General features: G+C 68.0%; 61 protein-coding genes, 2 tRNA genes and 1 pseudogene (1 of these 64 running past the window's edge). 34 read left to right on the plus strand and 30 right to left on the minus strand.

Going from position 1 to position 53954, the window contains the following annotated elements; translation table 11 throughout:
• Together GM656_RS19290 and GM656_RS00010 are read right to left on the minus strand one after the other, a co-directional pair.
• Positions 1-153 (minus strand): annotated as a pseudogene (locus GM656_RS19290) (NAD(P)/FAD-dependent oxidoreductase); the annotation flags it as partial.
• Between the two features lie 145 nt (positions 154-298).
• Positions 299-832 (minus strand): Rrf2 family transcriptional regulator, encoded by a 534-nt coding sequence (locus GM656_RS00010; RefSeq protein WP_162411598.1) that lies wholly within the window; start codon positions 830-832, stop codon positions 299-301.
• Between the two features lie 122 nt (positions 833-954).
• On the opposite strand from GM656_RS00010, the gene GM656_RS00015 reads away from it, so the two are divergent.
• Together GM656_RS00015 and rocF are read left to right on the plus strand one after the other, a co-directional pair.
• Complete coding sequence (locus GM656_RS00015; RefSeq protein WP_162411599.1) at positions 955-1878, plus strand: NAD-dependent epimerase/dehydratase family protein; 924 nt, start codon at positions 955-957, stop codon at positions 1876-1878.
• A gap of 60 nt (positions 1879-1938) precedes the next feature.
• A complete protein-coding gene (gene rocF / locus GM656_RS00020; protein ID WP_162411600.1) occupies positions 1939-2853 on the plus strand; it encodes an arginase in 915 nt (304 codons plus the stop codon).
• Here the strand turns inward: rocF and GM656_RS00025 are convergent, their stop codons facing one another.
• The 6 genes from GM656_RS00025 to GM656_RS18935 form a co-directional block, all read right to left on the minus strand.
• Positions 2854-3900 carry an FAD-binding oxidoreductase gene (locus GM656_RS00025; RefSeq protein ID WP_162411601.1) on the minus strand — a complete coding sequence of 349 codons (1047 nt, stop codon included), beginning with the start codon at positions 3898-3900 and terminating at the stop codon, positions 2854-2856.
• Positions 3901-4001: 101 nt separating this feature from the next.
• Positions 4002-4826 (minus strand): nucleoside phosphorylase, encoded by an 825-nt coding sequence (locus GM656_RS00030; RefSeq protein ID WP_162411602.1) that lies wholly within the window; start codon positions 4824-4826, stop codon positions 4002-4004.
• Positions 4823-5209, minus strand: a complete 387-nt coding sequence (gene cdd, locus GM656_RS00035) for a cytidine deaminase (protein ID WP_162411603.1) — start codon at positions 5207-5209, stop codon at positions 4823-4825. Before cdd ends, GM656_RS00030 begins: the two co-directional genes overlap by 4 nt.
• A 94-nt stretch (positions 5210-5303) precedes the next feature.
• Positions 5304-6671: a phosphopentomutase/phosphoglucosamine mutase gene (locus GM656_RS00040; RefSeq protein WP_162411604.1), complete on the minus strand. Its 1368-nt coding sequence runs from the start codon at positions 6669-6671 to the stop codon at positions 5304-5306.
• A gap of 107 nt (positions 6672-6778) precedes the next feature.
• Positions 6779-7501: an archaeal proteasome endopeptidase complex subunit beta gene (gene psmB, locus GM656_RS00045; RefSeq protein ID WP_162411605.1), complete on the minus strand. Its 723-nt coding sequence runs from the start codon at positions 7499-7501 to the stop codon at positions 6779-6781.
• Between the two features lie 121 nt (positions 7502-7622).
• Entirely contained in the window at positions 7623-7793 is a 171-nt protein-coding gene (locus GM656_RS18935) for a hypothetical protein (RefSeq protein ID WP_174242904.1), read from the minus strand.
• A 274-nt stretch (positions 7794-8067) separates the two neighbouring features.
• Between GM656_RS18935 and GM656_RS00050 the strand changes: the two genes are divergently transcribed.
• The 3 genes from GM656_RS00050 (at position 8068) to GM656_RS18940 (ending at position 9321) form a co-directional block, all read left to right on the plus strand.
• On the plus strand, positions 8068-8436 hold the full coding sequence (locus tag GM656_RS00050) for a DUF555 domain-containing protein (RefSeq protein ID WP_162411606.1): 369 nt from the start codon (positions 8068-8070) through the stop codon (positions 8434-8436).
• A 78-nt stretch (positions 8437-8514) separates the two neighbouring features.
• A complete protein-coding gene (locus tag GM656_RS00055) occupies positions 8515-9057 on the plus strand; it encodes a CBS domain-containing protein (RefSeq protein ID WP_162411607.1) in 543 nt (180 codons plus the stop codon).
• 117 nt (positions 9058-9174) lie between these two features.
• A complete protein-coding gene (locus tag GM656_RS18940; protein WP_174242905.1) occupies positions 9175-9321 on the plus strand; it encodes a hypothetical protein in 147 nt (48 codons plus the stop codon).
• Between the two features lie 33 nt (positions 9322-9354).
• On the opposite strand, the gene purM is transcribed toward GM656_RS18940, so the two are convergent.
• The 3 genes from purM to GM656_RS00070 are packed head-to-tail and all read right to left on the minus strand — an operon-like array spanning position 9355 to position 12635.
• Entirely contained in the window at positions 9355-10365 is a 1011-nt protein-coding gene (purM, locus tag GM656_RS00060; RefSeq protein WP_162411608.1) for a phosphoribosylformylglycinamidine cyclo-ligase, read from the minus strand.
• A gap of 60 nt (positions 10366-10425) precedes the next feature.
• Entirely contained in the window at positions 10426-11103 is a 678-nt protein-coding gene (locus tag GM656_RS00065; protein WP_241692679.1) for a zinc metalloprotease, read from the minus strand.
• On the minus strand, positions 11103-12635 hold the full coding sequence (locus GM656_RS00070) for a TraB/GumN family protein (protein WP_162411609.1): 1533 nt from the start codon (positions 12633-12635) through the stop codon (positions 11103-11105). The genes GM656_RS00065 and GM656_RS00070 overlap by 1 nt, the downstream gene beginning before the upstream one ends.
• Positions 12636-12895: 260 nt before the next feature.
• On the opposite strand from GM656_RS00070, the gene GM656_RS00075 reads away from it, so the two are divergent.
• The 3 genes from GM656_RS00075 to GM656_RS00085 are packed head-to-tail and all read left to right on the plus strand — an operon-like array spanning position 12896 to position 14151.
• Positions 12896-13171: a PadR family transcriptional regulator gene (locus tag GM656_RS00075; RefSeq protein WP_162411610.1), complete on the plus strand. Its 276-nt coding sequence runs from the start codon at positions 12896-12898 to the stop codon at positions 13169-13171.
• A gap of 49 nt (positions 13172-13220) precedes the next feature.
• Positions 13221-13664 carry an acyl-CoA thioesterase gene (locus GM656_RS00080; protein ID WP_162411611.1) on the plus strand — a complete coding sequence of 148 codons (444 nt, stop codon included), beginning with the start codon at positions 13221-13223 and terminating at the stop codon, positions 13662-13664.
• A gap of 31 nt (positions 13665-13695) precedes the next feature.
• Positions 13696-14151 (plus strand): hypothetical protein, encoded by a 456-nt coding sequence (locus tag GM656_RS00085; RefSeq protein WP_162411612.1) that lies wholly within the window; start codon positions 13696-13698, stop codon positions 14149-14151.
• Between the two features lie 9 nt (positions 14152-14160).
• Here the strand turns inward: GM656_RS00085 and GM656_RS00090 are convergent, their stop codons facing one another.
• The gene (locus GM656_RS00090; RefSeq protein WP_162411613.1) at positions 14161-14718 is read right to left on the minus strand and encodes a class I SAM-dependent methyltransferase; all 558 of its coding nucleotides are present in this window, start codon (positions 14716-14718) and stop codon (positions 14161-14163) included.
• A gap of 77 nt (positions 14719-14795) precedes the next feature.
• On the opposite strand from GM656_RS00090, the gene GM656_RS00095 reads away from it, so the two are divergent.
• Positions 14796-14975 (plus strand): HEWD family protein, encoded by a 180-nt coding sequence (locus tag GM656_RS00095; RefSeq protein WP_162411614.1) that lies wholly within the window; start codon positions 14796-14798, stop codon positions 14973-14975.
• A 90-nt stretch (positions 14976-15065) separates the two neighbouring features.
• On the opposite strand, the gene GM656_RS00100 is transcribed toward GM656_RS00095, so the two are convergent.
• Positions 15066-17885 (minus strand): oligosaccharyl transferase, archaeosortase A system-associated, encoded by a 2820-nt coding sequence (locus tag GM656_RS00100; RefSeq protein ID WP_162411615.1) that lies wholly within the window; start codon positions 17883-17885, stop codon positions 15066-15068.
• Between the two features lie 95 nt (positions 17886-17980).
• Between GM656_RS00100 and aglG the strand changes: the two genes are divergently transcribed.
• The 3 genes from aglG (at position 17981) to GM656_RS00115 (ending at position 21619) form a co-directional block, all read left to right on the plus strand.
• Positions 17981-18916, plus strand: coding sequence for a glucosyl-dolichyl phosphate glucuronosyltransferase (gene aglG / locus GM656_RS00105; protein ID WP_162411616.1), 936 nt, complete (start codon positions 17981-17983; stop codon positions 18914-18916).
• A gap of 3 nt (positions 18917-18919) precedes the next feature.
• Positions 18920-20098, plus strand: coding sequence for a glycosyltransferase family 4 protein (locus GM656_RS00110; RefSeq protein ID WP_162411617.1), 1179 nt, complete (start codon positions 18920-18922; stop codon positions 20096-20098).
• An 84-nt stretch (positions 20099-20182) separates the two neighbouring features.
• A complete protein-coding gene (locus GM656_RS00115) occupies positions 20183-21619 on the plus strand; it encodes an oligosaccharide flippase family protein (protein ID WP_162411618.1) in 1437 nt (478 codons plus the stop codon).
• An 18-nt stretch (positions 21620-21637) separates the two neighbouring features.
• Here GM656_RS00115 and GM656_RS00120 read toward each other — a convergent pair whose 3' ends face one another.
• Positions 21638-23065 (minus strand): sulfatase-like hydrolase/transferase, encoded by a 1428-nt coding sequence (locus tag GM656_RS00120; protein WP_162411619.1) that lies wholly within the window; start codon positions 23063-23065, stop codon positions 21638-21640.
• A gap of 118 nt (positions 23066-23183) precedes the next feature.
• Here GM656_RS00120 and GM656_RS00125 point away from each other — a divergent pair, with 118 nt between their 5' ends.
• The 3 genes from GM656_RS00125 to GM656_RS00135 all read left to right on the plus strand — a co-directional run bounded on the left by GM656_RS00125 (position 23184) and on the right by GM656_RS00135 (position 26874).
• Positions 23184-24365, plus strand: a complete 1182-nt coding sequence (locus tag GM656_RS00125; protein WP_162411620.1) for a glycosyltransferase family 4 protein — start codon at positions 23184-23186, stop codon at positions 24363-24365.
• 71 nt (positions 24366-24436) lie between these two features.
• Positions 24437-25417: an alkaline phosphatase family protein gene (locus GM656_RS00130; protein WP_162411621.1), complete on the plus strand. Its 981-nt coding sequence runs from the start codon at positions 24437-24439 to the stop codon at positions 25415-25417.
• A gap of 2 nt (positions 25418-25419) precedes the next feature.
• Positions 25420-26874 carry a sulfatase gene (locus GM656_RS00135; RefSeq protein WP_162411622.1) on the plus strand — a complete coding sequence of 485 codons (1455 nt, stop codon included), beginning with the start codon at positions 25420-25422 and terminating at the stop codon, positions 26872-26874.
• Here GM656_RS00135 and GM656_RS00140 read toward each other — a convergent pair.
• A complete protein-coding gene (locus GM656_RS00140) occupies positions 26865-27713 on the minus strand; it encodes a TrmB family transcriptional regulator (protein ID WP_162411623.1) in 849 nt (282 codons plus the stop codon). The two genes, GM656_RS00135 and GM656_RS00140, sit on opposite strands and share 10 nt — an antisense overlap.
• Positions 27714-27804: 91 nt before the next feature.
• Here GM656_RS00140 and aroC point away from each other — a divergent pair, with 91 nt between their 5' ends.
• Complete coding sequence (aroC, locus tag GM656_RS00145; protein WP_162411624.1) at positions 27805-29004, plus strand: chorismate synthase; 1200 nt, start codon at positions 27805-27807, stop codon at positions 29002-29004.
• A 7-nt stretch (positions 29005-29011) separates the two neighbouring features.
• Entirely contained in the window at positions 29012-29638 is a 627-nt protein-coding gene (locus tag GM656_RS00150; protein ID WP_162411625.1) for a uracil-DNA glycosylase, read from the plus strand.
• Here GM656_RS00150 and GM656_RS00155 read toward each other — a convergent pair whose 3' ends face one another.
• Both GM656_RS00155 and GM656_RS00160 read right to left on the minus strand, forming a co-directional pair.
• Positions 29639-30175 carry a hypothetical protein gene (locus GM656_RS00155; RefSeq protein ID WP_162411626.1) on the minus strand — a complete coding sequence of 179 codons (537 nt, stop codon included), beginning with the start codon at positions 30173-30175 and terminating at the stop codon, positions 29639-29641. It lies immediately after the preceding gene.
• 62 nt (positions 30176-30237) lie between these two features.
• Positions 30238-30666 (minus strand): CBS domain-containing protein, encoded by a 429-nt coding sequence (locus tag GM656_RS00160; protein ID WP_162411627.1) that lies wholly within the window; start codon positions 30664-30666, stop codon positions 30238-30240.
• Positions 30667-30751: 85 nt separating this feature from the next.
• Between GM656_RS00160 and GM656_RS00165 the strand changes: the two genes are divergently transcribed.
• From GM656_RS00165 to GM656_RS00220, 12 genes are all read left to right on the plus strand, one after another.
• Positions 30752-31504, plus strand: coding sequence for a glycosyltransferase family protein (locus GM656_RS00165; protein WP_162411628.1), 753 nt, complete (start codon positions 30752-30754; stop codon positions 31502-31504).
• A 26-nt stretch (positions 31505-31530) separates the two neighbouring features.
• Positions 31531-31614 (plus strand) — tRNA-Ser (locus GM656_RS00170).
• Positions 31615-31878: 264 nt separating this feature from the next.
• Positions 31879-33270: a PGF-pre-PGF domain-containing protein gene (locus tag GM656_RS00175; protein ID WP_162411629.1), complete on the plus strand. Its 1392-nt coding sequence runs from the start codon at positions 31879-31881 to the stop codon at positions 33268-33270.
• A 49-nt stretch (positions 33271-33319) separates the two neighbouring features.
• Complete coding sequence (locus GM656_RS00180) at positions 33320-33619, plus strand: DUF5785 family protein (RefSeq protein ID WP_162411630.1); 300 nt, start codon at positions 33320-33322, stop codon at positions 33617-33619.
• Between the two features lie 55 nt (positions 33620-33674).
• A complete protein-coding gene (locus tag GM656_RS00185; RefSeq protein ID WP_162411631.1) occupies positions 33675-34004 on the plus strand; it encodes a DUF7344 domain-containing protein in 330 nt (109 codons plus the stop codon).
• 49 nt (positions 34005-34053) lie between these two features.
• Positions 34054-34812 (plus strand): GTP cyclohydrolase III, encoded by a 759-nt coding sequence (locus GM656_RS00190; protein ID WP_162411632.1) that lies wholly within the window; start codon positions 34054-34056, stop codon positions 34810-34812.
• An 82-nt stretch (positions 34813-34894) separates the two neighbouring features.
• On the plus strand, positions 34895-35470 hold the full coding sequence (locus GM656_RS00195) for a CBS domain-containing protein (RefSeq protein ID WP_162411633.1): 576 nt from the start codon (positions 34895-34897) through the stop codon (positions 35468-35470).
• A 107-nt stretch (positions 35471-35577) separates the two neighbouring features.
• Positions 35578-36045 (plus strand): GNAT family N-acetyltransferase, encoded by a 468-nt coding sequence (locus GM656_RS00200; RefSeq protein ID WP_241692680.1) that lies wholly within the window; start codon positions 35578-35580, stop codon positions 36043-36045.
• Between the two features lie 32 nt (positions 36046-36077).
• A tRNA-Thr gene (locus GM656_RS00205) sits at positions 36078-36151 on the plus strand.
• A gap of 56 nt (positions 36152-36207) precedes the next feature.
• Positions 36208-37431: a DUF6498-containing protein gene (locus GM656_RS00210; protein WP_162411634.1), complete on the plus strand. Its 1224-nt coding sequence runs from the start codon at positions 36208-36210 to the stop codon at positions 37429-37431.
• A 42-nt stretch (positions 37432-37473) separates the two neighbouring features.
• Positions 37474-37878, plus strand: coding sequence for a peptide-methionine (R)-S-oxide reductase MsrB (gene msrB / locus GM656_RS00215; RefSeq protein ID WP_162411635.1), 405 nt, complete (start codon positions 37474-37476; stop codon positions 37876-37878).
• Between the two features lie 61 nt (positions 37879-37939).
• Positions 37940-38668 carry a hypothetical protein gene (locus GM656_RS00220; protein WP_162411636.1) on the plus strand — a complete coding sequence of 243 codons (729 nt, stop codon included), beginning with the start codon at positions 37940-37942 and terminating at the stop codon, positions 38666-38668.
• Here GM656_RS00220 and GM656_RS00225 read toward each other — a convergent pair.
• The 6 genes from GM656_RS00225 to GM656_RS00250 all read right to left on the minus strand — a co-directional run bounded on the left by GM656_RS00225 (position 38659) and on the right by GM656_RS00250 (position 41611).
• Positions 38659-38898, minus strand: coding sequence for a glutaredoxin family protein (locus tag GM656_RS00225; protein WP_162411637.1), 240 nt, complete (start codon positions 38896-38898; stop codon positions 38659-38661). The two genes, GM656_RS00220 and GM656_RS00225, sit on opposite strands and share 10 nt — an antisense overlap.
• Positions 38899-38970: 72 nt before the next feature.
• Positions 38971-39435 carry a nucleoside-diphosphate kinase gene (ndk, locus tag GM656_RS00230; protein WP_162411638.1) on the minus strand — a complete coding sequence of 155 codons (465 nt, stop codon included), beginning with the start codon at positions 39433-39435 and terminating at the stop codon, positions 38971-38973.
• A complete protein-coding gene (locus GM656_RS00235; protein WP_162411639.1) occupies positions 39435-39785 on the minus strand; it encodes a 50S ribosomal protein L24e in 351 nt (116 codons plus the stop codon). Before GM656_RS00235 ends, ndk begins: the two co-directional genes overlap by 1 nt.
• Positions 39786-39787: 2 nt before the next feature.
• A complete protein-coding gene (locus GM656_RS00240; protein ID WP_162411640.1) occupies positions 39788-40015 on the minus strand; it encodes a 30S ribosomal protein S28e in 228 nt (75 codons plus the stop codon).
• A gap of 11 nt (positions 40016-40026) precedes the next feature.
• Entirely contained in the window at positions 40027-40389 is a 363-nt protein-coding gene (gene rpl7ae, locus GM656_RS00245) for a 50S ribosomal protein L7Ae (protein ID WP_162411641.1), read from the minus strand.
• Between the two features lie 211 nt (positions 40390-40600).
• On the minus strand, positions 40601-41611 hold the full coding sequence (locus tag GM656_RS00250; protein ID WP_162411642.1) for an NAD(P)H-dependent flavin oxidoreductase: 1011 nt from the start codon (positions 41609-41611) through the stop codon (positions 40601-40603).
• Between the two features lie 100 nt (positions 41612-41711).
• On the opposite strand from GM656_RS00250, the gene tmcA reads away from it, so the two are divergent.
• The 5 genes from tmcA (at position 41712) to GM656_RS00270 (ending at position 47385) form a co-directional block, all read left to right on the plus strand.
• On the plus strand, positions 41712-43949 hold the full coding sequence (gene tmcA / locus GM656_RS00255) for a tRNA(Met) cytidine acetyltransferase TmcA (protein WP_162411643.1): 2238 nt from the start codon (positions 41712-41714) through the stop codon (positions 43947-43949).
• Entirely contained in the window at positions 43946-44443 is a 498-nt protein-coding gene (locus GM656_RS00260; protein ID WP_162411644.1) for a DUF456 domain-containing protein, read from the plus strand. Before tmcA ends, GM656_RS00260 begins: the two co-directional genes overlap by 4 nt.
• The gene (locus GM656_RS18945; RefSeq protein ID WP_174242906.1) at positions 44440-44604 is read left to right on the plus strand and encodes a hypothetical protein; all 165 of its coding nucleotides are present in this window, start codon (positions 44440-44442) and stop codon (positions 44602-44604) included. Before GM656_RS00260 ends, GM656_RS18945 begins: the two co-directional genes overlap by 4 nt.
• A 125-nt stretch (positions 44605-44729) precedes the next feature.
• Positions 44730-46331: a class I adenylate-forming enzyme family protein gene (locus GM656_RS00265; protein ID WP_162411645.1), complete on the plus strand. Its 1602-nt coding sequence runs from the start codon at positions 44730-44732 to the stop codon at positions 46329-46331.
• A gap of 79 nt (positions 46332-46410) precedes the next feature.
• Positions 46411-47385, plus strand: coding sequence for an LLM class flavin-dependent oxidoreductase (locus GM656_RS00270; protein WP_162411646.1), 975 nt, complete (start codon positions 46411-46413; stop codon positions 47383-47385).
• Here the strand turns inward: GM656_RS00270 and GM656_RS00275 are convergent.
• The 7 genes from GM656_RS00275 to GM656_RS00305 all read right to left on the minus strand — a co-directional run.
• Entirely contained in the window at positions 47382-48113 is a 732-nt protein-coding gene (locus GM656_RS00275; RefSeq protein WP_162411647.1) for a GNAT family N-acetyltransferase, read from the minus strand. The two genes, GM656_RS00270 and GM656_RS00275, sit on opposite strands and share 4 nt — an antisense overlap.
• A gap of 67 nt (positions 48114-48180) precedes the next feature.
• Positions 48181-48540: a hypothetical protein gene (locus GM656_RS00280; RefSeq protein WP_162411648.1), complete on the minus strand. Its 360-nt coding sequence runs from the start codon at positions 48538-48540 to the stop codon at positions 48181-48183.
• 5 nt (positions 48541-48545) lie between these two features.
• Entirely contained in the window at positions 48546-50207 is a 1662-nt protein-coding gene (locus tag GM656_RS00285; RefSeq protein WP_162411649.1) for an FAD-dependent monooxygenase, read from the minus strand.
• Positions 50200-51855 (minus strand): electron transfer flavoprotein subunit alpha/FixB family protein, encoded by a 1656-nt coding sequence (locus GM656_RS00290; RefSeq protein ID WP_162411650.1) that lies wholly within the window; start codon positions 51853-51855, stop codon positions 50200-50202. Before GM656_RS00290 ends, GM656_RS00285 begins: the two co-directional genes overlap by 8 nt.
• A gap of 2 nt (positions 51856-51857) precedes the next feature.
• Positions 51858-52712: an electron transfer flavoprotein subunit beta/FixA family protein gene (locus tag GM656_RS00295; RefSeq protein ID WP_162411651.1), complete on the minus strand. Its 855-nt coding sequence runs from the start codon at positions 52710-52712 to the stop codon at positions 51858-51860.
• Between the two features lie 128 nt (positions 52713-52840).
• Complete coding sequence (locus tag GM656_RS00300) at positions 52841-53170, minus strand: 4Fe-4S dicluster domain-containing protein (RefSeq protein ID WP_162411652.1); 330 nt, start codon at positions 53168-53170, stop codon at positions 52841-52843.
• A gap of 49 nt (positions 53171-53219) precedes the next feature.
• Positions 53220-53954, minus strand: partial view of an alpha/beta hydrolase gene (locus GM656_RS00305; protein WP_174242907.1) — the 3' portion only. The gene runs 228 nt beyond the window's last position; only the last 735 of its 963 coding nucleotides appear in the window; the start codon falls outside the window, past its right edge — the gene reads right to left on this strand; its stop codon occupies positions 53220-53222.

The raw sequence follows: 53954 nt of genomic DNA on the forward strand, positions 1-53954 counted from the left end.
ACGAATGCAGCGGTGGGACTCGTGTAACACCAGGTGATAGTCCGTGTCCGAAATCCACGTCACGTCAGCCTCGCCGTTCAGTTCCTCCTCGAGACTTTTGATCGTTCCGGCACCGGCGTACCCTGCTCCGAGTACCACTACGTTCTCTGTCATACCGACGACTCCGCAACCGACCGATACAAACCCTTTGAAATCGGTCCCGTTCCGGGGAAAATTATGCCGATAAAATCGTGATGAATGCGAGGGAGCGACAATCACCGCGAGTGAAAGAGATAGCGAGAGGGAAAACCGACTGGAGTTAGTGTTCGGGCTCGCCGGCCGGGGCTCGCATATCGTCGATAGCGAGGATGAGCTTGTTGTTCGTGTCGTCTTTGCCCTCGAGTGTCCCGATGATCTGGAGTTTCGAGAGGGGCGTCGGACCGACTGTCACCGAATCGCCCTCGTGGAACTCGGAGAGAGAGCCCTGGAGTTGGATCTCTGCGCGGCACTTTTCGGGGTGGTGGACGCTGGTCAGGTCGATCTCCTCGACGTTCGAGTGTTCGACCAGTTCGCCGTTGTGGCGAAGCGGGACCTCGGCGGCCTGATCCATGTCCTGGATCTGCAGGGCGTCGTAGGCGTTCGCGGTGGGTTTGTACCCGCCTTTCGGGCCCGGCACGCCCTCGACCAGTTGCAGGGCCTTCAGGCTCTGCATCTGGTTGCGGATGGTCCCCGGGTTCCGGTCGACCTTCTCCGCGATGTCCTCGCCCTTGACCGCGCTCTCGCTCTCCCGGTAGAGATTTACCAGTTCCTGTAGAATGTTCTTTTGGCTGGGTGTCAGTTCGATAGATGACATAATTTGTTGTTCGGTATAGCCGTCCTTAAATGCGACGGTAGACTGTGTGGAACGCGGCGTGTCGGGCGTTCGAAACGGACAAAAACACCACCACTTTTGACGGGGCCCTTCGTGACACAGATATGGAAGATCAACGCGTACTGGTGACCGGCGGCGGCGGGTTCATCGGCGCGAACCTCGCGAACGAACTCGCGGCCGACAACGACGTCATCGCGCTGGACGACGGGTATCTGGGCACGGCCGAGAACGTCTCGGAAGATGTCGAGTACGTGGAACGAAGCGTCGTCGAGGACGACCTGCCGACCGACGTTGACGTGGTGTTTCACCTCGCGGCGCTGTCGTCGTACGCGATGCACGAGGACGACCCGACCCACGGCGCGCGGGTCAACGTCGAGGGGTTCGTCAACACCGTCGAGCAGGCCCGCGACGACGGCTGTGACACGATCGTCTACGCCTCGACCTCCTCGATTTACGGCAGTCGGACCGAGCCCTCGCCAGAGGACATGGACGTGACGGTCAACACGGGCTACGAGGCCTCGAAGATGGCCCGCGAGACCTACGCCGAGTACTTCGGGAACCACTACGACCTCACGCTGGCCGGGATGCGCTTTTTTTCGGTGTACCAGGGCTACGGCGGCGCCGAGGAACACAAGGGCGAGTACGCCAACGTCATCGCGCAGTTCGCCGACGACATGGCGAACGGCGAAGCGCCCGTCCTGTACGGCGACGGCGAGCAGACTCGCGATTTCACCCACGTCGACGACATCGTCCGCGGGCTGATCCAGGCCGCCGACCACGAACTCGACGGCGTCTACAACCTCGGCACCGGCGAGGCCTACGACTTCCTCACGGTCGTCGAGATGCTCAACGACGAACTCGGGACCGACATCGACCCGGAATTCGTCGAGAACCCCATCCCGGACGACGTGTACGTCCACGACACCTGCGCCGACGCTTCGAAGATGCGCGCGGCGACCGGCTGGGAACCGCAGATCAGCTTCGAGGAGGGGATCGAACTGGTCTGTGCGCCCTACACCGGCGACTGACCGAGCGGCGACCCGGACCGCGAGGCGGGGACATTTACTTCTCGGCGGTGAAGCGCGGGTATGAACCGACAGGTGCGCGTCCTCGGCGTTCCGATGGACCTCGGCGCCGACCGACGCGGGGTCGACATGGGGCCGTCGGCGATCCGCTACGGCGGGCTCGCCGAACAGATCGAGAGCGCGGGTATCGACTGCGTCGACGGGGGCGACATCCACGTCCCCCGGCCGGAAGAGCGCGATCCGGACGCGGGCAGTCCAACGCCGGGGCGCGCGAAGTTCTTCAGGGAGACGAAGGAAGTGTGCGAAGACGTGGCGACCGCGGTCGACGCGACGGTCGGAGAGGGGGGATTCCCGCTCGTTCTCGGCGGCGATCACTCCATCGCCGTCGGCACGCTCGCCGGCGCGGCCCGGGACGACGAGGACCTGGGCGTCGTCTGGTTCGACGCCCACGGCGACTTCAACACGCCGGAGACGACGCCGAGCGGCAACATCCACGGGATGTCGCTGGCCGCCGTCCTCGGCCGGGGCCCGTTCGCCGACCACGAGTGGGCGCACACGCCGGCCGTCAGCGAGGAGAACGTCGTCATCGTCGGGCTCCGCGACGTAGACGAGGGGGAGCGCCGCCTCATCCGGGAGAGCGAGGCGACGGCATTCACGATGTCCGACATCGACGCTCGGAGCGCCCCGGAGGTCGTCGCCGAGGCCCTGGAGATCGCGACCGACGGCACCGACGGCATCCACGTCAGCCTCGACATGGACTGGCTCGACCCGACGGAAGCACCGGGCGTCGGGACGCCGGTCCGCGGGGGCGTCTCATACCGCGAGGCCCACACCGCCATGGAGTACGTCGCGGAGCACCACAAGCGACTGCGCTCGATGGAGGTCGTCGAGGTGAACCCGATCCTCGACCAGCACAACAAGACGGCCGAACTGGCCTGCGAACTGGTCGCGAGCGCGTTCGGTAAGCGAGTGCTCTGACTACCCGAACCCCTCGTACTGCATCTCCGAGTCGGGGACGCCGACGCTCCGCGCGGCCCGGACCAGCGTCGAGACCATGGCGCTGATGCCACAGGCGTACAGCTCGACGTTCGAGGGGTCGATGCGGGCGTCGACGCCCGACTTCGGGGCCTGCTTGCGAGCGCCGGCGAGGCGCTCGGGGAGCCGTGCGTTGGCGAGCGCGTCCTCGGCGACGTGCGTGACGAACACCGACTGGACGTAGTCGGTCTCGCCCTCCCAGTCGGTCAGCAGTGGCTCGCGGGTGAGCGTCGGGACGAAGTGGAAGTGGTCGTGCTCGGCGTCCAGCCGCCGGAAGTGCTCGCGGTGGGGCAGGTCGTCCTCCCAGCCGCAGCCGAGGAACAGCCAGACGTGCCGGGGGTCGCCGTCGACCACGTCACGGCCCGTCTCAAAGGTGTAGTCGATCATGCTCTTGAACGGCGCGACGCCGGTCCCCGTCGCCAGGAAGACCATATCGCGCCTCGACGGCGGGTCGAGCACCATGTGGCCGTTGGGGCCGCGGACCACCACCCGGTCGCCCACGTCGACGTGTTCGAACAGATCGCTCGTGAGCCGTCCGCCGGGGACGAGTCGGATGCAGAACTCCAGTTCGTCCTCGGTTGGAGAGTTCGCGAGCGAGTACGCTCGCGGCGTGTCGCCCACCCTGAGCGTGACGTACTGCCCCGGCGCGAAGTCGATGTCCACGTCGGCCTTCACGCGGAGGCGAAGCAGCGACGGATAGGGGCGGTCGAACCGCTCGGCGAGCGTCTCGATTCGGTCGAGACGGGCGTCGGACGCACCGGCCGCTCGCAGGCGCTCGAACAGGTCGTCCCACCGGTAGGTCGAGCCCTCGTCGGCGTCCGCCAGCCAGGATCGCTCGCCGACGGCCGCGATCTGGTCGCGGAGTGCCGACAGCACCTCGTCGTTGCGGTTTCGGTCCATCGGCTCGGCCAGCGTGACGCGGGCGTCCTTCGTGACCAGCGGGAGCTGCGCCGCGCGGTCGTGTTGCGAGAGGTGGGAGGGCAGGTCCATGGACGGGCTAGCACGTCGACCGTTGTATCTCTACCCCCCGCTCTCGGTCGAGTCGGCGAGAGAGAGAGTCTCACTCGCGGCTAGCGCTCGCCGTGACCGGCCTAGCGGTCGACGGAGAGGCCGGCGTGCCACTGATCGGCGTCGGCGTCCTCGACGGCCTCGTCCATCGCGTCGAGGTAGGTCACGGCGAGGCTGGCGCACTTTGCGGCCTTTCGCTCGCCTTCAGTCCGGAACTCGCCCGTGACGCGGTTGGCGTACACCGTACAGACCGCGCCGGCGCGCAGGCCGTAGAGGCTCGCCAGCGTGAGGATGCTCGCGGCCTCCATCTCGAAGTTGAGGACGCCGGCCTCGCGGAGCGCCTCGATTCGCTCGTCGCTGCCGCTGGCCTCGAAGCCCTCGAAGCCGGGGCGGGACTGGCCGGCGTAGAAGCTATCCGTCGAGCAGGTGACCCCGAGGTGGTAGTCGTAGCCCAGTTCCTCGGCGGCGGCGACGAGCGCCGAGACGACGCGGTGGTCGGCGCTCGCGGGGTAGTCCTCGCGGACGTACTCCTTGCTGGTCCCCTCCTGTCGGACCGCCCCGGTCGTGATGATCAGGTCGCCGACGCTGGCCTCCTCCTGGATGGCCCCGCAGGAGCCGACCCGGAGGAAGGTGTCCGCGCCGACGCGCGCCAGTTCCTCGACGGCGATGGCGGCGGACGGGCAGCCGATGCCCGTCGAGGTGACCGAGATGGGCGACCCCTCGTGGGCCCCCGTCGCCGTGCGGTACTCGCGGTGTTCGGCGACGACCTCGTGGTCGTCCCAGTAGTCCACGATCTTCTCGACCCGCTCGGGGTTGCCCGGCAGCAGCACGCTGTCGGCCACGTCGTCCGAACTCACTTCGAGGTGGTACTGCACGTCGTCGTTCGGGTCTTCGCTGTCGTCGGTCATGCGTCGAGGTGGCCGCGGGTGATCGTCTCCGGGATGAGGTCGCCGAGTTCGTACGCGGTCGGGTCGTCGCCGTCGGTGACGACCTCGAAGGACTCGTCGCAGAACTCCGCCAGCGTCTGTCGACACATCCCGCAGGGCGTGACGCCGTCGCGCTTGCCGGAGGTGACGGCGATGCGCTCGAACTCCCGGTGGCCGTCGCTGACCGCCTTTCCGACGGCCACCTCCTCGGCGTGGAGGCTGTTGCTGTAGTTCGCGTTCTCGATGTTACAGCCGGTGTACACGTCGCCGTCGGTGGTCTCGATGGCCGCGCCGACGGTGTACTCCGAGTACGGGACGTACGCGTCGTCGATGGCGTCTCTGGCCGCTTCGAGGAGGTCGTCCATGCTCCGGGGTCGACCGGACGGGTGGAAATGCTGTCGGTCCCGATAGAATGTGCCGGTTCGTCGCCGCGTTCGAGCGCCGAGACAGCGGTCCGACTCAGGCGTCCGCGACGGTGACCTCGTCCACCGCGTCGCCGACGACCGCGGTCGTCTCGTCGACGAGCGCGTCGATGTCGTCGCTCTCGGCGTAGACGCGGACGTACGGCTCCGTCCCGCTCGGGCGGACGAGCGTCCACGAGCCGTCCGAAAAGGAGAGGCGGACGCCGTACTCCGTCGAGACCCCCGCGTCGGGGAACGTCGCGGGCAGGGCGGATTCGAGGCGGTCCATGACCGCGGCCTTGGCGTCGTCCGGGCACGAGACGCTCACCTTCTCGTAGGGCCGCTCCGAGATAGCGGCCCGCCGGTCGGCGACGCCCTCCGCGGCGAACAGGCGCGTGAGGACGGCCGCGCTGGCGACGCCGTCGATCCAGCCGCCGAAAGCGGTGTGGATGTGCTTCCAGGGTTCGGCGGCGAAGACGACTTCGGTGTCGTCGGTCCCGCTCTCGCGGGCGTTCGCGATGCCGACGTGGAGCGAGCCGAGGTGGATGCGCTCGACGCGGCCGCCGGCGGCCTCCACCCGCTCGTCGATTCGGCCAGAGGCGTTCGGCGTCGTCACCACGACGGGGTCCGAGGCGGTCGCCGCCCGCGTGTAGTGCTCGGCGAGCATCGCGAGGACGGTGTCCTCGTGGATCACCTCGCCGTCGCGGTCGACCACGACGATGCGGTCGGCGTCGCCGTCGTGGCCGAAGCCGAAGTCGGCGTCGGAGTCGGCGACGAACCGCCGGAAGTCGGCGAGGGTCTCCGGCGTCGGCTTGCTCTCGCGGCCGGGGAAGAAGCCGTCGACGTTGGCCTCGGTCGCCAGCACGTCCGCGCCGAGCGTGCCGAGGACCTGCGGCGTGGCGACGCCGCCCATCCCGTTGCCGCAGTCGACGGCGACCGTCAGCCCGGACGGGTCGGCCCCGAGCGACTCGGCGTAGGCCGCGACCGCGGCGCGGTAGTCGTCGAGGGCGTCGACGGACTCGGCGCCGGCCCAGTCGCGCCAGACCGCGGGGCCGGCCTCGTCGGCGACCCGGCGCTCGATCCGTTCTTCGGCGTCGTCGCCGTACTCCGTGCCGTCGGTGAACACCTTGATGCCGTTGTCCGTCGGGGGGTTGTGACTCGCGGTGATCATCACGCCGTGTCGGCCCCGCGAGGCGTAGGCCAGGGCCGGCGTCGGGACGCGTCCGACTCTGACGACGCGAGCGCCGGCGCTCTGGAGGCCCGCGGCCATCGCGTCGGCGAGCGCCGGCGACGTGACGCGGCCGTCGTACCCGAGCGCGAACGTCTCGCCGTCCCGCCCCACGGCCTGCCCGACCCGGAGCGCGAGCTCGGGCGTCACCTTCGATACGACATCCCCCCGGATTCCGGCCGTCCCGAACAGTTCCATACCGGCGATGCGGAAGCCGGCCGTTTAATTCTCTCGTTCGGCGACAGCTATGTCGGTGCGTCGGGAAGGCGCGACCGGGCGTCGCACAGAGAAAAGGGAGCGACCGATTACAGCAGTTCGTCGAAGTCGTAACCGTCGATATCGACGCCCTCGGCCGTGACTTCGGCGAGATAGATGCCGTTCCCGGAACCGGTGTCGCGCTCTGCGGCGGCCTTGATCGAGGCGGCGGCGACCTCGCGGGCCTCCGCGTTGCTCATGTCGTCCTCGTAGCGGTCTTCGAGGGTCCCGTAGGCGACGGTCAGCCCGGAGCCGGTGACCGTGTAGTCGTCTTTCATGACGCCGCCGGCCGGGTCGATGGAGTAGACGTGGTGGCCGTCGTCGTCGACGCCGCCGAGGATGGGGTTGATGGCGAAGAAGGGGCCGCCGCGGGCGAAGTTCCCGGCGAGCGTCGAGAGCCCCTTCATCGTGATGTCCTCGCCGCGTCGAGCCTCGTAGAGGTTGACCTCGGCGCGGAGCGTGCGGATGAACGACTGCGCGCCGCCGACGCTGCCCACGAGCGTGAGCGCGGCGGTCGGGTGGATCTGCTCGACCTTCTGGACGTTCTTGTTCGAGACGAAGCGACCGCCGAGCGAGGCGCGCATGTCCGTCGCGATGACGACGCCGTCGGTCGTCGTGATACCGATGGTGGTCGTACCCGTCTTGTTCACCTTCTCGCCGTCCTGGGCGGACTGTTCGGGGAGGGATCCGACCTCTGGCTCGTAGGGATCGCTCTGGAACTCGTCGGCGGTCTTGGGTCCAGAGAAATCCGGCCCGGGAGTCATCTCTCGCATTACCCTGCGGTATCAGTCCGGCGCTGATAAAACCTCTTCTTGTGGTGAGCCTGACCGCCTCCAGCGAGACGTCGCGGTCGCACCTCGTTCGATTACGGAGACCTCGAATTGTGTGACATCATCAGGCGCTCGCCTGCGCGTAGGCGTCGTTGAGCCCCGAGAGGACCCGGTCCATCGGAAGCCGGAGGCCGAGTCGCTCCGTGATCATCGCTACCGGCAACAGCAGGATGCCGAGCAGCAGGGTGAACTGGTAGAGTGCGAACAGCGTTGCGGTGTACAGTCGGGCAACCATCGTCTTCGGCTGAGTCCAGAGCGTGTCTGGTATATAAGCTTTGTTGCCACCCTGTGGAAACGTATCATCGATTGTGAAGGACTGTCCCGCCGCAGTCTTGCGGTTTGCCGAACACACTGGGAGCAGTCGTATTCCGGGTCACCGACGCCGCCGGAGGCGTAACAGGGGCGTGAGCCGCGCCGCTGGTTCGCATAAGTTATGCAGATAGTAACGGTGACGTGCGCACCGGACGCGAATCAAAACTATCGAATAGTCGGGCCACGAGAGTGTGCGTATGAACTACCTCGTGGCGATGGAAGCAGCCTGGCTGGTCCGTGACGTAGACGACATCGACGACGCTATCGGCGTCGCGGTGAGCGAGGCCGGCAAGCGCCTCAACGAGGCGGAGATGGACTACGTCGAGGTCGAGGTCGGCGCGACCGGCTGTCCGGCCTGCGGCGAGCCGTTCGACTCGGCGTTCATCGCGGCCGACACCGCACTCGTCGGACTCGTCCTCGAGATGGACGTGTTCAACGCCGAGTCCCCCGAGCACGCACAGCGCATCGCCAAGAGCGAGATCGGCGGCGCGCTCCGGGACGTGCCCCTGAAAGTCATCGAGGTCTTCGAGACTCAGGAAGACGACGAGGCCGAGGCCGAAGCCTAACGCGACCCGTCACGTTCTCCGCCGGCACCGCCCGCGCGTAGCCGTTGGCTTTTTATATTACCGTTAGTAATCGCCTGTATGGAGTTACCGACGCCGCAGGACCTCCGGGAACGCCGGAACGACCTCGGCCTGACCCAGAGCGAACTCGCGGAGCGCGCCGACGTGTCGCAACCGCTCATCGCCCGCATCGAGGGCGGCGACGTGGACCCGCGGCTCTCGACGCTCCGACGTATCGTCACCGCGCTCGAGGAGGCCGAGGGCGGCATCGTCAAGGCGCGCGACCTGATGAACGCGCCGGTAGTCAGCGTCGCGCCCGACGACTCCGTCCACCAGGCGAAGGAGCTGATGGACGAGAAGGGGTACTCGCAGGTCCCCGTCGTCCGCGACGGCGCGCCCCAGGGACTCATCGGGAACTCGGACATCCGCCAGCGATCGGAGGAGAACGTCGGCGAACTCCCCGTCGCCGAGGTGATGCACGAGTCCATCGCCACCGTCGAGTCGGACGCGCCCATCGACGAAGTCGACGCGTACCTGAACCACAACGCCGCCGTGATGGTGGTCGAGGGGGGCGAAACTATCGGGGTCATAACCGAGGCCGACATCGCGCGTACGGTGAGCTAACTCCAGTTCTCAGAAACGGAAACGGCGATAGTACCCGCATACCGGCCGTAAGAGCGGATTAACCGCGAAAAACGGTGCTGTGGCTATATATTCAGTCTCGCCGACGAGTTACCTACGATGCCCAACCCCGACGACCCGCTCTACGCCGAACTCGAAGCCGCGCTCGACAGCGCCGAAAACGAAGCCGCGAAATATCACATCCGACAGGCGCTCCAGATCCGCATCGCCGAGGAGACGGCCGGCAAGGACCTCCTCTCCGCCTGACGCGTCGGCGATACCGACGGTTCGATTTTCCCCTCACTCGGTCAGTTCGAGCCCGCGGACCGCGACCGCCTCGTCGCCCGCCTCGACGGTGCCGACGACGCGCGCGTCGTCCGACGCGGCCACGACCTCGTCGGCGTCGCTCTCTGGGACCGCGGCGACGAAGCCGGTCCCCATGTTGAACGTCCGGTGCATCTCCTCGTCGTCGACGCTGCCCTCGCGCTGGACGAACTCGAAGACCGGCTGGGCGTCGAACGGGTCCGTGATCTCGTAGCGGTGGGGCCCCATCCGCGTGAGGTTCGTCCAGCCGCCACCGGTGACGTGAGCGGCCGCGTGCGTGTCGACGGCGCGGAGCGGGCCGAGCACCTCGCTGTAGATCCGGGTCGGTTCGAGCAGTTCCTCGGCGATGGTCCGGTCCGGGTTCGGCGGGAACGGGTCGGTGTACTCGTGGTCGCGCGTGACCGCCTCGCGGGCGAGCGTGAGCCCGTTCGAGTGGATGCCCGAGGACGGCCAGCCGACGATGGCGTCGCCGGGCTCGGCCTCGCCGGGGAAGACGGCGTCTTTCGGGGCCAGCCCCGCGCAGGTCCCGGCGATGTCGAGGCCCTTTATCACGTCGGGCATCACCGCTGTCTCGCCGCCCACGAGGGCGACGCCGGCGCGCTCGGCCCCGGTCTGGAGCCCCGCGCCGATGTCCTCGCTGGTCTCCTCGTCCGGCGTCTCGACCGCGAGGTAGTCGACGAACGCCACCGGCTCGACGCCGGCCGCGATGAGGTCGTTGGCGTTCATCGCGATGCAGTCGATGCCGATGGTGGAGTAGTCGTCGATGGCCTCGGCCACGAGCAGTTTCGTGCCGACGCCGTCCGTCGCGAGCGCGAGGTACTGATCACCGATGTCGACCAGCCCGGCGTAGTCGCCCTCGAACTCGCCGGCCGCGCCGATGAGCGCCTCCGTCGCCGCCTCGCTGGCGTCGATGTCCACGCCGGTCTCGGCGTAGGTCAGTCCCTCCTCCGCGTCGTCCTCGGGGTCCGTCGCGTCTCCGTCGGTCATATCCGAGAGCGCGCGTGGCGCGGGCAAAAGGGCGTCGTTCCGGCGGAGCGCCGGACCGCTTCAGAGGACGAACAGCGCGCCGAGTCCGAGCAGGATCGACGGGACCGCGACGACGAGGAAGATCGGCGTGCTCCACTCTCGCACCGTTCGCCCGTCGAGCGGGCCGAACGGGAGCATGTTGAAGCCGGCGAGCAGGAGGTTGATCTGGAGCCCCATCCGCGCGACCTCCCAGAGGAACCCGCCAGCGCCGGAGATGAGCGACGCGACGAACGGGACGAGGAAGGCGACGGCGAGCGCGAGGTTCGTCACCGGTCCGGCGACGGCGATGAGGCCGTGTTGCTTCGCCGTGAGGCGACCGCGGTGGACGACCGCGCCGGGCGCGGCGAAGAGGAAGCCGACGAGGCCGCCGAGGACCGCGAACCCCAGCATCTTGTAGTCGGCCTTGAACGCGGCGACCTGGCCGAACCGGACGGCGACGACCTTGTGCGCGAGTTCGTGGAGCAGGAACCCGATACCGACGGTCAGCAGACTGACCGCGAACGTGCCGGCGGCGGCGGACAGCGACAGGCCCTGGAACTGGAGGAAGACGATACGGGTGAGTTCCCGTTCGAGGAAGAACGTGAACGCGACGCCGAGGGCGAGCCACGCGACGAGGAGGTCGCGGAGTTCGCGCCCGCTGAACGACAGGCCACCGGGCCCGCCGCTCGCGCCGCCGCGTCGCCCCATCTGCCCGGCCATCAGAGGACCCCCACCAGGATCTGGGTCCCCTCGCGAACGCCCTGCCAGAGGAGCCGCGAGACCCCCGCCATGCCGCCGATGTCAGAGGAGATGTACGGGATCAGCACCGGGAAGACGACGTAGGAGGCGACGGCGCTACCGACGTTCGTGAGGGCGACGACGAGGATGAGCCGAAAGAGCGGGACCTGTCGCATCCGGGCGACGAGGTCCATGATCGGCGACTCCTGGTCGTTGAGGATATCGTTCAGCGTCGCGATGTCGCTGATGTTTACGGAGATGTACTTGAGCTCGACGTAGCCGGCGAACCAGCCCGCCGCGAGCAGCGGGAACAGGCTCGTCAGCCAGCCGAACGCACCGGCGGCGAGCGCGCTCGACCAGTGCGCGCCGGCCACCTTGGCGAGGCCGCCCGCCAGGACGGCGTTGACCGCGACCAGCGCGACGAACAGCTGCAGCAGGACCGACTGGCTCGCGCCGCCGAGGATGAGCAGGCCGAAGAAGGCCAGAAAGACGAAGCCGAAGCCGTAGCCGATCAGCTTGTACAGCGACACGCGCCGCCCGCTCTCGGTCCCGACGAGCGATTCCATCGGCGGAAGCGAATCGGGGTCGTCGAGATAGCGCTCGATGCCCTCGCGGTGGCCCGCGCCCACGACGGCGACGACGTGGTAGCCGGCCTCGCGGAGCGCGACGAGCCGGTGGGCGATGAAGGCGTCGCGCTCGTCGATGAGCGCCTCCGCGCCGCCGGGCGAGAACTGCCGGAACTCCTCCATCATCGCGCTGACCACGTCGGTGTCGGTCAGTCGCTCCATGTCGAACTCCTCGACCTCCTCGCCGCCGCGGAACCGGGTCAGAACGGCGGCGATGGGGATTCCGACCGCGAGCGCGACGACGCAAATCGTCAGCAGCGTGTCGAGCAGACCGGCGACGGTGGTCCCGACGCCGCCCGGCAGCACGCCCGAGAGCGCGCCGCTGGGGACGATAAGCGGTCCGGCGAACGCGCCGGCGACGATGGCGACGGCTCCACCGAGCACCGCACCGAACGTGAGTCCGACCGTGAGCGGCGGGCCGAGTTCGGCCGCCAGGCTCCCGACGAGCGTGAGCTTCTCGACTGCGGAGAGGCGCGCCCAGAAGCGCTGGACCGTCGTCTGGATGTCCCGGTCGACGAGCGCGACGCCGAGTCCGAGGCGCTCGGCGGTGTCGATTCCGGCTTTCATGTCAGCGCCGGGCTGGATGTCGAAGCGCTCGCCCAGCCGGGTCTGGATGTACGACAGCATCCAGTAGGCGAGGAACTGGAAGACGGTGTTCCCTCGAAGGAGGTCGCTCGCGTCGAGGTCGTCGGGCGTCTCGCCTTTGATCTGGCGATAGCGGCCCTCGTCGAGTTCGACGGCGACGACGTCGGGGTCGGCCTCCTCGATGGCGGATTCGACTTCCGCGACGCTGTGCTCGGAGACGTGAGCGGTTCCGACGACGTCGACGCGCCCCGCACCCGACGGCTGGGGGAGGTCGTCCGCCGCCGACTCCGCGTGTTCGGTCATCACCCGCGTTACACAGTCGCGTCCTTTACCGTTGTCGGGTTGGCCCATCTCCCTCGAGCGCGCCGGATACTTCGTCGACCGGTCATGTTCGTCCCATTGTATGTCACCACCAGTCGTCGAAGCTATTACACGACAGCCTGTTAATACAGGAACAAATTTCGTGGTAACTACCAGACGTGACGGGGTTCACTGAAAGTACCGAACTCGTTACTGATTCAAAAGACTGATATGTATGGGGTCGAACTGTATCGGACATAGCGATGTACGACCTGACCGGATTCCAGCGGGACCTCCTGTACGTCATCGCGGGGCTCGACGAGCCACACGGACTGGCGATCAAGGAGGAGCTGGAGGACTACTACGAGAGCGAAGTGAACCACGGCCGACTGTACCCGAACCTCGACACCCTCGTCGAGAAGGGCCTCATCGAGAAGGGCGAGCGCGACCGCCGGACGAACTTCTACACGCTGACCAAGCGGGGCAAGCGCGAACTCGACGCGCGAAAGGACTGGGAAACGCAGTACATCTCGGCGTAACCGCTCGCCGGACGACAGACTCAACGGTACCCGACGCGAACGTCGGCCCGTGCCGACCGTTCTAGAGACCTATCTCGAGAATCGCTGGATGGTGCAGCCGAACCACTCGAACCACCTCGGTTCGACACACGGGGGGAACGTGCTGAAGTGGATGGACGAACTTGGGGCGATGTCCGCGATGCGATTCGCCGGCGAGACCTGCGTCACCGCCCGAATGGACCAGGTGAACTTCAAGCGTCCCATCCCCGTCGGCGACAACGCCCTCGTCGAGGCCTTCGTCTACGACACCGGCGAGACGAGCGTCAAGGTCCGACTGCGCGCCTCCCGCGAGGATCTCCGGACCGGGGAGAGCGAACCGACGACGGAGTCGTACTCGGTGTACGTCGCCGTCGACGACGACGGCACTCCCGTCCCGGTGCCGGACCTGACGACCGACTCCGAGCGGGGCGAGCGACTGCGACGGCGTGCCCTCGACGGCGAGGCGACACGCTGACGTTTATTCCCGCCGCCCGCCTACGGCGACTATGACACTCGATGTCGAGACGCCGCCGCGACCGGAGCTTTCGACCGGCGTCGCCGCCGACGAATACGACGACGCCGAGGTGCAGGGCGACGAGTACCGCCGCGCGGAACTGGCTGACGCGCTCGACGCGGGCGCGTGGGAAGACGCGTTCGGTCAGTGGGCCGCCGAGTCGTCCCTCGACGCCGACCAGTGGGCCATCGTCACGGACCTCGACCTGATCTCGGAGTTCGACTTCTTCTGGGACTCCTTCGCCGGCCGCGTGGGCTATCACGCACCCGGATTGCCGGAGGACTGGCGCGAGCGGGAGATTCATCCGGACATCGACTCATGGGGCACGGTCTCGGGAATCAACGCCGGCCTCACCGAGTTCGGACAGGTGGTCTGTGAGGTGCTCGCGGAGGACTACATCGACTGGGAAGCCGAAGAAGTCGACGCGGGCGATCTGCCGGACTTCTGACCCACACATCTACTCCGGCAGGACGCCCTCGAGGACGAACGTCTCGCGCCTGTCCTCGGCGCGGGTCACGTCGATGCCGGCGTCGGTACAGAACGCCACGGCGTCGTCGGCCGCGTACCGCTCTGACAGCGGCGGCCCCTCTCGCCCGGTCCCGGTCCGCGTCCAGTCGCCGATGGCGACCCGACCGCCGGGGACGAGCGCGTCCGCGATAGCGTCCATCGCGGCCGGCGAGGCGAACTCGTGAAACGTCATCGTCGACACGACGGCGTCGAGCGCGTCGGTGAACGGGAGCGCCTCGACGGCCGCGGTGACCGGGACGACGTTCTCCGGCATCCCTTTCTCCCGGTAGTGCTCGTGCATCGCCGCCTGGACGTCGAGCGCGTAGACCCGGCCGGTGGCCTCGGCGACCGAGTCGGTGTAGAAGCCCGTCCCGCTCCCGAGGTCGGCGACGACCGACGACTGCTCGGGGTCGAACAGCGCCAGGAGCTCGTCGACCGAGAGGTACTCGTACCGACCGGGGTCTTCGAGCTGTTCGGCCCGATCCACGTCGAAGGTGTGAAATCCCATCGGTGGGGGTTCGCGCCCGGCGGAGAAAAACGGTCAGGGACCGGCAGCCTGATAACGGCTCACGCGTTTGCACCGATATGGTCGAAATCGTCGCACCCCGAAAACGGGAGTGTGAACGCTGCGGACGGGTCGACGAGTGGGACCCGGACAAGCAAACGTGGAGTATCGTCACGAAAGACGGAACCAAGCAGTCCGGCAATCCTCACTGTCTCCACGAGTGGGACATCAACGGCACGTTCAATCCGCTCGCCGAGTGAGAACAGTCCGAACAGACGCGTTTCTTCTCCCGTTCGAACGGATAGAACCTCCTTCAGAAGAACCGAAAAGCGACTCCGATAGCGTGCCGATCAGGTCGCCGGCTGTGTCGACGCCTCGGGCGTCGACGGTGCGGCGAGCGAGCCGTCGGTCGCGTTCCCGGTGGTCACCTCGACCGGCGTCAGTTCGACCGTGGCGGCCGTCTCCTCCTCGCCGATGACCTGTCCCTCGCTGATCTGGGTGGTGTCCGTGAACGCAGTTCGGGTCCCGTTGTTGGTCCCTACGGCGGTGAACTGGTAGGCGGTCCGGGAGCGGACGCTCACGTTCGTGTACCCCTCGTCGGTGCCCCACTCGTCGTAGCCGGTCGTCGAGTACGGCACGGTCATCTCGAAGTTACCGTTCTGGTCGGACTGGACCCGCTGGCGGTAGACGAACGTCTTGTTCGTCGCGGGGTTGTACATCTGCACCGCGGCCCGAACGGTCGTGTTCGCCGGGGCGCTCCCTTCGACGGTCGCGCCGGGGACGCGCTCGAAGATCTTAGTCCAGGCGGAAGACTGGTACCGGGCGCTGTTGAACGCCTCGCTCTCGCTGGAGCCGACCAGTCGGTAGTGCTCCATCGCCGGGACCCGCTCGGCGGGCGTTCCGGCGTAGCCGCCCAGTTGCGAAGTCGGGTCGTTCTGGACGTACTGGCGGGCCGCCTCCATCGACTCGAACTGCCGGAGGATTCGGCCCTGTGGCTGGCCCTCGGGCTCCTCCTCGTTGGTCGGCGCGCCGCGGTACTGCTGGCCAGTGCTGGTCTGTTTGTTCTCCCAGTCGACGACGAGCGGCTGTGGTTCCGCCGCGCTGCCGTGGAACCGGTACAGCCGCGCCACCGTCGTCTCGTAGTATGCCTGCTTCTGGACGGTCACCTGACGGAACCCGCCGCTCTGGGTCTGGACGTACAGCCGACTGTAGTAGTCGCTGGCCTGGACGCCATCGACGAACGCCGGCGGCGCGAAGAACTTCCCACCGATGTTCCCGTTCGTCTCGGCCATCTTCCAGTCGACGGCGACGTACCGGGTCTTGGCGTCGTCTTCGTCGACGTCGTCGAGGACCCCGTTCGCCGCCGTCTCGTTGGGCGCGATCAGGAACTGCGCGGCGGTGTCGCTCCCTTGCTGGAAGGGGTTCGCGTTCGGAATCCGCTCGGCCCGCGTCGTGATCCAGTGGCCGTAGTCCCACCACGACATGACGCCGTAGGCGCCCTGTTCGTAGTCGTAATCCTCCTGTCGCGGGTACGTGCCGTAGTACTCGAGCGAGTCGCCCTCGCCGGTTCCGTACGTCCCTTCAGCGGGCGTGTGGGTCTGCATCCACTGGAGGCTCTCGTCCCAGCCCTGAATGCCGGCGCCGGGGTTGGCCGACTGGCCGACCTCCGTCGTCGTCGGGCCGATCAGGACGAGGGGCGCGATCACGACGAGGATGATCGTCAGGATCGTCAGCACCTGGTAGTACTCGATGCCGTCGTCGGGGACGAGGTCGAACCGCCTGACGACTCGGCCGACGGCCATGCCGGTCAGCACCGCGATCGGCACGACGAGGTAGTACGCGAACCGGCGCTGCGTGAACGTGGCCATCAGGAGAATCGCTCCCCAGACGACCACGAGCAGGTCTTGCGCGGGCGCGTTCTCGTCGAGGATCTGTCGCCCGGCGAGCCATACCGCGCCGCCGGCCGCCACGAGAACGGCGAACCCGTGGCGGTCGAACAGGACTGACGGGTCGCTGAGCGGCGCGACCTCGCCGACGGTTCCGCCCGAGGCCGTCGTCACGAACCCGACCACACGGCTCAGATTGTTGACGAAGAAGCCGTACAGGTCCGGGAGCGCGACGGCCATGAACACGATGCCGACGGCGAGGATGCCGAAGACGGTCGCCGGGTAGAAGTACCGCTCGTAGTCGGATTGCTCCATGTACCGGGCGAGCCAGGCCATGAAGACACAGCCGACGGCGACGGCGAGCGCCATGCCGGGCTGTAAGAGCGAGTGAGAGGTCGCGGTGATCTGGAGGGTCTGGAGCCGCGACGCGCTCAGCACGGCGACGGTGGCCATCGTGATGGCCCCGGCGATGGCGGTGTGCTCCGGGCTGTGGTCGTGCACGTACTCGACACAGAGGCGCAGGAGGAAGAACAGCCCGAGGATGCCGAGCAGGAGAACGCCCGGCGGCCAGGTCCAGAGGTACATCGCGATGGCGACGCCGGCGAGGACCGACCAGCCGACGGTGTCGCGCAGCGCGTCGAGGTCGCGCTCGAGGAACTGTTCGTAGATCGGCTTGTCTCGCGCGGCGACGCTGACGGCCACCATGACGCCCAGCACGCCGAGCGTCTGGAACAGCGCCTCCGCGACCTGGTGGTCCGAGAACCCGACCATGCTCCGCTGGAGGAACGAACCGGCGGAGAACGCGAGGACGGCGACCGCGGTGACGCCGCCGAGTCGGCCGCCGAGTCGACGGCCGATGACGTACGTCGGGATCGCCACAGCGGTGCCGAAGACGGCCGGCGCGAACAGGAGGGTCATCGCGACCGTCTGATCGCTCGGGGAGCCCAGCCCGACGATCAGCGCCACGGTGGCGACGATCTGGTCGAAAAACGTCCCGAACTGGCCCGAGCTGGTCCCGTACGGGAAGTACGTCCACGGGTCGAACGGCATCGTGGCGGGCCAGTTCTGCACCGTGTACTGCGTCGTACGGAGGTGATACCAGGCGTCGTTCCCGCTGAAATAGACCTCGCCGTCGATGATGAAATTCTGCCAGCTACGGACGCGATTCCACAGCATGAACCCGAGCAGTACCAGGAGGAGCGGAATGTGGTACCAGCGCTCGGCCCACTCCAGGGCGGACTCGAGTTCGGGGTTGTCGTCGAAGTATCCCCGGGATTGACTCATTGCAGGGAGAAACTGCCAACGCGCGCATAAGCCTTTTGACCTCCGGACGACCGCAGGATGGAAACGCCTAACAGCGCCGGTTCCGACCCCGGAGTATGCGAGTCTCGGTGGTGCTCTGTACGCACACGATGGAGCGCTACGACGACTGCCGGGAAGCGGCCGAGAGCGTCCTCGGACAGACGTACGACGACGTGGAATTGGTGCTGGTCTCCGACGGGGACCGGACCGTCTACGACCGCTACGAACGCGACTTCGGCGACCGAGCGGACGTGCTGACGCACTGCAACGACGAGAACGTCGGCCTGCTAGAGAGCCGGAACAACGGGGCCGAGGTGGCGACCGGCGACGTGGTCGCGTTCCTCGACGACGACGCCGTCGCCGACGAGCGGTGGGTCGAGGCGCTAGTCGACGCCTACGAACGACAGGACGCGCTCGCCGTCGGCGGGCGGATGACGCCGGCGTGGGTCGCCGGCAAGCCGAGCTTCCTCCCCGAGGAGTTCTACTGGCTCGTCGGCGTCACGCACCGCGGGTTCGGCCCGGACGGGGACCCGGACGAGTCCGGCGAGGTCCGCAACACGTTCGGCTCGAACATCTCCTTCGACCGCGCGGTGTTCCTCGACCTCGGCGGCTTCGACGACGACATCGGCGGCCGCCAGGGTGACAAGAACCTCCAGGGCGGCGAGACGGAACTGTGTGCGCGCCTGGAGACCGAGCACGGCGAGCGCGTCTACTACACGCCCGACGCCCTGGTCGCGCACAAAATCTTCGACTACCGGACCGACCCGGGCTGGCTGCTCGACAGGGCGTTCTGGCAGGGCTACTCCAAGCGCGGGATGGAGGTGTTCGTCCCCGAGTCCACGGGCGAAGAGTCGGACTTCCTCGGCGACCTCCTGCTCCGGTTCGCCCCCGCCAGGCTCGCCGGGCTCGTCCGCTCGCCGTCGCTCCCGGGACTGTTACAGTTCGTCTTCCTGTTCGCCCTCACCGGATTCGTCGGGCTGGGCTATCTCTACGGGATGACGGTCTGGGGGTGACGAATGACGGGACCCGAACACCGCGGAGACCGCGCGGCGTCACGGACGGCGGACCTCCCGAGCGTCTGCGTCGTCACGCACCCGCTGGCCGCCGCCGGCGAGAACGCCACGCGGAGCCTGCTCGACATCCTCTCTGCCATCACGTCCGTCTCGCTCGTGACCGCGGACCTCCCCGCCGACTCCGAAATTCGCGAGCGCCACGAGCTGATCGAACTCACGCAGAAGGGTGCTGGTAACTCGGTGCTAGTCGCCGCCTTCCGGTTCCTCCTGAACCAGTTGCGGATGTGTCGCGTCGTCGCCGAGCGCGACGAGGAGGTCGTCCTGTTCTTCGGGGCGACGTCGTATCTCCTGCCGATCATCGTCGCGCGACTGCTCGGCAAGACGGTGCTCGTCGAGCCCCGCGGCGACGTGCCGCTGACGCTCCGTCTGAACTGGGAGCGAGAGCTACCCGACGCCGTCGCCGCCGCCCTCGCCGGGGCGGTCCGGGCGCTGGAGCGCGCCGGCTTCGCCGCCGCACACGGTGTGGTCACGTACACGCCGGAGATGGCGAGACAGCTCGACCTCCACCCCGAAGCGCCGTCCGTCTACCCCACGGGTGCGCGCTACGTCCGCACGAAGGAGTTCTCCGTGGAGCGGCCCTACGACGACCGCGACCGGGTCGTCGGCTTCCTCGGCCGACTCGACGAGGAGAAAGGGGTTCGCGAACTCGCCGCCGTCGCGAGGTCGCTTCCCGACGACGTGACCTTCCGGTTCATCGGAGACGGTGACCTCAGAGAGTGGCTCGAATCCGACCTGTCGGACGAAGTCGAGCGCGGCGAGGTCGAACTCACCGGCTGGGTGGATCACGACGACGTGCCGCGACAGTTGAACGACCTCGCGCTGCTCGTCATGCCCTCCCAGCCGACCGAGGGACTGCCGACGACGATTCTGGAGGCCCTGGCCTGCGGGACGCCCGTGCTCGCTTCGCCGGTCTCGGGCGTCCCCGACGTGGTCCGCGAGGGCGAGACCGGCTTTCTCATCGAGTCGCGAGCGCCCGAGCCGCTCCGCGAGACGGTGCTGGACGTGCTGGCCCGCGACGACCTGACCGCCATCAGCGAGAACGGACGCGAACTGATCGAGCGGGAGTACAGTTTCGAAGCCGCGTGCGACCGGTACGCGGCGATCCTTTCGGAAGTGCGCTGAGCGGTCACGGCCGGTGGCGCGACCCGCAGACTCCGCGGATATCAACGGGTCTTATTACGCCCGTGGCGTTGTCGAGACATACTGATGCGAATCGGGCAAACCTCCTTCGTCTCCTTCGTCTCGAAGGCCCTCTCCTCGGTGGCGGGGTTCGCCGCCACGATCCTGTTCGCGCGCCTGCTCGGCCCCACGGTCCTCGGCCGGTACTACCTCTTGCTCTCCATCGTCGCGTGGCTCTCGCTCGCCGGCTCGATCGGCATCGGGAGCGCGATCACGAAGCGGATGAGCGAGGGGAACGACGTCGGCGAGTACAAGACCGCCGGCGGCCTCGTCATCGCCTCCATCGGCGCGGCCATCGCGCTCGGGCTGCTCGTCTTTCAGGGACCCATCGAGCACTACTTCGACGTCGAACGAATCGACTTCGTCGTCGCCCTCCTCGCCGTCGGGCTGCTCGGCTCCTACGTCGACGCGATGCTGAACGGCTCGCATCTGGTCCACGTCGACGCGATGCTCAAGGTCGCGCGTCGGATCGCCAGGACGGTGTTACAGGTGGGCGGCGTGTTCCTCAGCCTCGGACTGACCGCGCTCGTCGGCGGGTACGCCGTCGGTGGTCTCGTCCTCGTGATTCCGGGGCTGTATCTCGTTGGCAGGCCGTATCGCCTGCCCCGGCGACGGCACTTCGAGCGCCTCTTCGAGTACGCGAAGTACGCGTGGATGGGCCGGCTGGAAGGGAAGACCTTCCAACAGGCCGACATCCTCGTCCTCGGGCTGTTCGTGCCGAGCGCGCTCGTCGGCGTCTACGGCATCACCTGGAACGTCGCGAACTTCCTCATCATCTTCAGCAGTTCGATCAGCAGCGCCCTCTTTCCGGAGCTGAGCAAGCTCTCCGCCGACGACCGGAACCAGCAGGTCGCCACCCTCGTCGAGGACGCGCTCTCCTTTACCGGCATGGTGACGATTCCGGGGCTCGTCGGCGGGCTCTTGCTCGCGCCCCGTATCCTCCGGATATTCGGCGAGGCGTTCGGCCGCGGCGCGCAGGTGCTCGGCCTCCTCATTCTCTCGGTGCTGTTCTACGGCTACCAGACGCAGTTCACGAACGCCCTTGGCGGTATCGACCGACCGCGGGCGGCGTTCAAGGTCAACGCGATACTGATCGTCTCGAACGTGACGCTGAACCTCGTCCTCGTCTACTACTACGGCATGATCGGGGCCGCCGTCGCCTCCGCGACGTCGACGTTTCTGAGCTTGATCGGCGGCTACGTCGTCCTGCGACGGCACGTCTCGTTCGACACGCCCGTCGTCCAGATCGCCCGACAGGCCGGCGCGGCGCTCGCGATGGGCGCGCTCGTGGCAGTGGCGAACAGTGTACTGACGCGCATGGGCGACCCGCTCTCAAACGAGGTCGCGACCACTGTGCTGATCGCGCTCGGCGCCGGGACGTACTTCGTCGTCCTGCTCTCTGTCTCGCCGGACCTCCGGTCGGTCGTCCGCGACAACGCGCCGGTGTCCGTGATCAGAGACTGACTGACGGCCGAGTGGCGCTCACCGGAGGTAGCCCAGTTCTTCGAGTTGCCGTTCGACGTCGTCGTCCAGCGAGGCGTCGTCGGCCGGGCTCCCGCGGACGCCCGCGTCCTCGAACCCGTCGTAAATACGGTCTAAGAGCGCCGTATCGGCCTCGTCTCGCGGGTACGACACCTGCGCGTTCTCGACGATTTCGGCCCGCGCGTCCGGGCCGTGGTCTGCGTCCTTTCTGACGTGTTCGCCGTCCTGCCGGTAGACGGCTCGCCACGGGCCGCCGTAGGACTCCCTGTCGGGGCACGCGGACGGGAGCACCCGCTCGGGCTGTTCGAGCCGGTAGGTCATCGCGACGGCGCGGTCGTCGACGGCGAAGGTGCCGCGTTCGCCCGCTAGCTCGGACCGGACGACGTCGGGGAAGCGGGTGAGGCTCGCGAGTCGGTCCTCGACCGTGCCGTCGCCCCCGTCGGGGTGTCTGACGACGAGAGGCACGTGAGTCTGGGCCTCGTGGACGCCCCAGCTGTGGTCCGCGACGCGGACGCCCGGCGTGAGCAGGCTGCGCTCGCCGAAGCCCTCGCCGTGGTCGCTGGTGACGACGAGCAGCGTGTCGTCGAGCGCACCCCGTTCCCTGAGCGCCGAGACCAGGTGCTCCATCGCCGCGTCGAGCTGGCGGATGCAGCCGTCGTATAGCGACTCGATGGCGCGGAGCTTCCACCAGCTGCCCTCCGTCGCGATCTCTCTCGACGGCGGGGCCGGCAGCCCGTCGTGGACGGCCTGCAGTTCGTTGCCGCCCCAGCGGTCGAACGCCGCGTCCGGTTCGTAGGGGTAGTGGGCGTCCATCAGATTGAGACAGGCCGCCCAGGGGCCGCTTCGCGCGTCGGTCCACTCGAGGAAGGAGTCGATGTACGCCGTGGCGGACTCGTCGACGTCCGCGTCGCTCCCGTCGTAGTACTGGAAGTACAGTCCGTTCACGATCGACTTCAGCGGGGCGTCGCTGTCGAGACACCGTTCGAGGTACTCGCGCTTCGTCTGGTGGCCCTCGACGTCCGAGGGCGAGATGCCGCCCTCGAAGTAGCGGTGACCCGGGTCCTGTCGCGGGCCGTCGACGGTGTCGAACGGGTCGATCAGGTTCGAGGACACGCCCACGACGACGTTCGGCGTGAAGATGCCCGTCTCGTAGCCGTGGTCCGCGGCGAGTTCGTGCCAGATCGTGCTCGTCGGGTCGAGTTCCGACTCGTGCTTGGTGACGTTGTGCTCGGGGACGTGGTGGCCGGTGAAGATGCTCGCGTGACTCGAAACGCTGTGAATGCTGGGTGCGCGCGCCTGCTCGTACACCTCGGCCCCGTCGGCGAACCGTTCCAGGAACGGTGTCGTCTCGTTGCCGTGTCCGTGGAGGCTCGTGTTCTTCGCCCGGACGCTGTCGAGGACGACGAGGAGGACGTTGGGCGTATCCATCGTGTGAGGGGACCGGACTGAGCGCAATATGTCTTTCGTGAGACACGGCACGGGCAGATCGACCATGCAGAGAATGGCATACGCAACGGTTAAACCACCGACTGCACCACCATCACCCATGCCGCGGGTGCTCGTCGGGCCGACGAAAGCAGACATCAGCGACGACGAATACGGGAAGAGCTACAACCTCCTGAACAACCTCCACGACGAGTCGGTCACCGTCGACACCTTCACTCGATCGGTCGCCGACCACCCGGCCCCGGAGAACGTCACCGTCCACGCGCTCGGCGGGGCCAACCGGGTCACGTTCTACGCGCGACTGTACCGCACGCTCCTGTCGGAACTGCGGAGCGGGTCGGTCGACGTGTACCACCACATGAACCTCAGCTACCGGTGGTTCAACCCGATCCTCGTCTCCGGGCTCCACGACGACGTGCCCGTCGTCGTCGGTCCGTGCCAGGCGGGCCACGCGATCATGGCCGAGGAGTTCAATCGAATGGTTTCCTCGTGGGTCGGAACGGACCTGCCGCGGTCGCTCACCGATCCGCTGCACGCGACCGTCGACGCCACCCGCGACGTCGTCCTCGACCCGCCGCGGATGGACCTGTTCCGGCGGACGCTCGACGCCGCGGACCGAGTCGTGGTCGTCCACGAGGAGGCCCGCGAGGTGTACGCCGACCTGGTCGACGAATCGAAGCTCCGGACCATCCCGCTGGGCGTCGATCCGACCGTCTTCGAGTACAGCGAGCGCGGGGACTCGCAGGAACTCGTCGCCATTGGGGCCCTCCGCGAGCGCAAGGGCTACGACGTGCTGCTCGACGCACTGACCGAAATTCGCCGGGAATTCCCGGACGTCCACCTGCACGTCTTCGGCGACGGCCCGCAGGAGACGGCGCTGCGACGGCAGGTCCGAACGCTCGACCTGGAATCGAACGTGACGTTCCACGGGTACGTCGACCAGTCGGTCGTGCGCGAGCACCTCTCGAGAGCGCGCGCGTTCGTCCACCCGTCGCGCTCGGAGAGCTTCTCGCTCGTCCGCCTCGAAGCGATGTCGATGGGCTGTCCGATGGTCGTCACGGACATCTCGGGGGCCCGTGAGATGGTCAGGGACGGCGAAGAGGGGTACGTCGTGCCGATCGAGTCGCCGGACGCGATCGCCGAGTCGGTGTGCACTCTCCTCGCCGACGACGACCTGGCGAAGCAGATCGGGCGGCGGGCCCGCGACCGCGTCGAAGAGAAGTACGACTGGCGGAAGATCGCCGAGGAGTACCTCGACGTGTACCGGTCGTTGATCGACTGAGACGAGCGTTTCGACCGCTATCGGGCGCATCGAAAGGTCTTAAGCCGTCGGCCGAGACTCTCGGGATAGATATGGTGCTCGTGGTGCTGGGTATCGACGCGCTCGACCCGGAACTCGTTGACTCGACGGCACACCCGAACCTCACGCTCGACGCGCACCGCGCCATCGAGACGATCGAGAGCGAGGAGGGCGGGCCCAGCACGCACGAACTCTGGCCGACGATCATCACCGGCCTGACACCGCCGGAACACGGCATTACGCTCGACGACGGCGTCGCCTGGGAGAACCCGCTGCTCCGATTCGGGAGCGCCGCCGCGGACTACCTCCTCCCGTCCGGTCTCCAGACCCGTCTCGGCGCGTGGCTGCTGAACAACACCGAGCAGGACGCCTTCCGGATCCCGGCGACCTACTACGAAGAGGAGGGGCTCTCGACGGTCTTCGACGGTCGGGAGGCGGCTCCGATCGGGATCCCGAACTACGTCGTCGATCCCGATTCCGAGGACCGCGAACACAGCCTCCGACGGAACCTCGGCGACCTCTTCGAGCGCGACCTCGAAGCGAAGGGCGGCCACTCCTCGACGGATCCGGCGCTGTTCTACGAGCAGTGCCTCGAGATGTCGATGGTCCGAATCGCCCGCGCACGCCGGGCGCTCCGGGGCGGCCGGTACGAACTGGTGTTCGCGTACACGAGCGGACTGGACCTCATCGGCCACGTCGCGTACGAACAGCCTGAACTGCAGGATCTGGCCTACGACGAACTGGACGAATTCGTCGGCGAAGTCCGTGGCGACCTCGGAGACGACGACGAACTGCTGCTGGTCAGCGACCACGGCCTGCAGGACGGCGTCCACACCGACGAGGCGATGGTGGCCGGAACCGACGAGGCGATGGTCGACGCCATCGCGAGCGTCGTCGACGTTCGCGACGCGATCGAGTCCGAACTCGACGAGCGCGACCACAGGCCGACGCGGCGCGCGACGGCGGCGACCGGCAGCGACAGCGGCCAGTCCGAGGAGGTCAGAGAGCACCTCGAAGACCTCGGCTACATGTAGCTATGACCACAGATCCGAACATCCTTCTCGTCGTTCTCGACAGCGCCCGTGCCCGCAACTGCAGCGCGTACGGCCACGTGAACGAGACGACGCCGTTCCTCGAATCGTTCGCCGCCGAGCGGGCGACGCTGTACGAACAGGCCAGAGCACCCGGTGCTCGGAGCGTCACCAGCCACGCCAGCATCTTCTCCGGCCTGCACGTCGAGGAGCACGGCGTCGTCTCGGCGGGCCATCGGCTCGACCCCTCGGCGTCGGTCTTCTCACAGTTGCGCGAGGACGGGTACAGCACCGGCGTGTTCACCGAGAACGACTGGCTGACGGCGGTCGACGTGGGCCTGCGCGACGGGTTCGACCAGATCGTCGGCGCGCGGAACGTCCCGTTCCCGGAGGCCGTCAATCCGCACGAATTCGTCTCGAACGAGGGGCGAGGGCAGTACGCCGAGTTCGTCAGGCTCGCGCTGACCGACGACGCGCCGCTTCGGTCGCTGGCCAACGGGGTGGCGACGAAGCTCCAGTCGGACTACAAGCGTTTCCTCCCGGACAGCGTGCGGGCGTCGACGCCGGCGGACGTGTACGTCGACGCGCTGCTGGACTGGACCGGCCGACAGAACGGCCCGTGGGCGGCCTGCCTCAATCTCATGGACCCGCACATCCCTTACGAACCGCTGCCCGAGCACGACGAGTGGGGCGGGTCGAAAGCGTCGTCCCTCCAGTCGTTCTTCGAGGACCAGAAGTGGGACTTCAACGGCGGTCATCGTCCATGGTGGCAGAAGAAGGCGGTGGAGTCCCTGTACGACGGCGGAATCCGTCAGGCGGACGCGGAGGTCGAACGGCTGGTCGCGGCGCTGGAGCGGCGGGGAGAACTCGACGACACGCTGCTCGTCGTCACCAGCGACCACGGCGAGGGCTTCGGCGAACCGAGCGACGTTCGCCCTGGCGTCCGCGTGGCTGAACACGGAGTTGCGATCCACGACAGCGTGCTCCACGTCCCGTTGATCGTTCGGTATCCCGGCCAGACGGAGGCTCGGCGCGTCGACCGCCCCGCGTCGCTGGTCGAGTTCCCTCGCGTCGTGAACCGCGTTCGGGACGGCGAGCGCCCGGCAGCGGGCTTCTGTCCCGACGGCCCCGTCGTCGCCACCGCGGTCGGACTCGACGAACCGCTGCAGGAGCGAGCGGGCGCGTACGTCGACGACCTCTCCCCGTGGACGGCCACCTCCCGAGCGGTGTTCGAGGACGACGGCGACACCGTGCTCAAGTACTGCACCAACCGCGACCGCGCCGCGACGGTCGTCTCCCGGGACGCACAGACCTCGTACAAGGTCGACGACGAGGGGGCAGAGCCCGTCGAAGGCGCCTTCGACTCCATCGAAGAACTCGACGTGAAGTCGGCCGGCGAGGACTTCGACGACCTCGACGACGGGACGTACCAGCGCCTCGAAGACCTCGGCTACGTCTGAGTCGGCGTCGCGACGCTCTCGTACTCCCAGATCAGGTCGAAGTAGCGCTTCATCCCGGCGACGAACGAGCCGTTGTCGGTGATGGCGGCCTGTCGCATGTGGTTCGGCACGTCCGGTTCCTCGACCAGCAGGATGGCCTCGCCGCTGTCGTAGTCCATGCTCGGGTCGACGAGCGTGCCGCGCCACGGGAGCTTCTCCGTGCTGAAACGCAGGCCGACGGCGGGATAGTCGTCGCGCAGTCGATCCACGATGTCCGCCTGGACGGCGGCTTTCTCGGCCGGGAGCGCGTCAGGGTGAAGACAGAGCACGTCGACGGCGACGCCGCGGTCGAGGGCGTCGGCGAGCGCGCGCTCGACGCTGTCGAGGTAGGCGAAGCTGTTCGTGATGACGCGCAGCGTCTCCTCGGCGTCGTCGTACAGCCGTCGCGTCTCGCGCTCGCTGGGGTCGCCAACGTCGACGACGTGGAACAGCTCTGCCGTGGGTGAGATGTCCTCGCTCGCGCGTTCGAAGCGCGGTTCGTACTCGGAGAGAAAGGCCTCGCGCCGGGACTCGATGTCGGCGGCGAAGGACTCGTAGGACTGCCGGCGGTTCTCGACGGCGCGGTCCAGGAGGTCCGCGGGGGCCTTCGGCTGGTACTCCTTCGGCCGACCGGGAATCACTTTGATGAAACCGCGGTCGGACAGCGATTCGAGGACGCCGTAGACGCGGGCCTTCGGGATACCGCTGGCCTCGGCCAGATTTGGGGCCGTGGTGCGGCCGAGCGAGAGCAACTGCTCCAGCGCCGTCGCCTCGTACTCCGTCAGCCCGACCAGGTCGAACACGTCCGCGGGGTCGCTCATACACGTCCATGCGCGGCAGGGGTTGTAAAACGCGTCGGGCCGGCGGTCGCATCTACAAGGTTCAAATGCCCCCGCCCCCGAAACGAGTGTAATGAACGGCAACGAGTTCGGTCGTCTGTTCCGCATGACGACCTACGGCGAGTCCCACGGGGAGGCGATGGGCTGTACCGTCTCCGGCGTCCCGGCGGGGGTCGAACTCTCGGAGGAGGAGATTCAGAAGGACCTCGACCGGCGCAAGCCCGGCCAGTCGATGATCACCACGTCCCGGGGCGAACCGGACAAGGTGAGCATTCAGTCCGGGATTCAGGACGGCTACACCACCGGGACGCCGGTCGGCATGGTCATCCAGAACAAGGACGCCCGCTCGGGCAAGTACGAGCCGTTCATCACGGCTCCGCGGCCCTCCCACGGCGACTTCACCTACTCCGCGAAGTTCGGGACGCGGAACTGGGGCGGCGGCGGCCGCTCCTCGGCCCGCGAGACGGTCAACTGGGTCGCCGCCGGCGGAATCGCCAAGCAGGTGCTCGATCAGTCCGAGCACGACGTACAGATCAAGGCGCACGTCTGCCAGATCGGCGACGTGGAGGCCGGCGAGGTCACCTTCGAGGACATGCTCGAACACAGCGAGGAGAACGAGGTCCGCTGTGCCGACCCCGAGGCCGCCGAAGAGATGCGCGACGTGGCCGACGAGTACCAGAAGGAGGGCGACTCCATCGGCGGCGCGATCTACTTCGAGTGTCGGGGCGTCCCGTCGGGGCTCGGCGCGCCGCGGTTCGACAGCTTCCCCTCGCGGCTGGCACAGGCGATGTACTCAATCCCCGCGGTCAACGACTTCGAGTACGGCATCGGCCGCGAGGCCCGGACGACCCGCGGGAGCGAGTACAACGAGGACTGGGAGTTCGACGACGACGGCACGCCGACGCCCGTCGGCAACGACCACGGCGGCGTCCAGGGCGGGATCACGACCGGTCAGCCAATCTACGGCGAGGTGTCGTGGCATCCGCCGGTGTCGATCCCGAAGACCCAGCAGACCGTCGACTGGGAGACCGGCGAGGAGAAGGAGATCACCGTCACCGGCCGCCACGACCCGGTCCTCCCGCCGCGGGCAGTTCCCGTCGTCGAGGCGATGCTCGCCTGTACGGTCCTCGACTTCATGTTGCTCTCCGGACGGATCAACCCCGACCGACTCGACGGTCGACCGGGCGAGTACGACACCGAGTACCACCCGTCGAGTCCGCAGAACGACCCCGAAGACGCGGACACCCACGCCACGACCATCGACGACGAGTGAGCGGACGATGGACGCCAACCAGGACACGAAGTCGAACCCCTTCGGCATGGACGAGTCGTGTCGGAACTGTCCGGACCTCTGTGAGACGCGCGAAACCGTCGTCCACGGCTACGGCGACGTTGGCGCGGAGTTCCTCGTCCTCGGCGACTCGCCGAGCGCCGGCGCGGACGAATCCGGCATCCCGTTCACGGGCGAGTCCGAGCGGGAACTGCTCGACGTGCTCGCCGCCGTCGACATGTGTCCGGACCCAGACGCCGCCGAGCCGGAACTGCAGAACGCGTTCCTGACGTACGTCACGCGCTGTCGCCATCCGAACCGGTCGGCCACCGACGAGGAAGTCGTCAACTGCGAGCCGTACCTCAACAGCGAGATCCGGATGATAAATCCGGAGATCCTGGTGCCGGTCGGTCAGCGACCGCTCGAGGAACTGGCCTTCGAGTACACGACCGAGAGCGCCGACGACCTCGACATCGACGAGCAGCACGCGACGACAATCCGCGGCCGCGGTTTCGAGATCATCCCGATGGTACCGGCTGCGGAACAGACCGACAAGGAACGGACGGCGTTCTTGGAGCACTTCAGCGAGACGCTCGGGCGGGACTACCGGCAGACGAAGGGGCGACGCGGGCGGTAGTCAGGCCGTCGGTTCGGCTTCGGCAGCGGGGAACGCCTCGTCAGGTGCGACGAGCGAACCGTACTCGCTGGCGGCTTGCAGGCGGTTCTCTGCGTCGTGGCGGTGCTGTCTCGCCCGAAGCCGCTCGCCTTGCTCGCTGGCGAACGTCATTCCGCTGAGCCACTCGACTGCCTGCCAGAGGCAGGTCGCCTTCTTGCGCGCCCGCTCGGCGGATTCGGCGACCGACTCGACTTCGGCCTCTCGAACGGCGGTCGTGAAGTGCGAGACGCTCGTCTCGAAGTCGGCTGCGGCGTCGTCGAACCCTCCACGAGCGAGGGCCGTCGCCCCGTCGTCGGCGAGCGACATCGCGTCTGACAGCTGACGGCGCGCCTCGCGGTACTTCGTGTAGCCGATCCGGTACTCCCGCCGCGCCGCAGCGGTGCCACACAGCGCCGCCTCGCGCTCGCAGTCCCGACAGGTCACCTTCGGCGTCGGCTCGCCGAGGACCCGATACTCCGTCCCACACCCAGCACACCGATACGTCTCGACCCGGTCCATGTGCTAGTCGTGTCCGGTACGCCCAGTTAGGTATGGACCGTCTGCTGGTCCGTAGCGACCGCCTACTCCGGGGACCACTTCTCGCGCGCCGCGGCCAGTTCGGTCGCCTCGCGTCGGAGCGACGTGAACTCCCAGACGATGTCGGTCAGCGTGACGATCCCGACCAGTTCCACGTCGTCCATGACGGGGACTTTCTTCACGTCCTCGGCGGCCATCGTGCGGGCGACCGTCGGGACGCTCACCGACGGTTTCGTCGTGACCACCGGACGTTCGGTGACCGCCGACACGCCGATGTCGGCGAGCGGGCGGCCGGTCTCGCGGGCCGCCTCGAGCACGTCGGACTCCGTGACCATTCCCACCGGATTCCCCTCGGGACTGACGACGATGGTCGACCCCACTCCGTTGCCGAGCAGTTCCTCGGCGACCTGGTCGAGCGTCGCGTCGACGGGGACCGTGACCACGTCCGTCGACATCAGATCGCTGACGAGCATACGAGAGCTATGGTCTGGACCGAAATAAACGCGCGCAGTGACGGAAAACGCAAGGGACTAACCCGCGACGGGTGCAGATGGAGACATGACCACGGTAACCGTGTTCGCGGACCCGCCGGTCGAGGGGTTCGTGTTGCAGGATATCGCGGGCGGTCTGCTCACCGAATCCGAGGCCGCCGCGCTGTACGAGGCGATGCTCGTCGACGTGTGCCGCGCGGTCGAGTCCAGCGGCGGGGAGTTGCTGGTCAACTATCGGCCGCCGGAGCAGGTCCCGGACGCGGTCGACCCAGAAACCGCGGTTCGCGAGCCACTCGACGAGGCACTCGACTCGCCAGGGGACGCCCGCTACGAAGTCCAGGTCGGGTCGACCTTCGCGGCCCGGGTCGGCAACACCGTCACGCACCTGCTGGAGCGGGAAGACGTCGCCACCGTCGCCGCCGTCGAGCCGACCGCGGCGCTGTTGAGTCGCCAACTGGTCGACAGCGCGGCGATGAAGCTCCGCACCAGCGACGTGGTGCTCGGTCCCGCCGGCGACGGCCGCGTCTACTACGCCGGCTTCGGCGAGCCCATCGACTTCGAGAACGCGTACGCCACACCGACGGTGGAGACACTTGGCGAGCGCGCCGCCGCCGCCGGACTGGGGGTCGATTTCCTGCCGTCGACGCCGGTCGTCGAGACGCGCGCGGACCTTCGGAGCGCGGTGCCGCTGCTCCGGGCACGTAATCGGGCTGAGCGGGCCGTCCCGCCGCGGACCACGGCGTTCGTCGACGACCATGGCCTGCGCGTCGTCGACGACGGCGAGACGCCGACCGTGGTCCGAGAGACCGACAAGCCTTAGAAGCATCACCCGGTATCCCCGTCTGCGGTGGGGTGGCAGAGCGGCCTATTGCGCCTGCCTTGAAAGCAGGTATCCTCACGGATTCCTGGGTTCAAATCCCAGCCCCACCGCTTCTCTGCGAACGAAAGTGAGCAGTGAACGGTACAACTGGATTTGAGCCCTGGAAGTCGCAGCGCACGAGCGAAGCGAGTGCGAACGTCTTCCTCCGGTTCAAATCCCAGCCCCACCGTTTTGCTCCGGGCACGTTCGCGGAGGGAACGGTGTCGCCGGCGATCGTATCACGAGTCAAACCTAGCGACGGGAGTCGTAGGGCCCGTCTAACGGAGTGTGTCAATCGGGCGGTTTTATGTCGCTGGTCCGGGTCAATCCCTGTAATGGCACGCGAAAACAGGTCCCCAAAGCGGGTCGTCCCGCGTCTCGTGGCCGTCGGCGTCGTTGCCCTCCTCCTCACAGCGACGGTCGCGGGGCCGACGGCAGCAGCACCGCGGCTGTTCGTCTCGGGCGCGACCAAAGACGCGAGTACGATACTCGCTGGTGAGACGGTGAACGTCACCGCGACGGTGAAAAACACCGGCGAAGACGGCGGTGGGATGGACATCGAATTCAAGGTGAACGGTACGACGACAGTCACCGAGCGTGTGGTGGTCGAGGCCGACTCGTCGAACACGACCACGAGGGCGATACGGCTCGGCGAACCCGGCACGTACCGGCTGACGGTCACGAGCCCGGAGCGCTCGGCGGGTCGAGTCCAGGTCAAACGAGCGCTCTCGGAGGTCACGCGGGAGGACGCGGGCAGTCGAGCAATCAGGGTCCGCGGCGGATCGGTCCCGACGTCGCGACCGTACACCGTGGACATGCCCGCGGACACGAACCGGTCGTTCACCGTGCAGTCGTGGACGGTCGACGCGTCCCAGCAGTCGTTCACGCAGAGCGTCACGGAGTACACGGACCCCGCTGCGTCCGGGCTCCCGATCCCATCCGACGACGCGGCGGCCGTGTTCAGCGCCGTTACGGTCGGTTCGACGGACGGCGTGCAGCCGTCCTCGATGCAGTTCGCCCTGAACCGCTCGCAGCTCCGGAGCGCGGGCATGGACGCTGACGAGGTGCAGGTCTACCAGCGCGTGAACGAGTCGTGGCAGGCGACCGAGACAACCGTCGTGGAAGAACAGACCAGCCGTGTGATCTACGAAGCCGACACGTCCGGCTCGACGGCGTTCGTCGTCGGCTCGATCGAACCGTCGTTCTCGATCGCGCGGACGTCGGTCGTCAGCGAACAGGTTCCGACCGGTCAGCGCGTCGTCGTCGAGGGCGTAGTTCGCAACACCGGGAGCATCGAAGGAACGTACGACGCCCGGATGCGCGTCGACGACGAGGTCGTCAACGAGACCTCGGTGCAGATCCCCGCGAACGGGGAGCGAACGGTCGCATTGTCGACCGTCGTCACGACCCCCGGACGCTACCAGATCGCGCTCAACGACACCGGAGCGGGCGTCATTCAGGTCAGCGAGAGTCAGGTCCAGACCGACGGGAACGGCGGTGCGGAGCCGACCGGGACCGCGAGCGGGACGGACGCGGCTGCGACCGAACCCGGTATCGGTGAGGGAGACGAAGACGGCGGCTTCGGGCCGCTCCCGGCTACCGTCATGGGCATCAACACGCTGTTCGTCGTCGGGGGACTCGTCGCGGCGCTGCTCCTGTTCGGCCTCATCATCGCCCTCCTGCGGCGCGGTGGCGGCGGTCGGCGCAACAGCGGCTTCGAACTGTAGCGGCGAGCGGAGAGAAACCCTTTTTGTGCCAGTGTCCAGAGAGTCGCGTATGGACTGGCCACACGATCCGGACGGTGAGGAGGGCAGCGAAGGCCGGCGCAAGTACGGCCACGCCGTCCTGGCGAAGAAGATCGACGAGGAAGAGGACTTCCCGCTGACCGCCGAAGAGTACGTCGACCAGTACGGGGACCACCCGGTTCGGATCGACTACGAAACGGTCGTCAGCGTCGCCGACATCTTCGAACACGTCGATCAGGACGAGTTCGAGGACTTCCCGGACTTCCACAAGTGCCTCGGGCGAGCGCTCCGCGAGGCCGACTGGTGGCCCTACCGGCTGCAACACGCCTGACCGCGAGGGATGTGGACGCGACACATACTTGTCGGATGCCGATGTAGCGGCGCGTATGGCCACGACCAGCACCAGCGATGCGTCCGATCTCCCGGAAGAGGTCGTCTCGGACCTCCTCGGCGACGAGCACCGGCGGCGCGCGCTGTCCATCATGGCTGCGCGCGGCGAGCCGATGGTCGTCGCCGACCTGGCGGCCGCGATTCTCGCGGTCAAGCGCGAGGTCGACCCCGACGCGGTCCCCGACGCGGACCGACGGGCACTCGCCGAGGAACTGTACACCGAGCACCTGCCGAAGCTGACGGCGACGGGCGTCGTCTCGTACGACTCGGTCGTCGGGAAGGTGGAGCTTCGACGACCCGACGCAGTCCCGACCGACCAGCTCTGATCGGATTCCGATAGACCAATAGCCGTCGGTTTCGAACGATCGACCGACAGTGACGAACACGCAGGTTACCCACATCCAGATCGACAACTACGGACCGTGGACGGTGACGCCCGAGCCACGCAGGGAAGTCGACCTCCAGACCCTCCAGTCTCGACTGTACGCCGACCTCGCCCAGCTATTCGGCAACCGCGACGGCTACATCTTCTTCTCGCGGTTCGACAACATGATCGCCGTGACCAACGGACTCGACGAGGAGGCCCACGCGCTCATCCAGGAGTCGGTGGGGAACCGATACCCCGTGACGATGAGCCTCTCGGTCGCGACCGGGACCACGCCGGTCTCGGCGCTCGGGACGGCCACCGAACAGCTTCAGGAGGCCGGCAGCGCACAGGACAAGGGTCGCAGGGAGGTCCTGCGCGGTCAAACCATCGACGAGCAGTTCCAGACCGAGACGGACGTCCAGCTCGCGCACTTCGACGTGGACGACGCCACCGAGAAGTACACTGACGAACTCAACGAGTTCGACACCTTCATCCAGATCGAGCAGGGGTACGCCTCCCTGATGAAGTACATGCGGGAGGCCCACGACTCGCTCTCGTTCTTCGTCGGCGGCGACAACGTCATCGCGGTCTGTCCCGACTTGGACGAGGCCGCCTACGAGGACGCCATCAGCCACGTCCGCGAGGCGGTCGACGTGGAACTGAAAGTCGGCGTCGGACGCGGGCGGACGGCTTCAGACGCTGGGATGGACGCGAAGCACGCCTTAGAGACCTGTCGAGCGACCGGCGACGCCGTCACCATCGAATAGGCACCGACCGAGAGACTTGGGAACCGGGCGACATAAGCGTAGTGTAGGTATCTTTTAGGCTGGTCGTGTGATACTGACACGCATGAACGGTGAGGTAACCGTACAGGAGGTCATGAACCGGGAGTACGTCGGTGCCAGCGAGTCCGACGACCTCCTCGAAACGACGGAGCTGTTGATACGCGAAGACCAGCACCCGATCCTGGTGCTTCGAGGGAACGAACCGGTCGGCGTGGCGACAGACAGGGACATCCTCGCCTACGTCGTCGACGGCGGCGACCCGTCGACGGCCACTATCGGCGACGTGATGCGCGAGGCGATTCCGACAGTCGACCCCGAGGCAAGCCTCCCGGAGGCGCGCGACAGGATGGCGGCCCGCTCCGCCGAGTTCCTGGTCGTCACCGCCGGGGGCGAGCCAATGGGGACGCTGACCGAGCACGACATCCTCTCGTCGGCGCGGCTAGAGAGCGAATCGACGGAGACGCCCGAAACGGTCCAGCAAGTCGCGACGACGGGCCAGCAAGCGGCGACCGAGGGCATGGAACCGGCCACGGCGGACACGTTCGACGAACAGGGGATCTGCTCCGACTGCGGGACCCTGACGCGAGACCTCGCCTCGTTCAACGGACAGCTCCTCTGTCCCGACTGTCGCGACGTGTGAGGCCGAATCGCACGGCAGACTCACGAGCGAGTCCGCCACTCACTCACCGTTCTCCGATCGAGTGACTGCGGCCGAACTGTTTTGCCGTCACGCGCCGGAGTACGAGCGTGGATATCGATACGGCCACGATGGACGACGTGGACGACGTCGTCGACTTCTGGGTCGCGCTGGCGACGGACCAGCGCGCCCACGGGTCGCACCTCCTCGGTGACCGGAACCGAACCGCGGTCCGCGGCGCTATCATCCAGCGCATCGTCGCCGAGAACGTGCTCGTCGCCCGCGCAGACGGCGATCTCGTCGGTTTCGTCATGGTCACCGTCGACGGCGGCCGCTACGAACAGGACGAGCGCCGCGGCCTGCTGGAGAACATCTACGTCGAACCGGCCGCACGGAATCGAGGGATCGGGAGCGCGCTCCTCGAAGCGGCCGAGGAGACGCTCCGGTCGGCCGGCGTGGACGTGATCGCGCTGGAGGCGATGGCGGCCAACGACGCTGCCCGGCGGTTTTACCGCTCCCACGGCTACGAACCGCATCGCGTCGAGTTCGAGAAGCGGACGGAAAACGATACTCTCTAAACGGTCCCCACACAACGCAGGTATGCAACCGCGCCAGGGGAGCTTGGGTGGTCCAAGCACTCGACTTGTAATCGAGAGTTCGTGGGTTCAAATCCCACCCCTGGCTCTTCCCCGATCGGTACCCCTGAAGCCGCATCTGCCCCCCGCCACCTCAGCCCTCCAATGAGTGACCGACGGACCCAACTGCTGATAGCCGTCTCAGTCAACGCCGTGCCAATCGCCGGCGTCCTCTGGTTCGACTGGTCGCTGGCGGCGCTGCTATTGGTCTACTGGGTCGAGCTCGGGATCGACCTCGCGTTCGCGGCCCTGCGCGGACTGTTCGCGCAACGGCCGTCGGAAGCGACGAACGACCCGCTCGTTCTCGGCGCAGTCCAGCACAAGCGCGGCGGCGTCAGAATCCCCGGCACGCGACTCTCGATCCAGATCGCGAACGTCCCCGTCGTCCTGTTCGCTCTTCCGGCGTTCGGCGGCGTGTGGGCCTTCGTCGGCGCGGCCGCGATCGGGGGTGCCGGGCAGGCGATTTCCGGGAGCCCGATCGACGAGGCGGCGGCGATGACCTTCCTGCTCGGGATTTGCGGCGTCTTCGTCGGTCGGGGCTACGAGACCGTCTCGGAGTACTTCCTCGCGGGCGAGTACGAGAACGCGTCGGTCCAGCGAGCGCTCCAGTCGGGCATCTGGCCCGTCGTCGTCGTCGGAACGGCGATGGCGTTCGGCGGTGTGGCGGCCGCGTCCGGCCTTCCCCCGTCGGTCGCCCTCGCCGCCGCGGTCGGCGGAAAGTCGCTGTTCGACGTCGCCGACGTGTACCGCGACCGCCTGGTCGCCTTCGACGAACGGGACCGGATCGACCTCGGGTTCGCGAGCGAACCGGACGAGTGGCCGACTGTCGAGACGGACCTCCAGCCGCCGGTCGACCGCGTCCGGCCGGCGCGAATGCCACTCCTGATCGACGGCGTCGTTCGCGGGCTCTCGGTCACGGCAGTGTGGTTCATCGCCGGCCTCGGCGTCCTGCTGGGTGGCGTCTTCGTCGTCACGTCGGGATCGGTCGACGGTGGCGTGCTCGTCGCGCAGGTGGTCCTGCTCGTCCTCGCAGTGGCCGCGAGCGTCGGCGTGCTGGACAGAGCGCTCCGGTATCTGACGATGGAGTACCGCGTCGGGCGGGACGTCGTGGGATACGATCGACTGTTCGGTGCGCCGCAGTGGCGGGTGCCGGGCCGGAAACTGGCACAGGACGAGGTGGATCGGACGCTCGCGGACCGGCTCTGCGGGACGGAGACGGTCGTGGTCGAACACGACGGCCGCGAATTGCGGCTACCGCACCTCGACGGCGAGTCGGCGCTCGAACCGAACGGCCCCGTGACCGAGGGGGTCCCGGACGAGGCCACCTGACCGGACTCCACGCTTTTAGGCGTCGGGCGCGTACGGGACTCCATGAGCGAATCCAGCGGTGAGCTACCCGAAGACGACGCGGAGTGGCGCGAGATACTGTCGGACGAGGAGTACCGGATTCTGCGGGAGGCCGGGACCGAGCCGCGGTTCAGCAGCGACCTCATCGACGTGAAAGGCGACGGCGTCTTCACGTGCGCCGGCTGCGGCGCGGAGCTGTTCGACAGCGACGAGAAGTTCGAGTCGGGGACCGGCTGGCCGAGCTTCTGGGACGTGTACCAGGCGGGCAACGTCGAGACGCGCGCCGACAACAGTCACGGGATGCAGCGGACCGAGGTCGTCTGTTCGAACTGCGGCGGCCACCTGGGCCACGTGTTCGACGACGGGCCGGAGCCGACCGGGAAGCGCTACTGCATCAACGGCGCGGCGCTCGATTTCGAGAGCGAGTAGGCGAGGCGGACCACCGGAACCCTTTTTTCCCTCATCGGGCTCCCTAGGATAGGGTTCGGACGTGACACGTGACGGGTACGACAAGTCAGGCGGAGACGAAGGGGAACCGACGAGAGCGGCGGACACCGTCGGCGGGACACCGATAGACGAGCCGCCGACGGCGTCGGCCGAGCCGAGCCAGCCCGAGAGCCACGTGCTGGACGAGAGCCTCCGCACGTTCCCGTGGCTTCGAGCGGTCGGCGTCGCGGCGGCCACGCTGGCCGTCGAGTACGCGCTGGTCGCGGCCATCTTCGTGCTGGGGCCGTCGAACGTCGACATGCCGTCGCTCTCGGACCGACTGATCCAGTACGGGTTCGTGCTGTACAACGCCCACCACGTGCCGACGCTCGTGACGGCGTCGGACGCGGAGGTGTACGGCGCGGCCGCGAGGAACGTCCTCTACGGCGTCGAGAATCCATCGGTACCGCCGCTCGTGTTCTTCCTGCTCCCGCTCGTCGCGCTCGTCGTCGCCGGCGCGCTCTTCGAGCGCTCTCGCGGCCCGAGTCGGTCGGAGAGCCTGCTCGAAGAGGTCGCGCTCGTCGGGACCGGCATCGGTCTCGGATACGTCCTCGTGGGCTTCGCGGGGAGCTTCGTGTTCGTCCGCCAGGTCACGTTCGACAGCGGGGCCGAGGGGCAGGCCGCGCCCGCGGTGCTGTGGCTCCTGATCCTGCTGTTTTTCATCCCGTTCGTGTTCGCGGGGCTGGGGACGGCCGCCCGGTATCTCTACGACGAGCGGCTCGCTCAGGCGTAGCTGCGGTCGGCGAACTCGAGGATTCGCTCGGACTCGGCCATCGTCACGCCGCGGTCTTCGTCGACCAGCACCGGGACGCCGCGCTGGCCGGAGACGCGCTTGACCTCGTCGCGCTTCGAGTGTAATGCCTCGACCCAGACGCTCTCGTAGTCGACGCCGAGTTCGTCCAGTCGGTCGGCCACCTTCTCGCAGTACGGACAGCCGTCGAGCTGATAGAGCGTGCGGCTCATAGGGCTCCGTTCGGACGCGCGACTCAAGGGGATTGCGCTCGGTGAAAAATCGAAGCGGCGGGGCGCGCCGCGTTACTCGTACAGCCAGGGCGCGTCGATCTGGTCCCAGTCGACGAGTTCGTCCTCGTCGAAGAACAGGTCGATCTCGCGCTCGTTCGCGCCCTCGTCCTCGTGGTCGGAGCCGTGGATGACGTTCCGACCGAGGTCGAGTCCGTAGTCGCCGCGGATGGTGCCGGGCGCGGACTCGGCGGGGTCGGTCTCGCCCATCATGGTACGGACCTGTCGGGTCGCGTCCTGCCCTTCCCAGACCATCGCGAAGACCGGACCGGACGTGATGAAGTCCACGAGACCGTCGAAGAACGGCTTGTCCGCGTGCTCGCCGTAGTGTTCCTCGGCGAGGTCCTGGTCGATCTGCATGAACTTGCCGCCGACCATCTTCAGGCCGCGGTCCTCGAAGCGGGAGACGATGTCGCCGATGAGCCCGCGCTGGACGCCGTCGGGCTTGACCATCACGAAGGTGCGCTCTGTCTCGGACATTACGCTTCAGCCTCCTCGGCTTCCTCTTCGTCTTCGGTCTCGTCCGCCTCGTCGGCGTCCGCGTCGCCCTCGTCTTCGGCCTCTTCGAGGTCCGGAGCGGCGGAGTCGTCCGCGTCGGCGTCAGCCTCGGCGTCCGCGTCCGTCTCTGCGTCCGCTTCCTCGACTGCGCCCTCGGTGCCGCGACCGGAGGCGGTCCACTCGAGGTTACGGGCCTCGCGGCCCAGGTCGGCGTTGTTCTCGCACTTCGAGGAACAGAAGTGCGTGGTCGCGCCGTCCTTGTGGACGAACATCGTGCCCGTGCCGGGCTCGATGTCCGTGCCGCAGTAGTCGCATTCGCGTGTTCGGGGCATGGTTACTGTCCTCCGATGGAGTCGGCCTCGCGAGCCGTCTCGCGGAGCTGGAGCACGTCGCCTTCGCGGACCGGGCCGAGAACGTTGCGGGTGATGATGCGCCCCTGGTTCTCGCCCTCGCGGATGCGGCACTTGACCTGCATGGCCTCGCCGTGCATCCCCGTTCGGCCCACGACTTCGATGACCTCAGCGGGCGTGGAACCGCTGCTTTCGGATTCCTCAGCGCTCATCCGAGGTCACCTCACCGAAGCTCCTCGACCTTGTCGGCGATGTCCTCGACGTCGGCCTCGGCCTCGCCGGCGTCGGTGACGGCCGCGGCGGCCGAACCGACTTCGAGCCCGGCGGCGTGTCCGAGGTCGTCCTGCTGCTCGACGAAGATGAAGGGGACGCCCTTCTCGTCGGCCAGCTCGGGGATGTGCATCACGATCTCCTCGGGCTGGACGTCTTCGGCGACGAAGACGAGCTCGGCGGAGCCGCGCTCGATTGCTTTAGTCGTCTCGTTGGTACCCTTCTTTACCGAACCTGTGTCCCGGGCGACCTCGAGCGCCTCGAGGGCGTCGTCTTCGAGGTCCGCGGGAACGTCGAAATCTACGTATACTGGCATTTTTACGTTCACCTCCTGCACGCGAGCTCAGGCTCCCCCGCCGTGTCCGGGCGCGCGCCCGTCACGCCGTCTGGCGTGTTGTCCTGAGAAGGCTGGGAGCATCATCAACTCGGCGCAGGCTGTACCCAATTCTGTGCCACCGGCCCTAAAAGCGCTTTCGAAGCCGAAATCCCGTGCCAGCCCGCCACACGGTCGCTGTCGGGCGGTCTCCCTATCGCGTCAGGTCGGCCGTATCCGACAGCGCGGCCGCTGCGTCTGCGACGAGTCGCTCGACGACCGCCGCGGCCGAGGGCACGCCGTCGGCGAGGCCGACGCTCTGGCCGGCGTAGTGCGGGAGGGAATCGAGGTCGCCATCCATTCCCTCGAGTGGCGGCAGGTCGGCGAACCGCTCGACGGGGTCGCCGTCGGGCGTTCGGGCGACGGTGGCTGGTTCGTCAGCGTCCGTATCAGGTGGTGACTCGCCGGCGTGTTCGGCGATCGCCTCGGTTTCGACCACGCGGTGGGGCTGGTCCGGCCACCCGCGGCTGAACAGTTCGGTGTAGCGGGTCGCCGTCTCGTCGGCCGCGACCAGCCGGTCGCGGTAGTCCTCGTGCGCGCCTGACTCGGCGGTCGCGACGAACCGCGTCCCCAGCCAGCCGCCGTCAGCGCCCAGCGTCAGCGCCGCGGCGAGGCCGCGCCCGTCGCCGAGTCCGCCGGCGGCGACGACCGGCACGTCGACGGCGTCGACCACGCGGGGGAGCAGCGCCATCGTGGTCACCTCGCTCTGGACGTGGCCGCCGGCCTCTCGGCCCTGTGCGACGACGACATCGGCCCCGGCGTCGACGGCGGACTCGGCCTCGGCGGCGCTGCCGACGGTCACCATCGCCGTGCCGCCCGCCTCGTGGACGCGGTCGACGAACGGGCTCGCGTCGCCGAACGAGAACGAGACGACCGACGCGCCGGCGTCCAGACAGGCGTCGAGGCACGCCGACGGTGAGAGATCGCCCGTCGCCTCGTCGAGGACGACGTTGACGCCGACCACGCCGTCCGTGGCTGTCGCGGCCGCCTCGTACGCGTCTCGGACGGCGTCTGCGTCGCGCCACGACATCGCGAGCATGCCGAGGCCGCCGGCGTCGGCGACCGCTGCGGCCAACTCCGGCGTGGAGACGCTCCCGACCGGGGCCTGGACGACCGGGTGCTCGATACCGAGCGCGCCACAGAGGGGCGTCTGGAGAGGAGCCATGTCCGCTCTCCGTTCCGGACGGCCGAAAAACGTCGGGGATCGCGCCCGCCGCGACCCGTCCGACCGTCAGGCCCATGTCGGCGCGCCGTCCACCACCGGTATGGACATCGCGCGGTCGCTCCGCGAGGAGGCACGTCGAGCGAACGAGCGCCGACTGCTCGTGCTCGCGGGCGACCCCGAGCGGACGCGAACGCGCGCGGCGGCGGCCCTCGATGCGGCGGACATCCCGCGGGCGGAGACGACCGTCCTCGGCCCGAAGTCGTTCATCGACTGCGAGCGCTACGAGCAGTCGCGCGCGGAGGAACTGCTCGGTCGGACGCGGACGGCGGTCGTGCTGGACGCCCACGCGGAACTGCGGCCGAACGCCGTCGGTCGCTCCGTCGGCGCGGTCGACGGCGGCGGGCTGTACGTCCTGCTCGCGCCGCCGCTGGATACGTTTCCCCAGCGACGTGACGGCTTCGACGAGACGCTCGCGGTTCCGCCGTTCGAGACCGCGGACGTGACCGGACACTTCCGCCGGCGGTTCGTCGAGACGCTGCGCGCCCACCGCGGCGTCGCCATCGTCGACGTGGACTCGGACACCGTCGAGTCTGACGGCCTGACCGACCCGCCGCCGCGCCGACCCCCAGCGCCGCCGACGCCCCCCGACGACGCCGCGTTCCCCGCCGAGGCGTACGAACAGTGCCTCACGGACGATCAGCGAGACGCCGTGCTGGCCTTCGAGGCGCTTCGGTCCGCCGGGACCGCGGTGGTCGTCGAGGCCGACCGCGGCCGCGGGAAGTCGAGCGCCGCGGGGCTGGCCGCCGGGGCCCTCGCGGCCGAGGGACGGGACGTGCTGGTGACCGCTCCGCGGTACCGAAGCGCCGCCGAGGTGTTCGCGCGGGCGGCGGCCCTGCTGGACGCGCTCGGCGTCGACTACACCCGGGATCAGGCGTCCTCGCCCCGGTCGCTGACGCTCGACGGCGGCGGCCGCGTCCGGTTCTGTCCGCCGGCGACGGCGGTCGACCTCCCCGAGGCCCCGGACGCGGTCGTCGTGGACGAGGCGGCCGCACTGCCGGTCCGGCGGCTCGAACGGTTCCTCGACGCGCCGGCCGTCGCGTTCACGACAACGGTACACGGCTACGAGGGGGCCGGACGGGGCTTCTCCGTTCGGTTCCGCGACCGACTCGCCGACGGTGAGCACGAAGTGACGGACGCGACGATGACGACGCCGATTCGCTACGGCGACGCGGACCCGGTCGAGGTGTGGGCGTTCCGGGCGCTGCTGCTCGACGCGCGGCCCCCCGTCGACCCGCTCGTCACCGATGCGACGCCCGAAACCGTGGACTACCGGCGGCTGTCGACGGCCGACCTCCTCGACGACGAGCACCTGTTGCGGGAGGCCTTCGGCCTGCTCGTGCTGGCCCACTACCGGACGGAGCCGGCCGACCTGGCGCGCCTGCTCGACGCGCCGAACCTCACCGTCAGGGCGCTCACCCGCGACGGCCACGTGGTCGCCGTCGCGCTGCTGGCCCGCGAGGGGTCCCTCTCGGCGGCGACGCGGGCGACGATGTACGGCGGCGGGCGCGTCAGGGGGAACATGCTCCCCGACGTGCTGACGACGCAGTTGCGCGACGAGGAGGCGGGGGTCCCCGTCGGCCAGCGCGTGCTGCGTATCGCGACCCACGCCGCCGTCCGCTCGCGCGGGCTCGGCTCTCGACTCCTCTCGGAGATCGAAGCCGAGTTCGCCGACGAGGCGGACTGGCTCGGCGTCGGCTACGGCGCGACCCCGGAGCTGGTCCGGTTCTGGGACGCGAACGGCTACGGGACGGTCCACCTCTCGACCTCGCGCAACGACACCAGCGGCGAGTACTCCGCCGTCATGATCGACCCCTGTTCGCCGGCCGGCGAGCGACTGGCCGAGCGCCATGCCGCGTGGTTCCGGGACCGCATCGCCGCGGTGCTATCGGACGCGCTCGCGGACTGCGACCCGGACGTGGTCCGCGCGGTCCTGCGGGCCGCCGACGCCGAACCGGACCTGTCGCTGTCGCCGTGGGAGTGGCGACTGGTCGCGGGCGTTCCCGGCGGCGCGTCGATCATGGACACGGACCCGAAGCCGTTCCGCGACCTGACGGTGCGACACCTGCTCGACCCGGCGGACTCGGACGCGCTGACAGCCCGCGAGGAGCGCCTGCTCGTCCGGAAGGTCCTGCAGGCGGCTCCCTGGCTGTCCGTGACCGACGAGCTCGAGTTCGTCTCCCGGCGCGAGTGCATGCGGGCGCTGGGCGGGGCCGTCGAAAGCTTGACGCGGCTGTACGGCGACGTGTCGGTACAGGAGGAACTCGACAGACACCGATGATCGCGCTCGGACTCGACGCGCTGCTGGTCGTCGTCGCCTTCGCGCTGCTGGTCGGCGGCGTCGTCGGCAGCCTCACGCCGCAGGTCCCCGGCGCGGCGCTCTCGCTGGCCGGCGTCTACACCTACTGGTACGCGAGCGGAACGACCGAGCCCGGCGCGCTGTTGGTCGCCGCGCTCACGCTCGTGGCCGTGCTGACGTGGGTCGTCGACTGGGCGGGCGGCGCGGTCGCCGCGCGCGTCGGCGGGGCCTCGAACTGGACGGCGCTGCTGGCCGGACTGGTCGGCCTCGTCCTCTTCTTCGTCACTGGCCCGCTCGGGATTCTGCTCGGGGTCGCCGGGACCGTGTTCGCCGTCGAGTTCTACCGCCAGGGGGACGCCCGCGGCGGCGCGAAGGCCGCGCTCGTCACAACGGCGGGAATGCTCGCCTCCGGCGTCGTCCAGGCGCTGTTGACCGGGTCGATACTGATCGTCATGCTCGCCGTCGCCCTCCTATGACGCGGTGCGAGGAAGCCGACTGCGAGGCCGAGGCCGCGGTCGAACTCCACATCCCGTGGGACGCGAATCGCGTGGTGTGCCCGGCCCACGCACGCGTCTGGGCACAGAAGGACGGCGTCGTCTCCCATCCGCTAGAGGGACAGGAGGACGAGTGGCCCTGAGTCGGCGCGGCCTGTCGGCCCACGGTTCCCACGAGTAAATCTGATCCGTGGCGCGAGGCTCACCGCTCGTTCTCGAAGAAAATATCATAGTCGTTCGATATGAATGGTTGGTGTGAGGTGTTACCATGAAACGAGAAATGCGCACGCTCGACTTCCTGGACCGCGCCGTGGACCTCTACGACGACGTGACGGGGATCGTCGCCCACGACGGAACCGAGTACACGTACGCCGAGGTGAACGAGCGAGTGAACCGACTGGCACACGCGCTGGCGGAGCGCGGCGTCTCCCAGGGGAGCCGCGTCGCCGTCCTCGCGCCGAACACGCACTACTTCATCGAGACGCTGTACGCCACGAGCAAGCTCGGCGGCGTGTTCGTCCCGCTGAACTACCGGCTCGATCCGGCGAAGATCGAGTACATCCTGAACGACTGCGACGCGTCGACGATAATCGCCGACCACGCCTTCGCCGACAAGGTCGAGCCGGTACGAGACGGCGTGCCGGCGGAGACGTTCGTCGGCTACGAGGCTGACCGTATCGAGGGCGACTGGGAGGAGTACGCGACACTGCTGGACGGGCAGCCGACGGCCGAACCGGACCGGCCAGACATCTCGGAAGACGACGACGCCAGCATCAACTACACGTCGGGGACGACGGGCGACCCGAAGGGCGTGGTCAGGACCCACCGGACCGAGAGCTGGCACGCGCTCGTACTGAACCAGCACATGGAGATCCGCGACGACGACACCTACCTCTGGACGCTCCCCATGTTCCACTGCAACGGCTGGGGCCACACCTACGCGATAACGGGGACGGGGGGAACGCACGTCTGTCAGCGGACGTTCGACGCGGCGGAGACGTTCCGCCGGGTCCGCGAGTACGACGTGTCGTTCATGTGCGGCGCGCCGACGGTCCTGAACAAACTGGTCCAGCACTACCGCGCGAACGACGGCGAGGTCGAGACGCAGGGCGACCGCGACGTGCGCATCGCGACGGCCGGCAGCGCCCCCGCGACCGCGACGATCGAGCGCGTCGAGGACGAGTTCGGCTGGCGCATCATCCACATCTACGGCCTGACCGAGACGGCCCCGGTCATCACGACCAGCAACTCCCCGCGGCGCATCGCCGAGCGCGGGCGCGACCTCAAGGTCATGCAGGGCGCGGCGGCGCTGTGCACCGAAATCCGCGTCGTCGACGACGACGGCGCGGACGTGCCCCGGGACGGGTCGACCATCGGCGAGGTCGTCGTCCGCGGCAATCAGGTGATGGACCGCTATCTCAACAAGCCCGAGATCACCGACGAGGCGTTCAACGCCAAGGTCGAGGGGTACTTCCACACCGGCGACCTCGCGACGTGGGACGGCGACGGAATGGTCCAGATCATGGACCGCCGGAAGGACATCATCATCTCCGGCGGCGAGAACATCTCCTCCATCGAACTGGAGGACGCGCTCTACGACCACCCCGGCGTCCAGAAGGCCGCTGTCATCCCCGTCCCGAGCGAGGAGTGGGGCGAGACGCCGATGGCCATCGTGGTCCCGACGCCCGGGAGCGAGCCGACCGAACGGGAGATTCTGGACTTCCTCAGAGAGCACGTCGCGAGCTACAAGCTCCCCGCCGGCGTCGACTTCCGCGAGAGACTCCCCGAGACGGCGACCGGAAAGATCCAGAAGTACGAGCTCCGCAAGGAGTACTGGGAGGAACAGGAGCGGATGATCGGACAGGAGTGAGCGCGGTCGGAGCCGGCCGAGGCGCGCCGTAGCCAATCCAACACGATTCTTTATTATCGTCCCGCCGGTCGGAGCGAGTATGCACCTCGGAGTGGTCGTCCCGCGCGTCGACGATTTCAGCACCATCGACCTCGCCGTCGAGGCCGAGACCCACGGCTACGACTCCGTCTGGCTCAACGAGCTGTGGGGAGCCAGCTCCGTCGTGGAACTGACCGACATCGCGGCTCGCACGGACGAGATCGAGATCGGGACGGCGATCCTGAACGTCTTCTCGCGGTCGCCGGCCGTGCTCGCGATGACCGCGGCGACGCTCGACAGAGTATCGGACGGGCGCGCGGTCCTCGGGCTGGGAACGAGCACGAAGCGCTCCGTCGAGAGCATGCACGGGGCTTCGTTCGAGCGGCCGGTGCGGCGCGCCCACGAGACCATCGACATCGTGAAGCGACTGCTGACGGCCGACGATCGGGTGTCCTACGACGGCGAGGTGCAGTCCGTCGAGGGCGTCCCGCCGCTGGGCCGCGACGTTCCCGTCTACCACGCGGCGCTCGGACCGGCGAACCGGCGGGTCGTCGCCAGGCTCGCCGACGGCTGGCTCCCCCACATGGTCCCCTTCTCCGAACTCGAATCGTCGTTCGACTACGTCGCGGAGACCGCGCGAGAGGCGGACCGGAACCCGGACGAGATCACCGTCGCGCCGTACGTCCCGGCCGTCGTTCACGACGACCCCGAACGGGCCGAAGCGGAACTGCGCAAGCATATCGCCTACTACGCGGGAAGCGGCGAGGGGTATCGCCGCGCGGTCGCGTCGGCGTACCCGGACCGCGCCGAGCGCATCGCGGAGGCGTGGGGTGCGGGGGACCGCGGCGAGGCCGCCGAACTGGTGACCGACGAGATGCTCGCCGATCTCGGAATCGCGGGGACGCCGGAACAGGCCCGGGAGAAGGTGCAGTCGGTGACCGAGGACTCGGTTATCGACCGGCTACTGATAACTGTGCCACAACAGGTCGACGGGGACCTCGCTCGGGAGACGATTCACGCGCTGGGCCCGAACTAGATGTCCATCTCCATCATCACCTCGTCGGCGTACTCGTCGCCGAACTTGTAGTGGTCCTCGCGGACTGCCTCGGTGTCCCAGCCGTGGGTCGAGAGGAACTCGATCGCGTCCTCGTTTGTCGACGGAATAGAGTTGTACAGCTTCTCGTACCCGTGCGAGGCCGCCCATTCGGTGCCGCGGGCGAGCAGTTGCGAGCCGATGCCGTGGCCGCGGTACTGTTCGAGGACGCCGAGCGTGAGTTCGGCCGTGTGGCTCAGCTTCTCGATCTCCGGGTGCTTGAGGTGGACCCAGCCGACCACGTCGTCGTCGATGCAGGCGACGAAGAAGATGCGCGACTCCAGTTCGTTGTGGCGCAGGAGCACGCCCTCGGAGTCGACCACGTCGGCCACGGTCTCGGCGTTGACGTACTCGCCGCCACCGATGGCGGCCCGGATGGCCCCGACGAGACCCGTGAGGTCCTCCTGGCGGGCCTGCCGGATCGTGAACTCGATGTCGTCGGCCTCGAACTCCTCCTCGACGGTGTCGTCGTAGGCGATTCGTAACTCTCCGTCGACCTCCGTGAGGACGCCGTCGCGCTTGAGAATGGCGACGTGGTGGCCGAACGGCCGCGGTTCCATCTGGAGCGCCGACCGAGCCATCGACGGCTCGACCGAGCCGTGCGATTCGACGTACTCGTAGATGTCCCTGCGGTCCTCGTGGTCGAACTGCAACTGCTCTGTGAGCTCCATGTTGAACGTTACCACGAGACAGCACTTAGTCCTTTATCAAAAATCATTTACCTCAGGTAAAGGGTCGCTACCGCTCCGGAACCCCGGTCAGCACCTGCGCCACGTCGCGGGCGTTGTGGGTGTCGACGAGCAGTTCCGCGGCCTCTCTGATGGCGTAGGAGCCGGCTAACTCGACGCCGTAGCAGGCGGCGTAGCAGTCCAGCCAGTCGTTCATCGCTCCCTCCAGGCGCTCGAATTCGGACTCGGAGAACCGCACCCAGGTGCCGCCGGTGCGGGCCTCGCAGTACAGCGCCACGGTGGGGCCAAAGCCCTCCCGGAGCAGGGCCATCGCGCGCTCGTCGTCCGGTGGATCGGGGTCGAGCGACTCGCGGGCCGACTCGGCGCGCCGTGAGAGCGCCCGGATCCGGTCGTCGTACTGGTGGCTCACGGCGGTCAGCCCTGCTTGAACTCGACCCCCTTCCCCCCGGCGGGGTGTTCCCACTCGGTGTCGGCGACGACCGCACAGGTCCCGCACTCCACGCAGGGCTGGGTGTCGAGGCTCACGAGGTGTTCCTCGGTGCCGTTCGTCTGGACCCGCTCGTCGCGGTAACAGCCGCCGCCGAAGTCCTTCGCGCTGACCGGACACGCCGTGACCGCGGTCCCCGACGCCTCGAAGGACTTGTCGAGGAGTTCGATGTGGGGGTCGCCCACGTCGTAGGTCAGGTCACCGATGCGGTCGGCCAGGTCCGGCGGCGAGACGGTGTTCTCGTCCTCGACGCGCTCGCCGAGTTCCTCGGCGATGACCGTCGGCAGCGTCACGTATGGCAGTTTGGTGTCCGGTATCATCGACACCAGCGTCGGCGAGGAGTAGGCCCGTTCGAGCAGGCCCGACGCGGCGCGGACGCCGAAGCGACCGACCGCCGACTCAGCGACGCTGTTCGAGAGGTCGTCGACCGGACCGAGTTCGCCGAGTCGCCCGAACACCTCGTAGCGAGTCGGCCGGAGCTTGTCCATCACGCCCTCGTCGTGGAGCTTCTTCTCGTACAGTTCGCCGGCGCGATGTGGCTCGCTGCGCGAGCGGGCGTCGGCGAAGGCCTCGGCGGCGAGCGCCCCCGCGGTGACGGCGTGGTTCATCCCCTTGATGATGGGCCCCTGGGCCTGCATCTGCCCGGCGGCGTCGCCGACCAGGACGAGGCGGTCCTCGTGTGGCGAGGGGTGGGCCGCCTTCTTCGAGTCCGGGACCAGCTTGGCGCTGTACTCGCGCTCGTCGTACTCGTCGCCGAGCCACTGGGCCATGAGCGGGTGCGTGAGCAGGCTGTCGAGCAGTTCGTGGGGCTCGGCCTCCTCCTCGGCGAGCGAGTCGAGGTGGAAGACGGTCCCGATCGAGAGCGACGACTCGTTGGTGTAGAGGAAGCCGCCGCCGCGGACGCCGTCGAAGAGGTCGCCCGAGAACAGGTGGGCCGCGCCGTCGTCCGCGTCCACGTCGAAGCGCTCGTTGATCGCCGCCGGGTCCACGTCGACGACGGCCTTGACGCCCTGGAACCACTCCTCGGGCTCCTCCCAGTCCATCAGCCCCGCGTCACGGGCCAGTTCGGAGTTGACGCCGTCGGCGGCCACGATCAGGTCGGCCTTGATCGGGTCGAGTTCCTCCGTCGTCACGCCGACGATCTCGCCGCGCTCGCGCAGCAGGCCGGTGACGTGGACCTCGGTCAGCAGGCCGCCGCCGGTCTCCCGGGTGCGCTCGTGGACCTGCTGGGCGAGCCAGGAGTCCATCTTCCGGCGCAACACCGAGTCGGCCCACGCCGTGTCGTGGTGGTGCAGGTCGCCGATGTCGAAGGTCTTCACCTTCTCGCCGGCGACGTTGTGGATGTAGTTCTCGGTGACCGGCCGCTCGGTCGCCTCCTCGCGGAAGTCGGGGAAGAGCCCGTCGATGGTGTAGGGGGCCGACTCCTCGGCGTAGATGAGGCCGCCGGAGACGTTCTTCGACCCGGCGTCGACGCCGCGTTCGAGCACGAGCGTCTCGACGCCGTTCCGCGCGAGGTTCGCCGCCGCCGCGGCCCCGCCGGGGCCACAACCGACGACGACCGCCTCGTACTCCTCGTAGGAGTCAGTCATCGCTGACCTCCCCCACGACCGCACCGAGGTCGCCCGCTTCGACCGCCTCCGTCAGGCGCGGCAGCACCTCGAACAAGTCGCCCTCGATGAGGTAGTCCGAGAAGTCGCGGATGTCGGCGTCCAGGTCGGTGTTGATAGCGATGATCGTATCCGACTCGTCGCAGCCGACCTTGTGCTGGATCGCGCCGGAGATACCCGCCGCGATGTACACGTCCGGTTCGACCTCCTGGCCGGACTCGCCGATCTGGCGCTCCTCGGTGACGTACTGCTCGACGTGGCCGTCGAAGGAGTACGAGGACGTGATGACGCCCCGCGAGAGCCCCAGGTCGGCCTCGTCGAAGGCGTCCACGAGATCGAGCGCCAGTTCGATTCCCGTCGTCGGATCGTCGCCGATGCCGCGGCCGACGGCGACGACCACGTCGTTCCCGGTGAGGTCGACGCCGCCCGAGAGCCGGTCGAACTCCTCGACCTCGACCTGGAACCACCCGTCGTCTAGTTCCATCTCGTAGTCGACCACCTCGGCCTCGCGTTCGAAGTCGGGGTCGGGGAGCTCGAAGCTCCCCGGGATGACCGACGCCCCTTGCGGGTGGAAGTCGCGGTTGGGCTTGTCGATACAGAGGATGGTCGAGTACTCGAAGCCCGAGAAGTCCGGGCGCTTCATGTGCAGGACGCGCTCGAACTCCTTCTTGTCGCCGGCCGTTCCGACCTTCGCGGGGTTCGAGATCATCGCGTTCTCGATGTACAGCCCCGAGCAGTCCGAGGCCAGCCCCGAGTCGAGTTCGCCCTGGACGAGCGCCGAGAGGTCCCTGCCGTTGTTCGTGGCCGGGAAGACGGTGTAACGCGGTTCGTGGTAGTCCTTCCAGTCGACCTCCTCGCGGCCCTCGGCGGCCAGGTCGCCGCCCGCTCGCGCCATGTCACAGAAGATCTCGGAGTAGGGCTGGTGGCGGAACCGTTCCAGGCGGTCGTCCTCGTGGTAGATGACGAGGTCGGCCCCGTAGGCGATCACGTCGTCGACGTGGTCGCTGGCATCGGCGCCGATCAGCACCGCGACGACGCGTTCGTCCTCGCCGTAGTCCTCGTTGTAGGTGTCCATCAGCCCGCGGGCCTTCCCGAGCATCTCCTTCGAGACGTCGACGAGGGCTCCGGCCTGCGTCTCGCAGTAGACCCACATGTCGCGGTACTCCGCGCCGACGGTCCCCTCGACCCACTGCTTGTCGTTTGTCGGGTGGTCGAGTTCGGGGTACTTCTCCTCCGGCGGGACGTACTCGACCTCGCCCGCCTCCTCGTCGCTCCCCTCGACGGACTCGATGCGGCTCTCGATCTGTGACTTCGCCGTCTTTCGGTCCTCGCCCGCCTGCTCGCGCTCCAGGAGGTCCCGGAGCACGTCCGCGTCGTCGATGTCCCGGACCATGTTCGCCACGTCGGCGACGGTCAGCGACGCGAGGTCGACGGTCTCCGGGTCCACCTCACCGTCGCCCTCGTCCTCGACCTTCTCGATGCGGTCCTCGATGAGCGTCTTGACGGGAACGCGGTCCTCGCCGCCCTCCTCCAGGTCCAGCATCTCCCGCAGTTCGTCGGCGTCGTCGATATCTTTGATCTTCGGTCCGAGTTCCGCGATCTCGTACTCCGTGGGGTCGTACTCGACCATCGTCAGTCACCCGCCGCGTACGGCGCGAGTTCGTCCAGCACCTGTTCCATCCCCTCGTCCGCGCCGGCGTCGATCACCGTCGCCTCCCGCTCGGAGGGAGCTTTGGGAATCGGGTCGACGCCCGCGACGATCGTGGGCGAACCGTCAAGTCCGATGTAGTCCGGGTCGAGGTTGAGGTCGGTGTGGTCCCAGACCGTGAGGTGGTCCTCGTAGTCCGCGGCGCGCGCCTGCGTCTCGTCGCGGAGGTCCTTGTGTTTCAGCCGGTGGCTGGCCCGCCGGTAGGTCGGCTCGAACTCGGGGTCGGCGACGATGAAACACGGCATCGGCGCTTCGACCGTCTCGATCTCGGAGATGTCGCCGTCGACCAGGCGCTTCGCCCGGACGGTCCGCTCGTCCTCGTCGATGTCGAGCGAGAGGACGTGCGTGATGATCGGCCAGTCGAGACACCAGCAGGTCTGTGGGCCGGTGTGGCCGGTCTCGCCGTCGGCGGTCTTGAAGCCCGCGAACACCAGATCCGGCTCCTCGTCCAGCTTCTGGAGCCCGCTCGCGACCGTCATCGCGGTCGCCCACGTGTCGGCCGCGCCCATTTCCCGATCGGAGAGGAGATAGAGGTCGTCGGCGTACACGTCCCGCATCCCCTCCTGTAAGACCTCCTCGTAGCCCGGTGGCCCCATGCTCATCAGCGACACCTGCCCGCCGTTGCGGACTTTCGTCTGGAACGCGGCGCGGAGCGCGTGTTTGTCGTTCGGGTTCATCACCGTCGGTGTCTTCCCGCGTTCGAGGTGGCCCTCCTCGTCGAACGATACCTGTCCCTCCCGGAAGTCCGGAACGCCCTTCGTCAACACTACTGTGCGCATTTTTGTCACGACCCTCGTGACCGTATCTCACACAGGAGTCGGTAATAAATTTATGTTTACAATTCCGGTTGACAGTACTAGCCGCTACTGGAACGTCGGTGTGAGAAGAACTCGAGCGGTCGGCGCGGTCAGATGCGGCCGGCGCGTCCGGGGTCGACGTCGATGGCGTCGACGGGACAGACGTCGACACAGAGCATGCAGTCGATGCACTGGTCCTCGTGGGCCGGGTCGGCCTTGATCTCGCTTTCTGGGTGACCCGGCGTGTCGACCCACTCGAACACGTCGACCGGGCAGTCCTCCAGGCACGCGCCGTCTGCGAGACAGATGTCGAAGTCGACGGCGACGTGTGTGCCGTGGATGCCGAGTTCCTCCGGCTCCTCGACCGGACCCCAGACGTTGTGGCCCTCGTGCTGCTCGACTACCTCGCGGTTGCTCTCGAACTCAGGGTCTATGGCCATTGGTATCTAACCACACTGCTGCGAGCTACTTAACTGTTCGACCTCCGCGTCAGTACCCCGGGCCGTCGCGGGGGTCGTCCGGCCCGTGCGCCCCCGTCGGGTGATCGACACCGATATCGGACGGACCGCCGGATTCGCCCGGCTCCCCGCCGGGCCCGCTCGCCGCACCCGCCGCGGCGAGGCCGACGCGACGCAGGAACGCGACGGTCCGCTCGAACACGTCGTCGTAGTGCGTGCCGTGAAACGGGAAGCCGTGGGCTGCCGACATCGTCTCGTGGGTCACGTCGGCCACGGGCGACAGCGCGTCGGCGAACAGTTCGGACTGGGACGGCGGGACCGTCTCGTCCGCGTCGCCGTGGAGCAACAGCGTCGGCGGGACGTCCGGGCCGACCTGTGCGACCGGGGACGCGAGGTCGTAGGCGGCCGGTTCCTCGTCCGGACCGCCGCCGAGATATTGCCGGTGGAACCGTTCGCCCTCGCCCGTCGCCGCGTCGAGCGAGCGGAAGTCGTACACGCCGGCGTAGCCGACGACGGCCGAGAGCGCCGACGAGCGACCCGGGTACGCCTCCGGTTCGAAGCCCGGTTCGTCCGCCGTCAGTGCGGCCAGCGCGGCGAGGTTCGCGCCGGCCGAGTGGCCGACTGCGACTATCCGGTCGGTGTCCGCGCCGTACTCGTCGCCCTCCGCACGGACCCACTCGATGGCGGCCTTCACGTCCACCAGCGCCGCGGGGAAGGTCGATTCCGGCGCGAGGCGGTACTGCGGCTCGACGACGAGAAAGCCCTC

Source organism: Haloarcula salina (assembly GCF_010119195.1).
In the GTDB taxonomy this organism is placed as follows: domain Archaea; phylum Halobacteriota; class Halobacteria; order Halobacteriales; family Haloarculaceae; genus Haloarcula; species Haloarcula salina.

Bases quoted from the DNA above. Each gene is read 5' to 3' on its own strand.
- GM656_RS00010 (WP_162411598.1), bottom strand. From the start codon at position 832: ATGTCATCTATCGAACTGACACCCAGCCAAAAGAACATTCTACAGGAA.
- GM656_RS00015 (WP_162411599.1), top strand. From the start codon at position 955: ATGGAAGATCAACGCGTACTGGTGACCGGCGGCGGCGGGTTCATCGGC.
- rocF (WP_162411600.1), top strand. From the start codon at position 1,939: ATGAACCGACAGGTGCGCGTCCTCGGCGTTCCGATGGACCTCGGCGCC.
- GM656_RS00025 (WP_162411601.1), bottom strand. From the start codon at position 3,900: ATGGACCTGCCCTCCCACCTCTCGCAACACGACCGCGCGGCGCAGCTC.
- GM656_RS00030 (WP_162411602.1), bottom strand. From the start codon at position 4,826: ATGACCGACGACAGCGAAGACCCGAACGACGACGTGCAGTACCACCTC.
- cdd (WP_162411603.1), bottom strand. From the start codon at position 5,209: ATGGACGACCTCCTCGAAGCGGCCAGAGACGCCATCGACGACGCGTAC.
- GM656_RS00040 (WP_162411604.1), bottom strand. From the start codon at position 6,671: ATGGAACTGTTCGGGACGGCCGGAATCCGGGGGGATGTCGTATCGAAG.
- psmB (WP_162411605.1), bottom strand. From the start codon at position 7,501: ATGCGAGAGATGACTCCCGGGCCGGATTTCTCTGGACCCAAGACCGCC.
- GM656_RS18935 (WP_174242904.1), bottom strand. From the start codon at position 7,793: ATGGTTGCCCGACTGTACACCGCAACGCTGTTCGCACTCTACCAGTTC.
- GM656_RS00050 (WP_162411606.1), top strand. From the start codon at position 8,068: ATGAACTACCTCGTGGCGATGGAAGCAGCCTGGCTGGTCCGTGACGTA.
- GM656_RS00055 (WP_162411607.1), top strand. From the start codon at position 8,515: ATGGAGTTACCGACGCCGCAGGACCTCCGGGAACGCCGGAACGACCTC.
- GM656_RS18940 (WP_174242905.1), top strand. From the start codon at position 9,175: ATGCCCAACCCCGACGACCCGCTCTACGCCGAACTCGAAGCCGCGCTC.
- purM (WP_162411608.1), bottom strand. From the start codon at position 10,365: ATGACCGACGGAGACGCGACGGACCCCGAGGACGACGCGGAGGAGGGA.
- GM656_RS00065 (WP_241692679.1), bottom strand. From the start codon at position 11,103: ATGGCCGGGCAGATGGGGCGACGCGGCGGCGCGAGCGGCGGGCCCGGT.
- GM656_RS00070 (WP_162411609.1), bottom strand. From the start codon at position 12,635: ATGACCGAACACGCGGAGTCGGCGGCGGACGACCTCCCCCAGCCGTCG.
- GM656_RS00075 (WP_162411610.1), top strand. From the start codon at position 12,896: ATGTACGACCTGACCGGATTCCAGCGGGACCTCCTGTACGTCATCGCG.
- GM656_RS00085 (WP_162411612.1), top strand. From the start codon at position 13,696: ATGACACTCGATGTCGAGACGCCGCCGCGACCGGAGCTTTCGACCGGC.
- GM656_RS00090 (WP_162411613.1), bottom strand. From the start codon at position 14,718: ATGGGATTTCACACCTTCGACGTGGATCGGGCCGAACAGCTCGAAGAC.
- GM656_RS00095 (WP_162411614.1), top strand. From the start codon at position 14,796: ATGGTCGAAATCGTCGCACCCCGAAAACGGGAGTGTGAACGCTGCGGA.
- GM656_RS00100 (WP_162411615.1), bottom strand. From the start codon at position 17,885: ATGAGTCAATCCCGGGGATACTTCGACGACAACCCCGAACTCGAGTCC.
- aglG (WP_162411616.1), top strand. From the start codon at position 17,981: ATGCGAGTCTCGGTGGTGCTCTGTACGCACACGATGGAGCGCTACGAC.
- GM656_RS00110 (WP_162411617.1), top strand. From the start codon at position 18,920: ATGACGGGACCCGAACACCGCGGAGACCGCGCGGCGTCACGGACGGCG.
- GM656_RS00115 (WP_162411618.1), top strand. From the start codon at position 20,183: ATGCGAATCGGGCAAACCTCCTTCGTCTCCTTCGTCTCGAAGGCCCTC.
- GM656_RS00120 (WP_162411619.1), bottom strand. From the start codon at position 23,065: ATGGATACGCCCAACGTCCTCCTCGTCGTCCTCGACAGCGTCCGGGCG.
- GM656_RS00125 (WP_162411620.1), top strand. From the start codon at position 23,184: ATGCCGCGGGTGCTCGTCGGGCCGACGAAAGCAGACATCAGCGACGAC.
- GM656_RS00130 (WP_162411621.1), top strand. From the start codon at position 24,437: ATGGTGCTCGTGGTGCTGGGTATCGACGCGCTCGACCCGGAACTCGTT.
- GM656_RS00135 (WP_162411622.1), top strand. From the start codon at position 25,420: ATGACCACAGATCCGAACATCCTTCTCGTCGTTCTCGACAGCGCCCGT.
- GM656_RS00140 (WP_162411623.1), bottom strand. From the start codon at position 27,713: ATGAGCGACCCCGCGGACGTGTTCGACCTGGTCGGGCTGACGGAGTAC.
- aroC (WP_162411624.1), top strand. From the start codon at position 27,805: ATGAACGGCAACGAGTTCGGTCGTCTGTTCCGCATGACGACCTACGGC.
- GM656_RS00150 (WP_162411625.1), top strand. From the start codon at position 29,012: ATGGACGCCAACCAGGACACGAAGTCGAACCCCTTCGGCATGGACGAG.
- GM656_RS00155 (WP_162411626.1), bottom strand. From the start codon at position 30,175: ATGGACCGGGTCGAGACGTATCGGTGTGCTGGGTGTGGGACGGAGTAT.
- GM656_RS00160 (WP_162411627.1), bottom strand. From the start codon at position 30,666: ATGCTCGTCAGCGATCTGATGTCGACGGACGTGGTCACGGTCCCCGTC.
- GM656_RS00165 (WP_162411628.1), top strand. From the start codon at position 30,752: ATGACCACGGTAACCGTGTTCGCGGACCCGCCGGTCGAGGGGTTCGTG.
- GM656_RS00175 (WP_162411629.1), top strand. From the start codon at position 31,879: ATGGCACGCGAAAACAGGTCCCCAAAGCGGGTCGTCCCGCGTCTCGTG.
- GM656_RS00180 (WP_162411630.1), top strand. From the start codon at position 33,320: ATGGACTGGCCACACGATCCGGACGGTGAGGAGGGCAGCGAAGGCCGG.
- GM656_RS00185 (WP_162411631.1), top strand. From the start codon at position 33,675: ATGGCCACGACCAGCACCAGCGATGCGTCCGATCTCCCGGAAGAGGTC.
- GM656_RS00195 (WP_162411633.1), top strand. From the start codon at position 34,895: ATGAACGGTGAGGTAACCGTACAGGAGGTCATGAACCGGGAGTACGTC.
- GM656_RS00210 (WP_162411634.1), top strand. From the start codon at position 36,208: ATGAGTGACCGACGGACCCAACTGCTGATAGCCGTCTCAGTCAACGCC.
- msrB (WP_162411635.1), top strand. From the start codon at position 37,474: ATGAGCGAATCCAGCGGTGAGCTACCCGAAGACGACGCGGAGTGGCGC.
- GM656_RS00225 (WP_162411637.1), bottom strand. From the start codon at position 38,898: ATGAGCCGCACGCTCTATCAGCTCGACGGCTGTCCGTACTGCGAGAAG.
- ndk (WP_162411638.1), bottom strand. From the start codon at position 39,435: ATGTCCGAGACAGAGCGCACCTTCGTGATGGTCAAGCCCGACGGCGTC.
- GM656_RS00235 (WP_162411639.1), bottom strand. From the start codon at position 39,785: ATGCCCCGAACACGCGAATGCGACTACTGCGGCACGGACATCGAGCCC.
- GM656_RS00240 (WP_162411640.1), bottom strand. From the start codon at position 40,015: ATGAGCGCTGAGGAATCCGAAAGCAGCGGTTCCACGCCCGCTGAGGTC.
- rpl7ae (WP_162411641.1), bottom strand. From the start codon at position 40,389: ATGCCAGTATACGTAGATTTCGACGTTCCCGCGGACCTCGAAGACGAC.
- GM656_RS00250 (WP_162411642.1), bottom strand. From the start codon at position 41,611: ATGGCTCCTCTCCAGACGCCCCTCTGTGGCGCGCTCGGTATCGAGCAC.
- tmcA (WP_162411643.1), top strand. From the start codon at position 41,712: ATGGACATCGCGCGGTCGCTCCGCGAGGAGGCACGTCGAGCGAACGAG.
- GM656_RS00260 (WP_162411644.1), top strand. From the start codon at position 43,946: ATGATCGCGCTCGGACTCGACGCGCTGCTGGTCGTCGTCGCCTTCGCG.
- GM656_RS18945 (WP_174242906.1), top strand. From the start codon at position 44,440: ATGACGCGGTGCGAGGAAGCCGACTGCGAGGCCGAGGCCGCGGTCGAA.
- GM656_RS00265 (WP_162411645.1), top strand. From the start codon at position 44,730: ATGAAACGAGAAATGCGCACGCTCGACTTCCTGGACCGCGCCGTGGAC.
- GM656_RS00270 (WP_162411646.1), top strand. From the start codon at position 46,411: ATGCACCTCGGAGTGGTCGTCCCGCGCGTCGACGATTTCAGCACCATC.
- GM656_RS00275 (WP_162411647.1), bottom strand. From the start codon at position 48,113: ATGGAGCTCACAGAGCAGTTGCAGTTCGACCACGAGGACCGCAGGGAC.
- GM656_RS00285 (WP_162411649.1), bottom strand. From the start codon at position 50,207: ATGACTGACTCCTACGAGGAGTACGAGGCGGTCGTCGTCGGTTGTGGC.
- GM656_RS00290 (WP_162411650.1), bottom strand. From the start codon at position 51,855: ATGGTCGAGTACGACCCCACGGAGTACGAGATCGCGGAACTCGGACCG.
- GM656_RS00295 (WP_162411651.1), bottom strand. From the start codon at position 52,712: ATGCGCACAGTAGTGTTGACGAAGGGCGTTCCGGACTTCCGGGAGGGA.
- GM656_RS00300 (WP_162411652.1), bottom strand. From the start codon at position 53,170: ATGGCCATAGACCCTGAGTTCGAGAGCAACCGCGAGGTAGTCGAGCAG.